Origin of the sequence: Streptomyces toyocaensis, from assembly GCF_000725125.1 — a bacterium.
GTDB lineage: Bacteria > Actinomycetota > Actinomycetes > Streptomycetales > Streptomycetaceae > Streptomyces > Streptomyces toyocaensis.
This window is the reverse complement of record NZ_JFCB01000019.1, coordinates 57,672-114,508: the sequence shown is the minus strand read 5'-3', so window position 1 is coordinate 114,508 and position 56,837 is coordinate 57,672. Positions and strand designations below refer to the sequence as shown.

Genomic DNA, 56,837 nt, shown 5'->3' with positions numbered 1-56,837 from the left:
AGCGTCGACGCAACCGGGGACGTGCATTACCTGGCCGCGTGACGACACGTCGGGGCGCCCGCCGTTTCCTGCTTGCTGTAGACCATCTCTCTCTGCCTCTCGTCTGTGGCCCATGCGGGTCGCATCACGGCCCGCGCGGTGCGGCAACACCTGCCCAGCCATCGCGTCCGTGAATCACGTCGTCATGATGACCCGGCGGTCACATCTACCGCGACCGAAATTTCGGCGGCCCCGTACCGCCTCCCCCGTTTTCCGTGTCGTCGCTGGTCGGAGCGTGTCGCTCAGTGCTCGCCGAACAGTTCGAGCAGTTCCGTACGGCCGAACATCCGGGCCGTGTCGACGGCGGAGGGGGTGCCGGCGGACGGGTCCGCGCCGCCCTTCAGCAGGGCGTCGATCACCTCGGTCTCCCCCTTGAAGACCGCCCCCGCGAGTGGAGTCTGACCCCGGTCGTTGACGCGGTCGGCGTCGGCGCCGCGGTCCAGCAGGGCACGCACCGCCTCGGCGTGTCCGTGGTAGGCGGCGAGCATCACGAGCGAGTCACCCCGGTCGTTGGTGAGGTCGGCCGGTACGCCCGCGTCGACATAGGCCCCGAGCTCCTCGGTCCGGCCGCGCCGGGCCAGGTCGAAGATCTTGGTCGCCAGCTCCACGACCTCGGGGTCGGGGGCTTCAGTCATCGCCGGACCGCCTCTCACTGCACGTGCTCACGCATCGGGGACAGGGCGTACGTCTGCGAGCGGTGCAGGCCGTACGGGTGAATCGCCAGCGTACTGGCTCGCGCGGCACATGACCTGATGCGCCCGAGGTAAAGATCACGACAGGCCCGTCCGAGGGTAATCTCCGAAAATCCACCCAGTTGCACCTTTTATCGTATAGATACATTCTGTGATCCTGGAAGTACTCATGGTGACTGTCCCCGCGAACCAGGAGAACTCACATGATCGTCTCGATCTCATGCGTGGTGCTGCTCGGCATCGTCGTCTTCATCTTCTTCCGGAAGGACGGACTGAAGGCGTCGCACGCCCTGGTGGCGATGCTCTTCGGCTTCTATCTGGCCAGCACGGCCATCGCACCCAGCATCAAGGCGGGCGGCGAGAGCCTGGCCGGCCTCCTGGGCGGATTCAAGTTCTGACCCGCCCCGACCACGCCCCTCCCGCCCGTACGCACCCTCTGGAGACAGCAGTGGCCCGGCGCCCCCTCCCCCGCATCCTGAGCAACGGCAGCGCACAGTTCGCCCGGAGCAGGGAGCTGGCCAAGGCGGCGGCCGACAGCGCCACGGACGTCCTCCACCCGCTGATCACCATCACGCGCGGTCTGCGCCGGCTGGCCTCGGCCGGGCGGCGCAGGTGGGCCGGCACACCCAAGGACCGGCGCGGCGCGCTGCTGTTCCTGATCGCGTCGGTCGTGCTGGTCGTGGCGCTCGCTCCGTACGGTCCGCTGCTCGCCGTCATCACCCTGATGGCGGCGGCGGCCTGGCAGGGCCGGGACCGCGCCCCCTCCGTGCCCGACGGGCCCGGCGAGGCGCAGGCCCAGCGCCTGAGGTCGCTCTACGAGGCGCTGGTGCCGTACTTCTCCACCGCCGAGGACCCGGAACCGCTCTACGCCCACGGCGGGGACTGGGGGAAGGTTTTCTCCGAGTACGAGTTCGACGGCGTCGGCCGCGTCACCCACCTGGTGATCGGCTACCCCGCCTACTTCACCGACGGCGAGCCGGAGTCCCGGGCGCGGATCGAGCATCTGCTCGGCGCCAAGTCCGGCCGCGGCCGCGAATACCACTTCTCGTGGGACGAGGAGGGCAACCAGCTCACCGTCCGCGTCCTCGAGCCGCTGCCCACCGACATCGCCGCCCAGCCCTTCGTGACCGCCCCCGGCGAGACGGTCCTCGGTTTCACCGACCCCATCCGGGTGCAGCGCACGCTGCCGCTCACCCACGGCACGCACGGCGAGGAGCGACGAGACGTTCCGCCCGTCGTCTGGCGCACCGGGGTCCGCTCGACCGAGCCGCATCTGCTCGCCGTCGGCCTGCCGGGCAGCGGCACCTCGACGCTGTTGCGCTCCATCGCCCTGCAGGCCCTCCACCACGGCGACGTGGTGATCGTCGACGGCGGCGGAACCGGCGAGTACGCCTGCCTCACCGGCCGGGACGGCGTGCTCGCCGTCGAGTGCGGGCTGACGGGGGCGCTGACCAGCCTGGAGTGGGCCGCGCACGAGACGGAACGCAGGCTGGTCGCCGCGAACCGCGCCCACCAGGCGGGCGACCCACCGCCGGAGGACACCAGGCGTCCCCTGTGGCTGCTGCTGGACCGGCCGAGCGCGTTCACCCACCTGGCCGCCGCGGACGGCCGCGAGGACCCCCAGTTGTTCCTCCAGGTTCCGCTGCGGCACGGCCGTCCCGCGAACGTCACCGTGGTCGTCGCCGAGCAGTTCGACGGCCTGGAGTCCCTCGGGGAGCCGGTGCGGCGGCACACACGCGCGCGGGTCGTCCTCGGCCCCGCGACGGCGGAGCAGCTGGAGGCCGTCCTCGGAGCGCCCCCGCACACCACGCCGGTCGACCAGGTCCCGCCGGGGCGCGGGTACGCCCGCCTGGGCACGGGGCCGGTGCACCGCCTCCAGGTGCCGGCGACGCCGGACCCGTACGACGACGCGACCAGCGACGCCCACCGGCAGGCGGTCCTGGATCTGCTGCCGCCCCGGACCACACCGGCGGACGAGGAGCCGGAGCGGCTGGAGCCGGAGGCGGCAGAACCGGAGGCGGTCTCCGCCGCGTCCGTACGCCTCGACAAGGTGACGACGGAGAAGGTGCCCGTCGGCGCGGTGGCCGCCGAGGCACCGGCGGACCAGGCGCCCGCCGACGCGGCGGCCGCGCAGCCGGCGCCGGGGGAGGCGGCGGTCGCGGAGACGTCCTCCTCCTAGCCCCCGCCGGACGGGCGTACTCCTGAGGACCCGTCCGGGTCCGCGCCCGGACGTGGTGCCCGCGCCCCGGCTACGCCACGAACGTGCGGGGTGTCTCCGTGCCGGACGTACCGCCGGTCTCGACGATCCGCGCCGCCGCGGCCAGGCGTACCGCCGCTTCCTCGGCCACGGCGCCACCCACGGTGAACGGCAGCCGTACGTATCCCTCGAACGCGCCGTCGACGCCGAAGCGAGGTCCGGACGGCACCCGCACGCCCACCCGCTCCCCCGCTTCGGCGAGCCGTGAGCCGGAGAGACCGCCGGTGCGCACCCACAGCGTGAGACCGCCCCGCGGTACCTCGAACTCCCAGCCGGGCAGCTCCCGCCGCACCGCGGCCACCAGCTCGTCGCGATTCTGCCGGGCCTGGGCACGCCGCACCTGAACCGCCTGCTCCCAGCCGTCCGTGCCGAACAGCCAGTGCACGGCCAGTTGCTCCAGCACGGGTGTGCCCAGGTCGGCGTACGCGCGGGCGGCGACGAGGCTGCGGATCACGTCGGGGGCAGCGCGCACCCAGCCGATGCGCATCCCGGCCCAGAAGGCCTTGCTCGCCGAGCCGACCGTGATGACCGTGGACCCGGCCGGGTCGAACGCGCACACGGCGCGCGGCATGTCCACGTCGGGGTCGAGCCACAGTTCGCTCATCGTCTCGTCGGCGACCAGTACCGTCCCCGCCGAGCGCGCCGCGTCCACCAGCCGCCGCCGCTGGTCCTCGTCGGCGAGCGCGCCGGTCGGATTGTGGAAGTCGGCGACGACGTACGCGATGCGGGGTGCCGCTTCGCGCAGCACCTGGCGCCAGCGGTCCATGTCCCAGCCGGTCAGGCCCTCCGCCATGGCGACGGGGACGAGCCGGGCCCCGGCCTCCCGCATCAGCTGCAGGATGTTGGCGTAGGAGGGCGACTCGACGGCGATGCGTTCGCCGCGGCCGCCGAAGAGGTGGCAGATGGCGTCGATCGCACCCATCGCGCCGGTCGTCACCATGATCTGCTCGGGCATGGTGGGGATGCCCCGTGCCGTGTAGCGGTCCGCGATCATCGACCGCAGGGCGGGCAGCCCGGCGGGGTAGTCGCCGTGCGTGTGCGCGTACGGCGGGAGCTCCTCCAGCGCGCCCCGGACCGCCCGGGTGAGCCAGGGTTCGGGGGCGGGGAGCGCGGCGCAGCCGAGGTCGATCACCGAGCCGAGTGCCTCGGGAGGCAGCGGTTCCAGTCCCCGCGCGGGCACCGGGTTGCCCGCCGGCACCGCGGTCCAGCTGCCCGCACCGCGCCGTGACTCCAGGAAGCCCTCGGCGCGCAGCGCCTCGTAGGCGGCGGCGACGGTGGTACGGCTGACGGACAGGGCTAGGGCCAGTTCCCGCTCGGCGGGCAGGCGCGCGGCCACCGGCACGCGTCCTTCCAGCACCAGGAGGCGGACGCCGTCGGCGAGCGCGCGGTAGGCGGGCGGGCGGCGGGTCCCGGGGCCGGCCGGGCGGTCCTGCTGGGAGGTGAGCAGCCGGGCGAGTTGCGCCGCACCCACTGCCGAGGTCCACTGCGCCATGATAATCAGTCCACCTTCCCCGGATTGGCCATGGATGGCGTGACCGGACACGCCACAGGGTGCCATGCATCGGTCCACTTTCACCACAGGGGGGCACATTGTGGCCAGGTACCCGGCCCGGCACGGGCATCTCGCACGCCGGCTGTCGCAGCTCTACGCCGGGCTGGCGCTGTACGGGGCGAGTTCGGCGCTGCTGGTGCGGTCGGGGCTCGGTCTCGAGCCGTGGAACGTACTGCACCAGGGTCTGTCCGAGCGGACCGGGCTGTCGATGGGCGTGGTGCTGACGATCACGGGCGCGTTGGTGCTGCTGCTGTGGATCCCGCTGCGGCAGCGGCCAGGCCTGGGCACGATCTCCAACGTGCTGGTGATCGGCGCGGCGATGGAGGCGACGCTGGCCGTTGTGCCGGACGTGGACGCCATGGCCGTACGGGTGCCCCTGACGGCGGCGGGAGTCGTGCTGAACGGCGCGGCGACCGGGCTGTACATCGCGGCGCGCTTCGGTCCGGGGCCGCGCGACGGCCTGATGACGGGCCTGAACCGGCGCACGGGGGTGTCGGTCCGGCTGGTCCGTACGGCCATCGAGATCACGGTCGTGGTCACGGGCTTCGTCCTCGGCGGCACCGTGGGCGTCGGCACCCTGCTGTACGCGGTGACCATCGGTCCGCTCGCCCAGCTGTTCCTGCGGGTCTTCGCCGTCCCCGCGGCGCCGGGCGGCAGCCCGGTCGTTGCCACGGGTCCACCGCGGCGCGCGATACTGCGTCCGTGACCCCGCGGATACGCCACCCCTACCTCGACCATCCCGGTCCGATCGCCTTCGCCCACCGGGGCGGGGCGGCGGACGGCCTGGAGAACACCGTGCGGCAGTTCCGCTGCGCCGTGGAGGCCGGCTACCGGTACATCGAGACCGACGTCCACGCCACGCGCGACGGACGCCTCGTCGCCTTCCACGACGCGACCCTGGACCGGGTGACGGACGGAACGGGCCGGATCGCCGACCTGCCGTGGCGCGACGTGGCGCACGCGCGCGTGGCCGGCCGGGAACCGGTGCCCCTGTTCGAGGAACTCCTGGAGACGTTCCCCGGAACGCGCTGGAACATCGACGTGAAGGCCGAACCGGCGCTGCCGCCCCTGCTCGAACTGATCGAGCGCACCGCCTCGTGGGACCGGATCTGCCTCGGCTCGTTCTCCGAGGCCCGTGTGCTGCGCGCGCAGCGGCTGGCCGGACCGCGGCTGGCCACGTCGTACGGCACCCGGGGCGTGCTCAACCTGCGGCTGAGGTCCTGGGGTCTGCCCGCCGCGGTGCGCCGGTCGGCCGTCGCCGCCCAGGTCCCGGAGGAGCAGTCGGGCGTCCGGGTGGTGGACCACCGCTTCGTGCGGGCCGCCCACGCGCGCGGTCTGCAGGTGCACGTGTGGACCGTCAACGAGGCCGAGCGGATGCACCGGCTCCTGGACCTCGGGGTGGATGGCATCATGACCGATCACATCGACACACTGCGCAAGGTCATGGTGGACCGCGGCATCTGGGTCTGAGACCTCCGCGCCCCGTCGCCGCGGCGCGTTCACGGGGAAGCGAGGGCACGGGTGGACACCGACACCGTGCGGTCACCGGCGGGCGACGAGGCCGCCGACCGGCGGCGCGAACAGCGCGGCTGGTACGTCTACGACTGGGCGTGCTCCGTGTACTCCACGAGTGTGCTCACCGTGTTCCTCGGTCCCTATCTGACGTCGGTCGCCGAGGCGGCGGCGGACGCGGAGGGTTTCGTCCACCCGCTCGGCGTGCCGGTGCGCGCGGGATCGTTCTTCGCGTACGCCGTCTCCCTTTCGGTGATCCTGGCCGTGCTGGTGATGCCGTTGGTGGGTGCGGCGGCCGACCGCACCGGCCGCAAGAAGCCGCTCCTCGCCGCCGCTGCCTACACCGGAGCCGCGGCGACGGCGGGGATGTTCTTCCTCGACGGCGAGCGCTATCTGCTCGGCGGTGTGCTGCTGGTCGTCGCGAACGCGGCGCAGTCGGTGGCGATGATGCTCTACAACTCCTACCTGCCTCAGATAGCCCGGCCGGAGGAGCGCGACGCCGTCTCCTCGCGCGGGTGGGCCTTCGGCTACGCGGCCGGAGCCCTGGTCCTCGTCCTGAACCTCGTCCTCTATTCCGGCCACGACGGCTTCGGCGTCTCCGAGAGCATGGCGGTGCGCATCTGCCTGGCGTCGGCCGGTCTGTGGTGGGGGGCGTTCGCGCTGGTGCCGCTGCGCCGGCTGCGCGACCGCCGCGCTCCCGCGCGGGAGGCGGCCGCCCTCCCGGGCTTCCGGCAGCTCGCGGCGACCGTCCGCGACATGCGCCGGCACCCGCTGACACTTGCCTTCCTGCTGGCCTACCTGGTCTACAACGACGGCATCCAGACGGTGATCTCCCAGGCCTCGGTGTACGGCTCGAAGGAACTGGGGCTCGGGCAGTCGACGTTGATCGTGGCCGTGCTGCTGGTGCAGGTGCTGGCGGTCGCGGGCGCGCTGGCACTGGGCAGGACGGCCCGGCGGTACGGGGCGAAACGCACGATCCTGGGCTCCCTGGTCGCCTGGACCGTGACCCTGGCCGCCGGATACTTCCTGCCTGCCGGGGCCCCCGCGTGGTTCTTCGTGCTTGCCGCGGGCATCGGCCTGGTCCTCGGTGGCAGCCAGGCGCTGTCCCGTTCGCTCTTCTCCCACCTCGTCCCGCCGGGCAAGGAGGCCGAGTACTTCTCGGCGTACGAGCTGAGCGACCGGGGGATGAGCTGGCTCGGGCCGCTGCTGTTCGGGCTCACGTACCAGCTCACCGGCAGCTACCGGGACGCGATCATCTCGTTGGTGGGCTTCTTCGTGCTGGGGTTCGTGCTGCTCGCACGGGTGCCGGTGCGGCGGGCGATCGGCGACGCGGGCAATCCCGTTCCCGAACGGATTTAGCGCTCGGCGCGAAAGGGCTGTAGTGTACGCGTTTGGCCTGCCAGGCGTACCGTTACTGCGCGTCAAAGATGCCGAAACACTGTGTGACATCTGCTATCAGGTGTGACAAACCGGGCGTCGGTGGGTACTGCAATGGTTGACAAGGCTGCGGCTACGACGGCGACGCAGGGCCCGGAACGGGACACGGAACGGGAATCTTTACCGCCGACCGGACGTTGACCGGATGACGACGACAGCGACACCTGTCCTGTGGGCGACAAGCCCGGGAGGCACGATTCATGAGTGAGCGAGCTCTTCGCGGCACGCGCCTCGTGGTGACCAGCTACGAGACGGACCGCGGCATCGACCTGGCCCCGCGCCAGGCCGTGGAGTACGCATGCGAGAAGGGGCACCGCTTCGAGATGCCCTTCTCGGTCGAGGCGGAGATCCCGCCGGAGTGGGAGTGCAAGGTCTGCGGTGCCCAGGCACTCCTGGTGGACGGCGACGGCCCCGAGGAGAAGAAGGCCAAGCCCGCGCGTACGCATTGGGACATGCTGATGGAGCGGCGCACCCGAGAGGAACTCGAAGAGGTCCTCGAGGAGCGTCTCGCCGTTCTGCGCTCCGGTGCGATGAACATCGCGGTTCACCCCCGGGACAGCCGAAAGTCGGCGTGATGATCCCTGCGGGGGCCTGGGCGTAAGCGCAAACGCACAGCGAGACAGGACTGTGGGCGCCGTACTGGTACGGCGCCCACAGTCCTGTCTCGCGTCCGGTCCTGTCTCGTGTCCGTCGTGTGCCGGGGGCCCCGCGCGGGCCGCTTCATCGCGTCAGCGGCGGGGGCGGGCCCTGCGGGGCGTCCCCGTGAGGCCTTCCCGGCTCGTCGCGCTCGTCGTGGATGACCTCCCCCTGGACGACCTTGCCGTCGGGCCGGTGGATCCGGACCTGCTGGAAGGCATCCCCCAGGGAGCCGTGCGTGGCGTCACGCAGCGTTCGCTCGACGGTGCGCTCGGCGTACCGGCTCACGGCCTTCTGCACCGGCGGCACCAGCAGGAGCAGCCCCAGCGCGTCCGAGATCAGACCAGGAATGATCAGCAACAGGCCGCCCAGCATCACCAGGCCGTTGCCCTCGCTGTTCGGCCGGGGCCCGGGGGCCGCGCCCTCCTGCTGCCGCTGCACTGTCTCGGTGAGGTTCTTGAAGGCCCGCCGGCCGGCCCGCTTGATGACGACCGAACCGAGGACGAGGCCGGCCACCAGGATCAGGAAGACCACCAGGCCGTTCGACGCCCCCGCGACCATCGTGAGCAGCCAGATCTCGAGTACCAGCCAGGCGGCGACCGCGAGCGGCAGGACGCCGCGCAGCCGTGAGCGCCGGGGCCGGACGGGCCAGGGGGTCTGAGCGCCAGTCGTCATACTCCCAGTGTGCCTGGGCCCGGCTCAGCGCGGGATAAGCGGGCCACGGGCGGCCGGAGGCTGTCCCTAGACCTCGGGCTGCTTCGTCTCCTGCTCGGACTGCTCGGCGACGTGCTCGGCGTCGTGCCCGGCGTCCTGCACGGACCGTCCTGGCTTCCGCCCCGGCTGCTCGGCCGCCGGCTCCGACTGCCTGGTCTCCGGCCTGGGCTGCCTGTCGTCGCCGCGGCCCAGGACCTTGCCGACGCGCTCCCCCACGCCCCACGCGGTGACCCGCCACAGCGCCTCGACGAGGATGTCCCGGCTCATCTTGGAGTCACCGAGTTCACGCTCGACGAAGGTGATCGGTACCTCGACGACGTGGTAGCCCGCCTTGACCGCCCGGCGGGCCAGGTCGACCTGGAAGCAGTACCCCTGGGAGGCCACCTCCTCCAGCCCGAGGCCCTCCAGCGTCTCGCGGCGGAAGGCGCGGAACCCGCCGGTGATGTCACGCAGCGGGAGATCGAGCGCCACGCGCGAGTAGAGGCTGCCCCCGCGCGAGATGAACTCACGGGACTTCGGCCAGTTCACCACGCGGCCGCCGGGCACCCAGCGCGAACCGAGCACCAGATCGGCCGCCTTGAGGGCGGTCAGCAGACGGGGCAGTTCCTCGGGCTGGTGGGATCCGTCGGCGTCCATCTCGACCAGGACGCCGTAGCCGTGCTCGATGCCCCAGCGGAAGCCCGCGAGGTAGGCAGCGCCCAGGCCTTCCTTGCCCCTGCGGTGCAACACCTGGACGTGGTCGTCACCCGCGGCCAGTTCGTCGGCGAGCTTGCCGGTGCCGTCGGGGCTGTTGTCGTCGGCCACGAGGACATGCGCCTCCGGGACGGCCTTGCGCACCCGGCCGACGATCGCCTTGATGTTCTCCGCCTCGTTGTAGGTGGGGATGATCACCAAAGCCGTGCCGAGCGGGCCGAATTTCCGCCCCTGGGATCCCGCCTCGAGGGTCCCGTCGCCGTCGTTCACTGCTGCCCCTTCATGTCCTGTGCGCAGGGTCCCACCATAGTCGTCGGGTCCTGCGTCGACGTGACAGGACGTTCATATGGTGGTGTCGTTCACCGAAGATCGGGTAGCAATGCGTCTTTCGGTCGCGCCGCGGAGCGGGGTGCGGCAGCGGATGGGGGCCCGGTGCCCTTCGGGCCGGCCTGGGATCCGCCGGCTGCGGATCGACCTGAAGCCGTTGTCTACTGAGCTCCCGGGCCCCACCCGGGGTCGCACCTCCCCTACCGGCTGGAACCTCCCTCGGCACCGCGCCGACGCTGAGCCTGGCTCCCAGTGGCGGTGCGCCGGTGCGGCACACCGTCCCTGACCCAGCGGCGCTGACACGAGTGGCCGGAAGTTCCCCGGTCGGGCGTCCGGTGGTGGACCCGGCCGAACCTACCGGCCCCCCGCGGCCGCCTGTCAACAGTCGTTTGACCTGCGTAATGTGGTTCAAACGCCTGGTCAGCGGCGAGGATGCGCAGGTCGCGAGACAGGGGCGCGCCGCATGATCGTCACCGCGTCACCCTCCCAGATCACTCGCCCGGCCGTACGAAGACCGTGCGCCCTCCGACCACCGTGCGCAGGCAGACGGGCAGGTCACGGCCGGGAGTGAGGTCCGGCAGGCCGGGAGTGCCGGAGCGGGGGTCGGTCGACCAGCGCGCCACCCGGTCGTCGGGCGCCTGGACGACGAGTTCGCCGGTGCGCCAGACGGCGTAGTCGGCGGGTGCGCCGGGCACGAGGACGCCCGCGTCGTCACGTCCGACGGCGCGCCAGCCGCCACGCGTGTGGGCGGTGAAGGCGGCGCGGACGGAGACGCGGTGCTCCGGGGTGCGGTGGAAGGCCGCGGCCCGGACCGTGCCCCAGGGGTCGAGGGGGGTGACCGGGCTGTCGGAGCCGAAGGCGAGCGGGACGCCGGCCCGCAGCAGCGCCGCGAACGGGTTGAGGGTGCGGGCCCGTTCCGCGCCCAGGCGACGGGCGTACATGCCCTCCTCTCCGCCCCACAGGGCGTCGAAGGCGGGCTGGACGGACGCGGTGAGGCCGAGTTCGGCGAAGGCCGCGACGGACTCGGGGGTGAGCATCTCGGCGTGCTCGACGCGGTGCCGGGCGGCGCGGACCCGGGCGAGGCCGACCTCCTCGGCGGCGGCGCGCACGCCCGCGACGACGGCGCCGACCGCCGCGTCGCCGATGGCGTGGAAGCCCGCCTGGAGGCCCGCCTCGGTGCAGTGGGCGACATGGGCGGCCACCGCGGCGGCGTCCAGGTGCGCGGTGCCGGTGTGAGCGGCGTCGGCGTACGGCTCGTGCAGACACGCGGTGTGCGAGCCGAGGGCGCCGTCCGCGAACAGGTCTCCTGCGGCGCCGGCCGCGCCCAGCTCGCGGGCCTTGGCGACGTCTTGTTCGGCCCAGTACCCGACGACGCGCGGGCCGGCCTCCTGAGCGGCGAGCCGCAGCAGTCCGGTGAAGTCGTCCTCGGAGGAGATCTCCGGTCCGCCGCACTCGTGAACCGTGCCGATGCCCAGGGAGGCGGCGTGGGCGAGGGCGGCACGCTGGGCCGCGGCGCGCTGGGCCGGCGTGACGGCACCCAGGGCGGCGGCGCGCACCGTGTGGTGGTCGTCCCCGGTGAGCGGGCGGTCCTCGCGGGTGACACCGCCCGGGACGAGGTCGAGCAGCGCGGTGGTGACGACCGCGGAATGGACGTCGATGCGGCTGAGGTAGAGGGGGCGGCCGCCGGTGGCCTCGTCGAGTTCCGCGCGGGCCGGGGGCCTGCCGCCGGGCCAGCGGGCGGCGTCCCAGCCGTGGCCGAGCAGCACCCGGTCGTCCGGGCGGGCGGCGGCGAACTCCCGGACACGGGCGAGCGCGGCATCGAGCGAAGGGGCACCGGACAGGTCGAGGCCGGTGAGGGCGAGGCCGGTGGCCGTGGTGTGGACGTGCGCGTCCGTGAACGCCGGAGTCACCAGCGCGCCGTCGAGGTCGATCACCTCGTCGACGCCGTCCGCGAAGGCGTCGGCGGCTCCTTCAGAACCGACCCAGGCGACCTGGCCGCGCTCGACGACCATGGCGGTCGCGAACGGGTCGGCGGGGCTGTGCACCTCCCCGCGGCGGAGCAGGACGGTGTGCGACGGGACGGTGCGTTCACTCATGCCCCACAGTCTCGCGCGCCGGGCGGGCCGCCCCCCACGCAGGTCCCGCTCACGGCCGCCGGGCCGGCCCGCGGAGAGCACCGGTCGCGGCCGCGAGCACCGCTCACCGGAACGGGCGGCCGTCCGGCCGGCGTCACCGGGTCACACGCGCGGCGGCCGTGCCTCGTACGGCGTGGACAGCACCACCGTGGTACGGGTCGAGACGCCCGCCAGGGAACGTACGCGGGCGAGGAGTTCCTCCAGTTCGTGCGGTGTGGACACACGCACCTTGAGGATGTAGTTCTCGTCGCCCGCGACGCTGTGGCAGGCCTCGATCTCGGGTACGTCGGCCAGGCGGTCCGCGATGTCGTCGGGGGCGCTGGGGTCGAAGGGTTTCACCGAGATGAAGGCGGTGATGGGCAGGCCGACGGCCTCCGGGTCGACGACCGCGGCATAGCCGCGGATGACGCCACGCTGTTCCAGCCTGCGCACCCGCTGGTGCACGGCCGACGTGGACAGGCCCGTGGCCTTGCCCAGGTCTGTGTAGCTCATCCGCCCGTCCTTGACGAGCAGCTGCACGATCTGTCGGTCCAGCTCCTCCATGGCGCAAGAACCTACAGTGCGCTTGATCGCCTCGGATACCTGAGCGGGGACGGTGACGTCGCCGCACGGACCCCTGACAGTGACATGTGACGAACACCACAGCCGTGGAACGGTCTCCGTGATGTTCTCGTGATTACACCCCAGGGGGGACGGGAAGTGCTTGCTGTGGTCGAGGCCGCAGTGCCTTCACGGCCCAGCCCGAGGGGGAGAACCCAATGCAGAGTCTTAAGCGCCTTGGTCGTACCACGTCCAAGCGGCAGCAGCCGGTCGTCACGCCCGAACCGGAGTACGTCGAACCCGACACCCCGGACGACGAACCCGACGCGTACGACACCTTCGAGATGTACCGGGTCATCTGCCCGGACTGCGCGCAGCCCATCGCCCTGCTGGCGGACGAGGACGTCCTGCCCGAGCACGCGCTGTGCGCCTCACCGTGGAACCCGTTCGGGCTCACGGTGTGTGCCGGCACCGGCCGCCGGGCCTCCGACGCCCGGCCCGCGGACGAGTCCGTCGAGCCCCAGGAGCAGGACACCGCCCTGCTGTTGACGCTCCCTCAGGGACTCGACTGGCGCACCCAGCCCTTCTCTCACGTCGGGGGCCCGGGCTCGCGCCCGATCAGGGTCCCGGTGATGCGGCGCGACGCCGCCTGAGCACACCCCGGTGCGAGGGTGGCGGGGTCCGCCACCCTCGTCCGCCGTGACGTGACGACCGCGAACGCACGCCCTATTCCGGCTGTCGGTGACCCGCCCGTCCGCTTCCGCGTTGGCCCGGGTATGACGACCCCCACGCACACGACGACCGGGCGTCAGCGCCATCTCTTCGTACCGCCGCCCGTGGAGGCGGTCGTACCCGCCCCGGCAGGGTTCCCGGATCCGCCGATCTACCGCGATCTCCTGCGGACGTGGGCCGACCGGGGCCGCACGCTGCCCGGGCGGCACGACCCGGAGTGGACCCGGCTCGCCGCGCCCTGGCGGGGCCTCGGCCAGTTCAGCGCGTCTCCGGCCCCGCGAGGTGGCGGGCGATGACCATGCGCTGGATCTGATTGGTGCCCTCGACGATCTGCAGGACCTTGGCCTCGCGCATGTAGCGCTCGGCCGGGAAGTCCGCCGTGTACCCGTAGCCGCCGAGGATCTGCACGGCGTCGGTGGTGACCCGCATCGCGGTGTCCGTGCAGTGCAGCTTGGCCATGGCGGCCTGCTTGGCGAACGGCCGTCCCGCGTCGCGCAGCCGGGCCGCCGCCAGGTACAGGGCGCGCCCCGCCTCCACCTGGGTGGCCATGTCGGCGAGCATGAAGCGCAGCCCCTGGAAGTCGGCGATCGGCTTGCCGAACTGCCGCCGCTCCGTGGCGTACCGGAGTGCCTCGTCGAGCGCCGCCTGGGCCAGGCCGATGGCGCAGGCGGCGATGCCGAGCCGGCCGCCGTCCAGCGCCGACAGGGCGATCGCGAAGCCCTGCCCCTCCTCGCCGATGCGCCGCGCGTCGGGGACCCGGACGCCGTCGAGGTGGACCTGGGCGGTGGGGGAGCCCTTCATGCCCATCTTCTTCTCCGGCAGGGCGGCGCTCACGCCCTCCGCGTCACCGGGCACGAGGAACGCGGTGATCCCGCGCGGGCCCTCCGCCCCTGTGCGGGCCATGACGGTGTAGAAGTCGGCGATCCCGCCGTGCGTGATCCAGGCCTTGGTGCCGGTGATCACCCAGTCCTCGCCGTCGCGGACGGCCTTGGTGCGCAGCGAGGCCGCGTCCGAACCGGAGGCGGGCTCGGAGAGGCAGTAGGCGCCGAGCAGCCCGCCGTCGAGCATCGCGTTCAGATGCTCCGCCTGCTGTTCCTTGGCCCCGAACGAGGCCAGCGCGTAACAGGCCAGGGTGTGCACGCTGACGCCCAGGCCGACGGTGAGGCGGGCCGTGGCGAGCTCTTCGAGGACCTGGAGGTAGACCTCGTACGGCTGGTCGCCGCCGCCGTACTCGGCGTCGTAGGGCAGGCCGAGCAGGCCCAGTTCGGAGAGCCGGGTGAAGAGCTCGCGGGGGAAGCGTCCCTCGTCCTCCTCCTCGGCCGCCCGGGGCGCGATCTCGTGCTGCGCGACGTCACGGACGAGCGAGATGAGATCCCGGGCCTCTTCCGTCGGCAGTTGCCGGTCCACCGGCTGCGGGGCGCGGTCGGGCATGGCGACGCTCTCCTCCCTGTTCGGGCACATCGGCGTGCGCCTTGGGTGGGGGCGGCTCCGCCGGGGTCGTATCGGTGCCTGGCCGATGCTCGCACTCCCGGGTCTCGGAAGCTGCTGACCAGCGGCTGTGCGCTGTGAGTATGCCCGATCGGCGGCATCGAGTCACCGGTTAACGACCGCTTACCGAAGATACCTTCGCCACACGCCCGCCTCGCACTCGGCGCCGAGCTCCGCCGACGGCATCCCGAACGATCCGCCGGCCCCTCAGCCGGGCCGGCTACAGCAGTCCCAGCTGTGTCAGGAGCATCGCGAGCACCACGACGAGCGTCCATCCCAGCACGTGCTCGAGGATCTCCGGTCCGTCCTCCCGGGGGCCGCCGGTGCGGACACGGGTCACGGTCGCTGCGTTCACGCTCATGGCTTCTCGCTGGTCTCGGTGGCGGGCGGACTCCCCCTGCGGTCCCGTCCACCTTGCCACCGTGAGCGGCGTCCGAGACCGAGACGTCGGTCACACGACGGCGGGCCCAGGTGCGCGGCCGGGGCCCGCCCGCCGGGCGGGTTCAGCGCACTCCCACCGCCGCCAGCGCCTTGCGCTGCGACGGGGTCGGACGTGCCGGGAAGTACAGGTAGCAGACCCCTCCGGTGCCGGAGACGACTCTGCCCGACGCGTTGTACCGCTTCGTCCTCAGCCAGATGTTCTCCCACTCGCGCCGCTGGTAGACGCGGCGCACGGCCTCGTTGTCGTCCGAGGCGGGGTCGTTGGCGATCACGTCGCCGTCGGCGGTGAACCCGATCACCGTCATCAGGTGCCCCGAGGTGCCGTACCCGGCCCCGGTCAGCTCCTCCTTCAGGAAGGACTGGGACGTGATGGCCGGGATGCCCGCGGCGATCAGCGTCTCCAGGTCGGTGAGGGAGCGCAGACGGGTGACCACGCCCTGCAGGCCGTCGAAGGTGGCCGCGTAGGCGGCGTTGAACGGCCAGTTGCCGCAGCCGGCGTACTGGTGGTCGTACGTGTACCGGGCCGCGTGGCAGATCTGCGGGTCGGCGTAGGAGGGGTCGACCCAGGACAGCTGCTCCGGGGTGAGCCTGCCGCCCCAGTACTCGATGATCATCTGCGAGGAGGTCGGGCTGCACCAGGCCTCGCCCCCGTTGTCGTACTCCGGGTACTGGCCCTTGTGGATCTCCTGCGAGTAGCGCGGGACGATCAGCTCGCGGGCCAGGCGGGGCGTGGAGGCGGGGACGGTGAACCGGTCCGGCACGTCGGAGCCCATCACGCCGGCCCGCCACACGGTCGGAGTGAGGCGGGTGCCGGGGCGACGGTGGAGGGTGAGGCGCAGCCGGTAGGAGGCGAGACGCAGGCCCGAGGCGGTGTCGTCGACGGCGAACGTGTCCGTCCAGACACTGCTCCGGCCGTCGCCCTGGTCGTCCACCGAAGTGCGCCGGATGTCCTGGTCCCCGGCCGCCCAGCGGCCCATCACGTACCAGGGGGTGTCCGTGCCGTCTGAGTACGTGCCCCTCAGCTCCACCTCGAGCCACGTGCCCGCGGGGGTGTGCGCGTTCCAGGAGGCGATGGCCTCCGTGGCGGGAACCGCGAGCCGGTGCGCGGGCGAGGTCCAGGTCGCGTACTCCCAGGCGGCCGTGCGGCCCGTGTGCGGGTCGGTGTAGTCCTTGGTGCCGGCGGGCCTCTCGATCACCAGACCGGGGCGTACACCGGCGACGGCACGGGTCCCGTCGCAGGTGCCGCCGCGCCAGTCCGTGTACGAGGTCCAGGCCCGGTTGTCGACGGTGCGGGCGGCGGCCCGCCCGCCGTCCGCGGTACCGGTGGCGCCGGCGGCCGGAGTCCCGGCGTACGCCGGGACCGCGCTCCCGGCGACGGTGGCGGCGACCGCCGCGGTCAGCAGGGTTCTGCGGGACGGCAGTTCGGCTCTGCTCATGGGTGGAGGACCCCCAGGTGTCGGGACAGGACCGGTAGGCGGACGGTGGACGTCCGCCGGGTGGAGCGGGTGTGCGCCAACTATGAACGCAGCCGGGCGGATCCTGCCAGCACCCCGGCCGTGCCGCGCCCGACCAACATGGGACTCGACCAATGGCGGGACCCGCGGCGGGCCTCGCGGGGCCGGGGCCTAGAGTGCTCCCGTCCGCCCTCACCTCGGCCCGGGAACCAGCCATCCACGATCTTGTCTCCCGCATCCGCCGGCTCGGCCCCTCCTGCGGCCCGGTCCGGCTCGTCGGCGTCGACGGGCACGCCGGCTCCGGGAAGTCGACCTTCGCCGGCCTGCTGGCCGGGGCTCTGGACGGCGCCCCGGTGCTGCGCCTCGACGACATCGCCAGCCACGAGGAACTCTTCGGCTGGACCGCACGGCTGCTGAGCGAGGTGATCGAACCGCTCGGCCGCGGTGAGACGGCGCACTACTCCCCCTACGACTGGCGCACCCGCCGCTTCGGGCCGCCCCGCCTCCTGCCGCCGGCCCCCGTGATCGTCGTGGAGGGCGTCGGCGCGGGACGCCGGGCCCTGCGCCCGCATCTGGCGCTGCTGCTCTGGATGGACCTGCCGCGCGAGGAATCCTGGTCACGCGGCCGGGAGCGGGACGGCGAGGAGCAGCGGGAGTTCTGGGACGGGTGGGTGCGCGCGGAGAGCGAGCACTTCGCCGGCGATCCCTCGCGCCCCTTCGCGGACCTTCTGGTGCGGCAGCGCCAGGAGGGGTACAAGCTGCTCACCGGGCCTGCCGGGACAGATGATCCGCCCCCTCCGCTCACGCACGGTGACGATCCGTCGGCAATGTGGTGAACCTGTGAAGAGCGGTCCCGGACAACTTGCCGGAGCGCCTCAACTCTGCTTGACCGAGGGCCCGTACAGGTCTTACGTTCTCAATGTGCGGCTCTCCGGAGTCGCCGGCAGACGCGAAGCCCCCGGTTGTTCCCCCGTGATCGGGGGCTTCGTTCTGCTCTCTTCGCGTTTTTCGACCGCCCAGTGGCATATGACGATCACCCTGGGTCACCTACCGGTCCGGCGCACTCCCCTCCCACCTCGCTCTTCGCCGTGCGCGGCACCCTGGGGACGCGCCGCCGCCGCAGGTACGATGCCCTCGGTGCGCCCTACGGACGCTGCTTCGCGCACCTTGCAACTCCGGTCCGCGGCACAGCGGTTCGACCACAGGGAGCCGACGGGCGAGGACCGGCCGGCACACCGACGGGGCACGGTTCGTGGGGGACGTGATGGACTTCGGCACGCAGGGCCCGCAGGCCCCGGCCGACCTGGCCTGGCTGCGAGGCGTGGACGCCTACTCCATGGGCGCCTATCCGCAGGCCGAGGAGGAGTTCCGGGCCGCGGTCCGGATCGATCCGGGGATGGCCGACGGCTGGCTCGGACTGCACGCGCTGCGCGTCGACACGACGACCGCGCTGCTGCGGATGTTCCGGCACCGGGAGCGCTTCGGCGAACAGCGCGGCAGGCACCGGCGCACCCTGAACTCCTGGTACTGGCTGGGCTGGTGGGTGCAGCCGGTACTGGAGAGCCCTCGCGACCTGCTCCTCGCGCACGCCTCCCACTGGCTGGACGGCCGCCACGTCCCCGAGCTGGACCGGGCGCTCGCCGGACTGCCCCCGGTCGACACCGATCCGCAGGTCCGCTTTCTGCACGCCTGCCGCGCCTACCTGGTCAAGGACTGGGAGCAGCTGGTCCGGCACACCGACTCGCTGGTCGACGACCCGGTGCTGGGCATCGAGGCCGGCCTCTTCGGCGGCATGGCGCGGGTACGGCTGGAGATGTACGGGCAGGCCGAACCGCTGCTGTCGGCGGCGCTGATGCGCTGCCGCAGCGAGCAGCCCCAGCGGAAGGAGCTGCGCTACTGGCTGGCGCGCGCCCATGAGGGAACCGGCCGCAGCGCGGCGGCGCTCCCCCTGTACCGGGCCGTGCACCGGGTCGATCCGGCCTTCATGGACACCTCCGCCCGGCTCGCGGCGATCGCCGAGGGCGACGGCTACGACGATGCCGCCGACCTCGCCGCGATCACCCTCATGGGTGTCGGGCAGGACATGATGGACGGCCCCGACACGCTCGATCCGCTCTTCGGCTCCGAGGGCCGCGACCTCCGGCTGTCCGACGCCGAGCCTCCGCCGGGTCCGCTGCCGTCGGTCACCGGACCGGGGGTGCGCGAGCGCGCGGGCGGTCCCGGGTCGCCCCTGCCGACGGGGCCGACCGATCCCGCGCTACTGGAGGAAGCGCTCGCGGAACTGGAGCGCATGGTGGGACTTGAGCCGGTGAAACGCCAGGTCAAGGCCTTGTCGGCGCAGCTGAACATGGCGCGGCTGCGGGCCGGGCAGGGGCTGCCGGTGCAGCCGCCGAAACGGCACTTCGTCTTCTCGGGGCCGTCCGGGACGGGCAAGACCACGGTGGCCCGGATCCTGGGCCGTGTCTTCTACGCCCTCGGACTGCTCGGCGGTGACCATCTGGTGGAGGCCCAGCGGGCGGACCTGGTGGGCGAGTACCTCGGGCAGACCGCGGTGAAGGCCAACGAACTCATCGACTCCGCGCTCGGCGGGGTGCTGTTCGTCGACGAGGCGTACGCGCTGTCCAACTCCGGTTACGGCAAGGGCGACGCGTACGGCGACGAGGCGTTGCAGGTGCTGCTGAAGCGGGCGGAGGACAACCGTGACCACCTCGTGGTGATCCTGGCCGGTTATCCGGAGGGCATGGACCGCCTCCTCGCCGCCAACCCGGGACTGTCCTCACGCTTCACGACCCGTGTCGACTTCCCCTCGTACCGGCCCCTCGAACTCACCGAGATCGGCAAAGTGCTCGCCGCCGACAACGGGGACGTCTGGGACGAGGAGGCGTTGGACGAGCTGCGGTCGATCGCCGGGCACGTGGTGGACCAGGGGTGGCTCGACGAGCTGGGGAACGGGCGGTTCCTGCGGACGCTGTACGAGAAGAGCTGCGCGTACCGGGATCTGCGGTTGTCGGTCTGCCCGGGGGCGTTGACCCGTGAGGACCTGGCGACGCTGCGGCTGCCGGACCTGATGCAGGCGTACGGGGAGGTGCTGTCGGGGCGGGGTCCGTCGGACCCGCCGGGGTCGTGAGGACCCCGGCGGGCGGACCCGACGGCAGGAGCAGAAACGAAGACGCACGGCACGCGGCTATGCGGGAACCTCCTCGGGAGCGCCGCTCGTACGCTGCTCCGTCAGGGTGACCTCCCTGTGGGCCGGGTCGCGTACCTCGCCCACCAGCAGTTCCAGGACGTCTTCCAGGGCCACCAGGCCCAGGACCCTGCCGGAGGGGTCGCAGACCTGGGCCAGGTGGGTCGCGGCGCGGCGCATCACCGTGAGGGCGTCGTCCAGGGGGAGGTCGGGCCGCAGGGTCGTCATGCGCCGCCAGAGCCGCTGGGGGACGGCGCGACCCACGTCCTCCAGGTCCAGTACGTCCTTGACGTGGAGGTATCCCATGAAGGCGCCGCCGTCCGCGGCCACCGGGAAACGGGAGTAGCCGGTGCGGGCGGTGAGCTCCACGATCTGGGCCGGGGTGACCGCGGGCGTGACCGTCACCAGCGTCTCGCGGCCCAGCAGGACGTCCGTCACCGGACGGGAGCCCAGTTCCAGGGCGTCCTCGAGACGCTCGGCCTCCTCGGGGTCGAGGAGGCCCGCCTGCCCCGCGTCCTCCACCAGCCGGTTGAGCTGCTCGCTGGTGAAGACGGCCTCGACCTCGTCCTTCGGCTCGACGCGGAAGAGCCGCAGGACGGCCCGCGCGCAGGCCCCGAGCGCGAGGGTGACCGGCCCGCACAGGCGGGCGAACCAGACCAGTCCGGGGCTCAGCCACAGCGCGGCCGTCTCCGGGGCCGCCATGGCCAGGTTCTTCGGGACCATCTCGCCGATGACGAGGTGGAAGAAGACCACGACGGCGAGCGCGACGACGTAACCGAGCGGGTGGATCACTCCGTGCGGCAGGTGCATCCACGCGAAGACCGGTTCCAGCAGGTGGGCCACCGTCGGTTCGGCGACCGCGCCCAGGGTCAGCGAGCAGACGGTGATGCCGAACTGCGCGGCCGCCATCATCTGCGGCAGGTGTTCCAGGCCGTACAGCACCTGACGGGCGCGCGCGGTACCGAGCGGTTCGACCTGACTGCGGCGGACCGAGACCAGTGCGAACTCGGCGCCGACGAAGAAGCCGTTGGCGAGCACGAGCAGCGCGGCGAAGAGGAGTTGCAGGACGCTCATCCGGCCGCCTCCACGAGCGGCAGCGGGGCCGTCCTGACCAGACGGACGCGTTCGGCGCGGTAGTGGCCGACCCGGCGCACCGACAGCCGCCAGCCGGGCAGTTCCGCGCGGTCGCCGACGGCCGGGATACGGCCGAGCAGGTCGGCGACCAGGCCGGCCACCGTCTCGTACGGGCCCTCGGGCACCTCCAGGCCTATGCGCAGCAGGATGTCGACGCGGACCCCGCCGTCGACGTCCCAGGCCGGCTTGCCGTCCTCGGGCGGGGCGACGGCGAGTTCGGGGACGTCCTGTCCGTCGTGCTCGTCGCGCACCTCGCCGACGATCTCCTCGACGATGTCCTCCAGCGTGACGACGCCGGCCGTACCGCCGTACTCGTCGACGACGACGGCGATGGGCTGCTCGCTGCGCAGCCGCGTGAGCAGCGGCCGTACGGGCAGCGTCTCGGGGACGAGCAGCGCGGGGCGGGCGATGCGGCCGACGGGGGTGCGCAGCCGGTCGGGCACGGACACCGCGAGGGCGTCCTTGAGATGGACCATGCCGACGATCTCGTCGATGCGCTCCCGGTACACGGGGAACCGGGACAGACCGGTGGCCCGGGTCAGGTTCACCACGTCCTCGGCGGTCGCCGACGCCTGCAGGGCGCTGACCTTCACGCGCGGGGTCATGACGTGCTGCGCGGTCAGTTCGCCCAGGGACAAGGTGCGCACGAAGAGGTCCGCCGTGTCCTGTTCCAGGGCGCCGGCCCGGGCGGAGTGCCGGACCAGGGACACGAGTTCACCGGGGGTGCGGGCGGAGGCCAGTTCCTCGGCGGGCTCGAGGCCCAGGGCGCGCACCAGACGGTTGGCCACGGCGTTCAGCCCGGCGATGACCGGGCGGAACAGGCGGGCGAAGGCGTGCTGCGGGCCCGCGACGAAGCGCGCGACCTGCATCGGGCGGGACACCGCCCAGTTCTTGGGCACGAGTTCGCCGATCACCATCTGCACGGCCGAGGCCAGCAGCATGCCGACGACGACGGAGACCCCGGGGACCGCGCCCCCCGGGACGCCGATGCCGGTGAAGGGGCCGTGCAGGAGTCCGGCGAGCGCCGGCTGGGCCAGCATGCCGACGACCAGGGAGGTGATGGTGATGCCGAGCTGGGTGCCGGAGAGCTGGAAGGACAGTTCCCGGAGGGACTCGACGACGCGGCGGGCGCGCCGGTCGCCGGCCGCGGCCGCCTGTTCGGCGTCCGGACGTTCGACGGTCACCAGGCCGAACTCCGCGGCCACGAAGAATCCGTTGGCCAGGATCAGCAGGAACGCGGCTGCGAGCAGCAGCAGGGGGGTGGTCATGATGCCGTCTCCTCCGCATGCGCGCGTACCCGGCGATACGGGTCCGCACTATGTCGGCAGGGGGCGGCGCAGGTACTGCAGGACGATCCGTCCATCGCCGGAGAGGGTCACTCCTCGGGTAGCTGGAGCCCCTGGGCACCGGGCGGGGCGACAGGGGCGGAGGCGCCGTCGCGGCGCCTCCGCCCACCAGATTAATCAAGACATGGGCGACTGCGGCAGGTGAACGTCCCCGGCGCTTCCCGGAGCGGACCCGCGCCCGGGCCCGGGCCGCGCGCCCCCGGAGGCAGCCCGGTCCTCAGCCCGGCGGTGCCGCGTCGCCGGGCGTGGAGCGGTCCTCGGCGAGCGCCCGCAGGGCACGCGCGTCGGAGACGGCGCGCTGCCTGGCGATGCCCGGCTGGATGCCGAGAGCGGGCAGGCTGGTGCCGTCGCTGAGGTCGAGGAAGACCCAGGGATCACCCGGGCGGAGGTTCACCTGAAGGATCTCCGCCCACTCCAGGCGACGCCGGCTCACGATGTTGACGACGGTGACGCCCGCCTCGTCGGCGACGACCTTCGGCCGGGCCAGCAGGAACAGCACGCCGGCCAGGAGCGCGGCGGTGAACACGAAGCTGACCCGCTCCCCCGGGCTGAGGTGGTCCAGCAGCAGCGCGATGAGGGTGATGACCACGAACAGCGCGGCGCCGGCCGTGAGCAGCACCGCCCGGGTGTGGGCCGGCCGGAAGGTGACGGGCAGTGCGGGCGGCCTGCCCGGCGTGGAATCGGACATGAGGGTGCTCCGGGGCCGGTCAGAGGCGGCAGGCGTGGATGGCCGTGGTGAGGATGGCACGGGCACCGATGTCGTACAGGTCGTCCATGATCCGCTGGGCGTCCTTGGACGGCACCATCGCGCGGACGGCGACCCAGCCCTCGTTGTGCAGCGGGGAGACGGTCGGGGACTCCAGGCCCGGGGTGAGCGCGACGGCCTTCTCCAGCTGCTCGACCCGGCAGTCGTAGTCCATCATCACGTACGTCCGGGCGACCAGGACGCCCTGGAGGCGGCGCAGGAACTGCTGCACCTTGGTCTCGACGGTCTCGTCGGCACCGGCGGAGGCGCCGGTGCGGCGGATGACGACCGCCTCGGACTTCATGATCGGCTCGCCGATCACCTCCAGGCCCGCGTTGCGCAGCGAGGTGCCGGTCTCGACGACGTCGGCGATGACCTCGGCGACGCCCAGCTCGATCGCGGTCTCGACGGCGCCGTCGAGGTGGACGACCGAGGCGTCGATGGCGTGGTCGGCGAGGTGCTTCGCGACGATCCCCTCGTAGGAGGTGGCGACCGTCATGCCGTCGAGGTCGGCGACGCCGTTCGCCGTGCCGGGCTTGGTGGCGAAGCGGAAGGTGGAGCGGGCGAAGCCGAGCGGCAGGATCTCCTCGGCGTCGGCACCCGAGTCGACGAGCAGGTCACGGCCGGTGATGCCGATGTCGAGCTTGCCGGAGGAGACGTAGATCGCGATGTCGCGCGGACGGAGGTAGAAGAACTCCACCTCGTTCGTCGGGTCGACGATCCGCAGCTCCTTGGACTCGCGGCGCTGCTGGTAGCCGGCCTCATGCAGCATCTCCCCCGCGGGGCCTGACAGGGAACCCTTGTTGGGGACGGCGATGCGCAGCATGAGGTCGGCTTCCTTCGTGTGAGGGGTGGTGTCGCGAACGTCGGATCTACAGGTGGGCGTAGACGTCGTCGAGGGAGATGCCGCGGGCGACCATCATCACCTGGACGTGGTACAGCAGCTGCGAGATCTCCTCGGCGGCCGCTTCCTTGCCCTCGTACTCGGCGGCCATCCAGACCTCGGCGGCCTCCTCGACGACCTTCTTGCCGATGGCATGGACGCCCTTGTCGACCAGCTCGGCGGTGCGGGAGGTGGCGGGGTCGCCGTGGGCGGCCTTGTGCTGGAGCTCGGTGAAGAGCTCCTCGAACGTCTTCTTGGACATGGTGGTCCTTACCCTACGCGGTGACGGGGCCTGCTCAGCGCCAGGGTTCGGATACCGAGCGCAGGCAGGCCGCGGTCGCCACGGCCGCGGTGACCGCCTCGTGACCCTTGTCCTCGCTGGAACCGGGCAGACCGGCCCGGTCCAGGGCCTGCTCCTCGTCGTCACAGGTGAGCACGCCGAAGCCGACGGGCACGCCGGTGTCGACCGAGACCTGGGTGAGGCCCTGGGTGACGCCCTGGCACACGAAGTCGAAGTGGGGCGTGCCGCCCCGGATGACGACGCCGAGGGCGACGACCGCGTCGTAGCCGCGGCCGGCCAGGACCTTGGCGACGACGGGGAGTTCCCAGCTGCCGGGGACCCGGAGCAGGGTCGGCTCGTCGATGCCGAGGTCGTGCAGGGCGCGCAGGGCGCCGTCCACCAGTCCGTCCATCACCTTCTCGTGCCACTGTGCCGCGACGACGGCGACCCGCAGGTCCCCGACGTTGCGTACGGACAGTTCCGGTGCACCCTTGCCGCTCACGTCTCTCCTCGGTGTTCTCTTACTGGTTGCCGCAGACGGGCACGGTCGGCGTGTCCAGCCAGGGCAGGTCGTGGCCCATCCGGTCCCGCTTGGTGCGCAGGTAGCGGAGGTTGTGCTCGCTCGCGGTGACGGGCATCGGCTCACGCCGGGTGACCTCGATGCCGTGGCGGACGAGCGCGTCGGACTTGTCGGGGTTGTTGGTCATCAGGCGGACGCTGCGCACCCCGAGGTCGGCGAGGATCTGCGCGCCGGCCCCGTAGTCGCGGGCGTCGGCGGGCAGCCCGAGTTCGAGGTTGGCGTCGAGGGTGTCCCGGCCGTGCTCCTGGAGTTCGTAGGCGCGCAGCTTGGACATCAGGCCGATGCCGCGGCCCTCGTGTCCGCGCAGGTAGACGGCCACCCCCCGGCCCTCGGCCTGGATGCGGTCCAGGGAGGCGTCGAGCTGGGGGCCGCAGTCACAGCGCTGGGAGCCGAAGACGTCGCCTGTGAGGCATTCGGAGTGGACGCGGACCAGGACGTCCTCCCCGTCGCCGATCTCGCCGTGGACGAGGGCGACGTGCTCGACGCCGTCGACGGTGGAGCGGTAGCCGTAGGCCGTGAAGGTGCCGTGGGAGGTGGGCAGCCGGACCTCGGCCTCGCGGCGGACGGTGGGTTCGGCGGAGCGGCGGTAGGCGATCAGGTCCTCGATGGAGATGATCGTCAAGCCGTGCTTGCGGGCGAACGGGACGAGCTCGGGCAGCCGCAGCATGCGGCCGTCCTCACCGGCGATCTCGACGATGGCGCCGGCCGGCCGCAGACCGGCGAGGCGGGCGAGGTCGACGGCGGCCTCGGTGTGCCCGTCGCGCACGAGCACACCGCCGGAGCGTGCGCGCAGCGGGAAGATGTGGCCGGGGCGGACGAGGTCGGCGGGCTCGGCGCTGCCGCCCGCCAGCAGCCGGAGCGTGGTGGCGCGGTCGGCGGCGGAGATGCCGGTGCTCACTCCGTGCGCGGCGGAGGCGTCGACGGAGACGGTGAAGGCGGTCTTCATCGACTCGGTGTTGTCGTCCACCATCTGCGGCAGTCGCAGGCGGTCCAGTTCGTCGCCCTCCATGGGAGCGCAGATCAGACCGCGGCACTCGCTCATCATGAAGGCGACGATCTCCTCGGTCGCCATCTCGGCGGCGATGACGAGGTCGCCCTCGTTCTCGCGGTCCTCGTCGTCGACGACCACGACGGGGCGGCCGGCCGCTATGTCGGCGACGGCCTGCTCGACCGGGTCGAGCCTCAGATCGACGTCCTCGGTGCTGTACAGGATCGGTGCCGCGCTCATGCCGGCGCTCCTTCCAGGGCGGGCCGCGCGTCGCGGGAGCGCAGCCACCAGTCGCGCAGGCCCCAGAGGACCAGTGCGCCGTAGATGACGTAGACGAAGCCGGAGAAGGCGAAGCCGTTGGCGAAGTTCAGGGGGACGCCGACGAGGTCGACGAGCAGCCAGGCGAACCAGAACTCGACCATGCCGCGGGCCTGGGCGTACATGGCGACGATCGTGCCCACGAAGATGTAGGCGTCCGGCCAGGGGTCCCAGGACAGGGACGGGTAGGCGGTGAACAGTCCGCCGACGGCGAGGGTGCCGAGGGCGGCCCCGGCGACCAGTGCGGCCCGCTCGCGCCAGGTCGCGAACCGTACGGCGATGGACCCGTCCTGCGCCTGCTGCCGGCCGCGGTTCCACTGCCGGAAGCCCCAGGCGGCGACCAGCATGACGACCACCTGCTTGCCCGCGCTGCCCGAGAGGTGGGCGGTGGCGAAGGCGGCGAAGAGGATGAGCCCGGAGACGAACTGGGCGGGCCAGGTCCACAGGGAGCGGCGCCAGCCGAGGGCGAGGGCGATCAGGCCGACCACGTTGCCGATCATGTCCGACCACTTGATGTGCTGTTCGAAGAGGACGAACGCCTCGGAGTTGAGCCAGTTCACCGGGCCGCCCCCTCACCGGTGGCGCGGTCGCCGAGCAGCCGCTCGACGTACTTGGCGATGACGTCCACCTCGAGGTTGACGGGGTCGCCGGGCTGCTTGATGCCGAGCGTCGTCAGGGCGAGGGTGGTGGGGATGAGGCTGACCGTGAAGAAGTCGGGTCCGGCGTCGACGACGGTGAGACTGATGCCGTCGACGGTGATGGAGCCCTTCTCCACGACGTAGCGGGAGAGGTCCGCGGGGAGCGAGATCCTGACGAGCTCCCAGTTCTCCGACGGCTTGCGCCCGAGGACCTCGCCGGTGCCGTCGACGTGGCCCTGCACGATGTGGCCGCCCAGGCGTCCGCCCACGGCCATGGGCCGTTCGAGGTTGACGCGGGAGCCGACGGCGAGGGCGCCGAGGCTGGAGCGGTTCAGGGTCTCGGCCATCACGTCGGCGGTGAACTCGTCGCCCTCGTGCTCGACGACCGTGAGGCAGACGCCGTTGACGGCGATGGAGTCTCCGTGGCGGGCGCCCTGGGTGACGACGGGACCGCGCAGCCGGAAGCGACAGGCGTCGCCGAGGGTCTCGACGGCGGTGATCTCGCCCAGCTCTTCGACGATTCCGGTGAACACTTCCCGGGTCCTCCTGCCTCTTCGGGCACGGACTCCGGGGCTGCCGACGACGGCAGAGAGGACGAGCGGGGACACCGGGAGCGAACGCCGGACGGGCTCGCCACGACGGCGGACCGGTACGGCGGCGCGCATGGATGCCCGCCCGCCGCGCACTGCCTCCCATCCGGACTTTAACCGTCGGTCCAGGAATTTCACCTGGTCAACCGGTCGCTGGAGGCGACCGGGTCGCGGACTGTAACCGCCGGTTCGGACTTTCACCGACCCCGGAGTGCGCTGCTACTGGTACAGGGCCAGTGTGCCACGACCGGCCCCCCTTCACGCGAGCGAGGGGTGTGGAGTGCCTCACAGCGGGTGACCGCGGACGCCGCCGGGCGTCACACGAGGAGCAACTCACCCCCCGCCGGGCCCTCTTGCCGACCCCGAGATTGGTCCATACCTATTGACGCTTTGGTCTAGTCCTCTTAGGGTCCGAGCCAACTTCCGTGGAGAGGAACCCACTGTGCCGTCCCCCTCACGCCCCGGGGCGAGACCCGCGTTGCTCGCCTCCGCCGCCGCGGTCGCGGGCCTGCTGCTCGCCGCCCTGCCCGCCACCGTCTCGCACGCCGCCGGACAGGAGGCCTGCCGTCCCGACGGCCTGTACAGCACACCAGGTGTCGACGTCCCCTACTGCTCGGTCTACGACTCGGCCGGGCGGGAGAAGATGGGTGCCGACCACCAGCGCCGGGTGATCGGCTACTTCACCGGCTGGCGCACCGGCAAGGACGGGAAGCCCGCCTACCTCGCGTCCGACATCCCCTGGGACAAGATCACCCATATCAACTACGCGTTCGCGCACATCGACAAGGGCAACAAGATCTCCGTCGGTGCGGACGGCGCCGCCAACCCGGCGACGGGGATGACGTGGCCGGGCGTGGCCGGCGCGGAGATGGACCCCGCCCTGCCCTACAAGGGCCACTTCAACCTGCTCAGCAAGTTCAAGAAGCAGCACCCGGACGTCAAGACGCTGATCTCGGTGGGCGGTTGGGCCGAGACCGGCGGCTACTTCGACGAGAGCGGGAACCGCGTCGACTCCGGCGGCTTCTACTCGATGGCCACCAACGCCGACGGGTCCGTCAACCAGGCCGGCATCGAGACCTTCGCCGACTCGGCGGTCGACTTCATCCGGTCCTACGGGTTCAACGGCGTCGACATCGACTACGAGTACCCGACGACGATGAAGGACGCGGGCAACCCGCTCGACTGGTCCTTCGCCAACGCCCGCCGGGCCGGGCTGGTCAAGGGGTACGCGGCACTGATGAAGACGCTGCGCGAGAAGCTGGACCGCGCCGGCGCGGCCGACGGCAGGCACTACCTGCTGACGGTGGCGGCGCCCTCGTCCGGCTACCTGCTGCGCGGCATGGAGACCTTCCAGGTCCAGAAGTACCTGGACTACGTCAACATCATGTCGTACGACCTGCACGGCGCCTGGAACGAGTACGCCGGCCCGAACGCCTCCCTGTTCGACGACGGCAAGGACGCCGAGCTGGCCGCCGCTAACGTCTACGGCAGCGCCCAGTACGGAGGCATCGGCTACCTCAACACCGACTGGGCCTACCACTACTTCCGCGGCTCCATGCCGGCCGGCCGGATCAACATCGGCCTGCCGTACTACACCCGCGGCCACAAGAACGTGCAGGGCGGGACCGACGGTCTGTGGGGGAGGGCGTCGGCGTCCTCCTGTCCGGCGGGCTCCGGCCTGACCAAGTGCGGTGACGGCGCCGTCGGCATCGACAACCTCTGGCACGACCTGGACGCCAACGGCAAGGAGTCCCCCGCGGGTTCCAACCCCATGTGGCACGCCAAGAACCTCGAGAAGGGCATCGTCGGCGACTACGTCACCGACTACGGCTTCCCGGCGGGCACCCGGCTGACCGGCACCTACGCCCGCAAGTACGACGCGACGCTGGTCGCCCCCTGGCTGTGGAACGCCGAGAAGAAGGTCTTCCTCTCCACCGAGGACGAGCAGTCCGTCGCCGCCAAGGCCGACTACGTGGCGCAGCGCGGCATCGGCGGCACGATGGTCTGGGAGCTGGCCGGCGACTACGCCTGGAACGCCGCGAAGGGCCAGTACGAGATGGGCGACACGCTCACCTCCCTGATGTACGACAGGTTCAAGTCGGCCACGCCGTACGGCGCGAGGAAGTCGAACGCGGACCTGCCGGCGGAGGCGGTCGACGTGGACGTGGAGTTCACGGACTTCAAGCTCGGCGACTCCAACTACCCGATCACCCCCAAGCTGCGGATCACGAACCGCACGAAGACCGCGCTGCCGGGCGGCACCGAGTTCCAGTTCGACTACGCGACAGCCGCTCCGGGCAACGCCTCGGACCAGTCCGGTTTCGGCACCAAGGTCATCAGCAGCGACCACACGGGCAGCAACGTGGGCGGTCTGAAGGGCGACTTCCACCGGGTGTCGCTGAAGCTGCCGGCATGGCAGTCGCTGGCGCCGGGGGCCACCGTCGACCTGTCGTTCAACTACTACCTGCCGGTGTCGACGCCCTCGAACTGGACGGTGACGATCGGCGGCAGGAAGTACGCCCTCGCCGCGGACCTGGCGCGCGGGACGACCGTCGTCGAGCCGGGCACCGGCACGACCCCGACGGACCCGCCCACGACCGAGCCCGGCAACTGCGCGGACCCGGCGTGGAACGCCGCGACCGCGTACGGCGGGGGCAGCGTGGTGTCCCACGAGGGACACGTCTGGAAGGCGCAGTGGTGGACGCAGGGCGAGGAGCCCGGCACCACCGGCGAATGGGGAGTGTGGCGGGACCAGGGAGCCTGCTGACCCCACTGAGAACGGCCCGGCGGCGGTGACGACGGCCCTTGCCCGCCGCCGGGTCTCACCACACGCGGATGCGCTCGGGACGGGACCCGGAGAAGCTGGACGTCGTCCGGGGCGGTCCGGCGCCGATGTCACAGGTGACGGTGGCCGGTCCGTCACACCGGACGCGGGGCGCTCCGCAGGGGGGCGCCGGTGTCCGAAGGGGATGAACGGCATGACCACGATCCTGGTGACCGGCGGTACCGGAACACTCGGCCGGCACCTCACCGAACGGCTGCGCGCGGACGGCCACGAGGTGCGGGTGCTCAGCCGCCACGCCCAGCCGTACGCCGTCGATCTGCGCGAGGGCGGGAGCGGGCTGGACGACGCCGTCGCGGGGGTGGACACGGTCGTGCACTGCGCGACGTCCCCGCGGGGCGGGGACGAGAAGGCTTCACGGAACCTGATCGCGGCGGCACGGCGGGCCGGAGTGGGGCATCTGGTGTACATCTCGATCGTCGGCGTGGACCGGGTGCCGTTCGGCTACTACAAGTCCAAGCTGGCGGTGGAGCGGCTGGTCGAGGAGTCCGGGATCGGCTGGACGGTGCTGCGCACCACCCAGTTCCACGATCTCGTGCTCAGGGTCCTGCAGGGCATGTCCAGGCTGCCCGTCATGCCGTTGCCCGCCCGGGTGAAGGACCAGCCGATCGACGTCACGGAGGTGGCGGAGCGCCTGGCCGAGCTGGCCCAGGGGGCGCCGGCGGGCCGGGTCGACGACATGGGCGGCCCGGAGGTGCGTACGTTCGACTCGCTGGCCCGCGCGTATCTGAGGGCCGCGGGCCGCCGCCGCGCGGTGGTGAGGGTCCCCCTGCGCGGGGCGGCCTACGACGCCTTCCGCGCGGGCGGCCACCTGGCCCCGGAGCGGGCGGTCGGCACGGGCACGTTCGACGAGTTCCTGACCCGGCGCCTCGGAGCCGCCGTCACCCACCGGTGACGAAGCCGGGACACCGGCCCGAGGTCCTCAGCCGTGCCGGATGCGGGCGTCCACCCGGTGCGGCTCACCGAACCCGCGCCTGACCGCCGGTGGTGCCGCGGGGTGGGCGGCGGTCAGTGGCCGGGTTCGCCGAAGAGTTCGTTCTGGGCCTGGTCGCGGGCCGTCAGCAGCGCTCCGCGCAGCACCGCGCCGCCACCGAGGGTGCTGGGCCGTACGTCGGCGGGCAGCGGTGACATCCTGGCCAGGCGGTCCCGAACCCGCGCGGCCAGTGCCTCGCCGCCGGCCTGCCCCACCTCACCGCCCAGGACCACGTGTCCGGGGTCCAGCAGCGCGACCACGGACGCGACACCCACCGCGATCCGGTCGGCGAGGGTGTCGAGGAAGCGTGCCCCTGCCGAGGCGGGCCCGGCCGCTGCGACGGCGGCCCGCACCGCCCCCGCCGCCACCGGCTCGGCACCGGGCTCCGCGACGAGGCCGTACTCCGCCGCCAGGTCCGCGACCGCAGCCGCCCCCACCAGGGAGTGGAAGCCGCCCTCGCAGTCCGTGGCCGAGGGCAGGCCCCGGGTTCCGGGGACCGGGAGGAAGCCGATCTCCCCCGTGCCGCCGGAGGCGCCCCTGCGCAGCGTGCCGTCGAGGACCACGGCCGCGCCGGTGCCGTGCCCCAGCCAGAGCAGGACGAAGGTGTCCCGGTCCCGGGCCGCGCCGTCGCGCTGTTCGGCCAGCGCGGCGAGGTTCGTCTCGTTCTCCACGCTGACGCGGGCCTCGGGCAGCCGTTCCTGGAGCGCGGCGACCAGGCGGCGGTGCCACTCCGGCAGGCCCGTGGAGTCGCGCAGTTCACCGCTCGCGGGGTCGATCAGTCCCGGTGCGCCGATCCCGACCGTGTGCAGCCGGTCGGCCCCCGCCTCCTTCGCCGTCCGCTCGACCAGCGCCACCGCCTGCTCCACCGCGGGCCCCGTTCCCGCGTCCCCGGTGATGGGCAGGGAAGCCTCCGCCAGGACGTCGCCGACGAGGTCGGACACGGCCACGGCGACGCCCTCGGTACGGACGTCCAGCGCGGCGAGGTGCGCCCGGTCCGCCACGATGCCGTAGAGCTTGGCGTTGGGGCCGCGGCGCTGTTCCCCGGCCTCACCCGCCACCCCGATGAGACCTGCCGCGGTGAGACGTTCGACCAGGTCGGCGACGGTGGGCCGGGACAGCCCGGTCAGCTCCTTCAACTGCCCCGCGGTCAGCGGGCCTTCCTGCTGGAGCAGGCGCAGCGCGAGCCGGTCGTTGATGGCTCTGGCGGTGCTCGGGGATGCGGCCATGCCGGGATCCTTCCAGATCGGCGGGACGGGTCGGCGCGAGGACCGGCAGCGGGAACGGCGTTCCGAAAACACTCTTATCTTTCAGGCAGGGTTCCTGATAGTTTACGGCGGCGCGGACGGTAACGGACCACCGGGAGGGGCAGGGATGAGTGCAGTGGGGTACGCACAGCGCGAGGTGAGGCGGGCCCGGTACGCCGTGGCCGCGGTGTTCGCCGTCCACGGCGCCGTCACCGGCTCGTTCGCCACCCGTGTCCCCTGGATCCAGGACCACGCCGGGGTGAGCGCCGGGCAGCTCGGCCTCGCACTCGCCTTCCCCGCGCTCGGCGCCTCCGTCGCGATGCCGCTCGCCGGAAGCATCAGCCACCGCTTCGGTGCCCGCACCGCCCTGCGCGGGCTGATCGCGCTGTGGACGCTCGCACTGGTCCTGCCGTCGGCCGCCCCGAACCTGCTCGCCCTCTGTCTGGCCCTGTTCGTGTTCGGCGCCACGGCGGGCATGTCCGACGTGGCGATGAACGCGCTGGGCGTCGAGGTGGAGAACCGTCTCAACAAGTCGATCATGTCCGGCCTGCACGGCATGTGGAGCACCGGAGCCCTGATCGGCTCGGCGGCCGGCACACTCGCCGCCCACCTCGGCTCGGACGCCCGGCTGCACCACGCGCTCGCGGCCGCCGTACTGACGGTGGCGGGTGTGACCGCCTGTGCCTGGGTGCTGGACCTGCAGCCCGCCGAGGACGAGGAGCCGCCGCCGCGGTTCGCCCTGCCGCCCCGGTCCGCCCTGCTCATCGGCGCGATCGGCTTCTGCGCGGTGTTCGCGGAAGGCGCCAGCCTGGACTGGTCCGCGGTCTACCTGCGCGACCAGCTGGAGACCTCCGCCGGTCTGGCGGCGGCCTGCACCACGGGTTTCACGCTCACCATGGCGATCGCCCGGATCGCCGGGGACCACGTGGTGGACCGCTACGGCGCCGTGCGCACGGTCCGCGCGAGCGGTGTCGTCGCCGTGCTCGGCGGACTGCTGATCGTGTTCGCCGAACACCCCGCGACGGCGATGGGCGGGTTCGCGCTGATGGGTCTGGGCATCGCGGTGGTCGTACCGCTCTGCTTCGCCGCCGCCGGCCGCAGCGGCGCCAATCCGAGCCTGGCCATCGCGGGTGTCGCGACCATCACCTACACCTCGGGCCTGATCGCGCCGAGCGCGATCGGGCTGCTGGCCCAGGCGACCAGTCTGATGGTGTCCTTCGTCCTGGTGACGGTGCTGTCGTGCGGCATCGCGGGCTTCGCGGGCGTCCTGCGCGCGGGAGACCGCACGAAGGTCACGCGTCCGGACGCAGCAGTTCCCGAGCCGCGTCCCTGAACGTGCCGCTCCAGGGCGCCGGGCGCAACGTCGCGGCGTCCAGCCGCACCAGCACCCGGCTGCCCCGGGCGTAGGTCACCGCTCCGTCCTGCGAGCAGAAGCGGAACCCGTAGGTGAGCCCGGTCGTGCCCAGCCGGTCCAGCCAGAGGTGGACGGCGTAGGTACCCGGCCGGGTCACCGGCGCCTCATAGGTGACGCGCAGTTCCCTGACCGCGTTGCAGGCGTCGCCGGCCGCGGCCCAGTCGCCCTCGAAGCGGACGCCGTTGTCGTTCCACAGCTCGGTCCAGGCCCGCTCCACCAGCAGCGGGTAACGGGCGTTGTGCAGCAGCCCCAGCGCGTCGAGGTCGTCGAAGTGGACGGTCACGGGGATCAGCCGGCCGTACGGCAGTGCGGGGGCGAGCGGGGCTTCGGCGGTCACGGGTGGGACTCCTGGGACGTACGGAATGAGTGCCGTCTGCATCGAACAGCGGCGCGTCCTCATCCTAAGCAGACGCTCAGCCGGGCCGGGCCCGCCCGGTCAGCTGTACGAAGCACTGCTGCTCAGCCCCCACAATGGTCCGGACACGCTGGACACACGACGAAAGCGACAGCCCATGGATCTCGGCGTCCGCTGGACACTGCACGGCGACGGACGCACCCCGGCCCCCGGCGCGGTGGTCCGCCCCGACGAACGGCTCTCCTGGCCCCGCACGGCCGGCCTCGGGGCCCAGCACGTCGTGGCGATGTTCGGGGCCTCGTTCGTCGCCCCGGTACTCATGGGTCTGGACCCCAACCTCGCCATCATGATGTCGGGCGTCGCGACCGTCGTCTTCCTGCTGGCCACCCGCGGCCGGGTGCCCAGCTACCTGGGCTGCTCGCTCTCCTTCGTCGGCGTCGCGGCGGTCATCCGGGCCCAGGGCGGGTCGAGCGCCACGGTCACCGGCGCCGTGTTCGTGGTCGGGGCCGCGTTGTTCCTGGTGGGTCTCGCGGTGCGGCGTTTCGGGGCGCGGATCATCCACGCCACGATGCCGCCGATCGTGACCGGCGCGGTGGTGATGCTGATCGGCTTCAACCTGGCGCCGGTGACCGCCGCGACCTACTGGCCGCAGGACCAGTGGACCGCCCTGTTCGTGATGCTCTTCACCGGACTGGCCGTGGTCTGCCTGCGCGGCTTCTGGTCCCGCATCGCGATCTTCCTCGGTCTGGTCTTCGGGTACGCCCTGTCCTGGGGGCTGGACCGGGTCTTCGGGCGGATCCACTCGGCGGACGCGAGCGGCAAGGTCACCGACCACTGGCGCCTCGACCTCTCCGGAGTGGGCCGGGCGGACTGGATCGGCCTGCCCGACCTGCACGGGCCCTCCTTCGAGTGGTCCGCGATCCTGGTCGCCCTGCCCGTGGTCATCGCGCTGATCGCCGAGAACGCGGGGCACGTCAAGGCGGTCGGTGAGATGACCGGCGACAACCTCGACGACAAGCTCGGCACGGCCATCTCCGCCGACGGTGTCGGCTCCATGCTGTCCACCGCCGTCGGCGGCCCGCCGAACACCACCTACTCGGAGAACATCGGCGTGATGGCCGCGACCCGCGTGTACTCCACCGCCGCGTACTGGGCGGCCGCGGGCTTCGCCCTGCTGTTCGGTCTCTGCCCGAAGTTCGGCGCGGTCGTGGCGGCCATTCCGGGCGGGGTGCTGGGCGGGATCACCGTGATCCTGTACGGCATGATCGGTCTGCTCGGCGCCCAGATCTGGATCAACGCCGGGGTGGACCTGCGCAATCCGCTGAACCTGGTGCCCGCCGCGGCGGGCATCATCATCGGCGTCGGCAACGTCTCGATGGAGTTCACCGACACCTTCTCGCTCAGCGGCATCGCGCTCGGCACGCTGGTGGTCATCACGGGCTACCACGCGCTGCGGGCCTTCGCCCCCGCCCACCTCAAGACGCAGGAGCCGCTGCTCGACGAGGGCACGTCCTCCTACGACACGGACGGCACCGAGGACGATCAGCGCGCCAAGTCGTAGGCGTACGACGGGGTGAACGTGCCCGGCGCCCCTGTGCAGCCGTCCGACTCGCCGGGGAGTTTCACCCACAGGTAGCCGTGGATCCCGGTCTCACCGGTGCTGAGCGTCGGGGTCCGGCCGAGCTTGCGGCCGGCCGGGTCGCACCACTCGCCGTCCGCCGGGGCGCCGTTGCCGTTGCGGCTGGTGTCGATCACCGCGCCGAGGTCCGCCGGACCGCCGAGGGCGTCGAGCACGGCACGGTCGTGGGCGATCTCGTCGGCCGTGGCGTGGAAGTTGGAGACGTTGCTGAAGATGCCGTCGGAGGAGGCGGCCGAGGCGGCCCCGGCCTGCCGCAACCAGCCGGCCTGCTTCGCCGGCGCGTTCCAGCCGGAGTGCCCGGCGTCGTAGTAGACCCTGGCCCGGGGGTTGGCCTCCTTGAGCACCCGTCCGGCGCGGGCCAGCGAGGCGAAGCGGTCGGCGCGCTGCCCGGCGGAGAGGCACTCGGACTGGGCGACCGAGTCGGGCTCCAGGATCACGATGACCTCCCCGCTGCCGAGGCCGGCGGCGAAGCGGTCGATCCAGGCGTCGTAGGCGCCCAGATCGGGGGCCCCGCCCCGGGAGTGCCCGCCGCAGTCCCGGTCGGGGATCGTGTACGGCACGAGGACCGGCGTCCGGCCCTGCGCTGCGCCGCCGGACGCCACGGCCCGCACCCGGGAGGTGATCGTGTCCGGGGAGTAGTCCGCGAACCACACGGCCGCCGGCCGGCCGGCTATGCGGGACTCGATGACCGCGCGGCGCGGGTCGTCGGGGTGGGCCCGCACCCAGTCCAGGACACGGCTCCCGGGGTGGCGGTAGAGACGCGTGGACACGGGGGCGGCCCGCCGTTTCTCCCCGGTCCGGGAGGCCGACGGCCTGGGACTGGCCTTCCTCGTCGGACCGGCCCCGGGCGAGGGGGACCCGGACGCCGACGGGGAGGGCGAGGGCACCGCGGGCAGCGGTTCCAGGCGCGTCGACGAGGAGACCCCGGGCCGGGCCGCCTCCGCACCGCGTCCGTCACCGGTCGCGGACATCATCCCGGTGGCGGTGCCGACCGCGACGACCACGGAGGCCGCCGCGACCATCATGCCGCGACGGGCGGCACGGCGGCGGTCGGCCCTTCGCGCGGACAGGCGCCGGGCACGCGAGCCTGACACAGTACTGTTCCCCCTCCCCCACGGCGGGCGCGTTCCCCCGTTCCGGGGAAGCGTCGGGCCCGCCGCCACTGGTACCACTCCGAAGGTGCCACTCTGCGCTCATGGCGCAATGCGAACAAGTCCTGACCCCCGTGGACGGGGTCGTCGCCCGTATGCGCGCCCTCGACGCGGCCCTGCCCGCGCGGGACGGGGTGGCGGTCTTCAACCGTGTCTACCTCGCCGTGACGGAGGCCGTGGACCGGCGCATCGACGCCGGGTGCTTCCCGGACGCCCGGGCGGCGATCGCGCTGGACGTGCGGTTCGCGGAGCGCTATCTGGCCGCGGTCGACGCGGTGTCCGAGGAGCGGCGGCCACCGGCCTGCTGGCGTCCCCTGTTCGCGTTCCGCCGCCACCCGGGGGTACGTCCGCTGCAGTTCGCGCTGGCGGGGATCAACGCGCACATCGGTCACGATCTCGCGCTCGCCGTCGTGGACACCTGTCGTACGCTGCCCTGCGAACCCGTCGACCTCGAGGCCGAATTCGACCGGGTGGGCGACCTCCTCGTCTCGCTGGAGGAGCGCATCCGCGAAGACCTGACGCCGGGCCCCGATCTGCTGCGGATCGCCGATCCCCTGACCCATCTGCTCGGCGCGTGGAGCCTGGAGCGCGCACGGGACGCCGCATGGACGGCGGCCCGTGCGCTGTGGGCGCTGCGCGGGCTGCCCGATGTCGCGGGGGAACTCACCGAGCGGCTGGACACGGCGGTGGGATTCGCCGGGCGCATGCTGCTCACCCCGCTGCCGGACTGACCCGGACGCTCTCGCAGGGCCGGCGGGGTCAGTCCTCGGGCAGTTCGACCGGGGCGATCTCGTCGTAGAGGTCGCCCGGGCCCGGGTTGGTCGGGTCGGTCTCGCCGCCGAAGTGGTGCATGACGCCCCAGACCGCGTTCAGCGCGGTCTGGACGGCGCCCTCGGCCCAGCCGGCCGTCCAGGAGATGTCGTCACCGGCGAGGAAGATGCCCCTCTTGTCCTCGGGCAGCCGGTCCTGCATGAAGTGCGTGAACAGGCGTCGCTGGTAACGGTAGTGGCCCGGCAGGTTGGCCTTGAACGCGCCCATGAAGTAGGGCTCGTTCTCCCAGGAGACGGTCACCGGGTTGCCGATGACGTGCTTCCTGATGTCGACCCGGGGGTAGATCTCGCCGAGCGATTTCAGCATGACCTCCATCCGCTCGTTCGCGGACAGCGGCAGCCACTTCAGGCTGTCGTCGCACCAGGTGTACGACAGGCAGATGACGGCGGGCCTGTCGGGGCCGTCGTCGAGCAGGTAGGTCCCGCGGGTCATGCGGTCGGTGAGCGTCATCGACATGACGTCCCGGCCGGTCTCCTCGTCCTTGTCCAGCCAGAACGGCCGGTCGACCGGCACGAAGAGCTTGGAGGACTCCATGTAGTGGGTGCGCTCGATGGCGGTCCAGTGGTCGATCGGGAAGAGCGAGTCGTCGCAGGCGATCTTGGAGAGCAGCATCCAGGACTGCGCGGTGAAGATCGCGGCCCGGTAGGTGCGGATGTCGCCGTCCGCGTCGGTCACCGTGATGTGGTTGCCCGCGGTGCGGTGGAGCCGGGTGACGGCCGGGCGGGGCTCGCCGTTCACATGGAGGGACTTCAGCGAGGTGCCGTACGGCCAGTGGACGATCTTCTCCGGCTCGCGCTCCCACATCCTGAGCGGCAGTTGCTGGGAGCCGCCGACGATGCCGCGGTGGTGGTCGTCGGCCTCGGTGTAGACGACCCGCAGGATCTCCAGGATGGAGTTGGGGAAGTCGGTGTCCCAGCCACCGGTGCCGAAGCCGACCTGGCCGAAGATCTCGCGGTGCCGGAAGGACCGGAACGCCTCGGAGTCGCAGAGGAAGCCGTAGAAGGTCTGGTTGTCGAGCTTCTCGACCAGCCTCGCCCAGATCTCGCGGATGCGCGGGACGTCCCGCTCCCGCAGGGCGCGGTTCATGTCGGAGAAGTCGGCGCCCTCCTCGAGGCATCTGGCCCAGGCGTCGGCCACGTCCCGGTAGACCTGGGGCAGGTCGTCGAGGGTCTCGGCGTAGTGCGACTCGCCCTTGAGGTCGACCACGGTCGAGGGCGTGGCCTCGGCGAGGGGGTTGGGGAAGGGGCGGGTCTCGAGACCCACCAGGTCGATGTAGTGCTGCAGCGCCGTGGAGGACGGCGGGAAGCGCATCGCACCCATCTCGGCGGTCAGGGAACCGTCGCAGCCGTCGAAGCCCACGGTGCGCAACCGCCCGCCGATCCGGTCGGCCTCGTAGACCACCGGCTTCAGGCCCATCTTCATCAGTTCGTACGCGGCGACGATGCCGGACAGGCCGCCGCCGATGACCGCCACCTCGGTGCCGTGCTCGGTCGCCGGTACCTGCCCGAGCCCCGCCGGGTGGGCGAGGAAGTCGTCGTACGCGTACGGGAAGTCCGGGCCGAACATGGTGATCGGCGGCTGCTGCTCGTCGGTGTGCTCGACGGCGTTGGGCACCGTGGACGTCATGGGGTACGGACTCCTTGCGGGGGTGGTACGGGGGAGGCTCAGACGAGGGACCCGTAGAGGGCGGGGCGGCGGTCCGGCAGATACGGGTTGTTCTCGCGGGACGCGGCGAGGAGGACGGGGTCGGCGTCGGCCAGGAGGAGTTCCTCGGCACGGCCGGCCCGGGCGCGGGCGACTCCGTCGGGGGCCGCGAGCGTGGACAGGCCCACGAACTCGAACTCGCCCTCCTGACCGACCCGGTTGACGTACGCGATGTACATCTGGTTCTCGAACGCCCGCACCGGCACGACGGACTCGGCGACGAACTGGAACGGGTGCAGCTGCGCCGTGGGCACCAGGAGGAGATCGGTGCCGGCGAGCGCGTGGGCGCGTACGTTCTCCGGGAACTCCACGTCGTAGCAGATCATCAGGCCGATGGTGAGGCCGTCGAGGTCGGCCTGGACGACGGTCAGCTCCCCCGGGGTGAAGTGGTCCCGCTCGAAGCAGCCGTAGAGGTGGGTCTTGCGGTAGTTGGCCAGGCGGGTGCCGTCGGCGGAGACGAGCTGGACGGAGTTGTACACCGTGTCGCCGTCGCGCTCCGGGTAGCCGTACGCGACGGCGAGGCCGTGCCGGGTGGCGGTCTCCGCGACCGCGTCGGCCGCGTCGCCGTCGGCGGGCTCGGCGAGCCGGCCGAGGTCGTCGCCGATCGCGTACCCGGTCAGGAACAGCTCCGAGGTGACGAGGAGCCCGGCGCCCGCGGCGGCGGCGCGGCCGGCCGCCTCGTCGAGGACCTTGAGGTTCTCGACGACGGATCCGGGCCGGCCGGAGCTCTGGAGCAGGGCGGTGCGCATGCGTGTTCCTCACCGGTACGCGGGGGTTCAGGGGGCCAGATAGACGGTACGGTCGGGCGGCTCGGCGGGACAAGGAGGAGCTGTTGCGCGCCGGTGAGCGGTTCGTTGCGTCCGCGGTGGGATGCGCGGCGATTCGTTGCACGAGGCCGGGCGCGCGGGTCAGGGGCCCGTGATCCCGGCGGGCCGGGGGCGGGTCATGGTGCTCCGCGCCTGCGAGGTGCCCCGGGTTGGTGCGGGCCGGGGGTGTTCGCGCAGCCCGGCGCCTACGGGGTGCCGTCGCGCCCACCCGTGCCGCCCCGCGGCACGACCGCCCGCGGGAACGGGAGGGGCGGGGGCGTTCGCCCGCAGTGGCCGGCGCGTCCGCGCCGCCGGCCCTTCCCGGCGACGCCGTCGCGCCAGTCCGAGGACGGACACCCCCGACCCACCCACCGACAGCGGCCGCTGCACCAGCCCCCACCCGACCCGCGGCCGCGCCGCAGGCGTCGGACGCTCGCCCCCACCGGAGCGGCGGCGGACGCGTCACGCCCGTGGCGTGGCGGCCCCGGCTCTCCCGCCGGCCAGCAGCAGCGCCGCCGTCGCCAGGTACGGCACCGCGCACACCGCGAAGGCGGTGGCGTGCGCGGTCCCCGAGGCCACCAGGGCGTAACCTCCGAAGACCGCGATCGTCGCCAGCTCCGTGCCCAGTCCCGCGACCGAGGTCAGGGTGGCCCGCCGGGTGTTCTCGATGCGCCGCTGGAGCCGGGCGTCGGCCAGCACGGTCGCCGCCTGGAAGCCACCGAACGCGAGGGCGACGAGGACCAGCCCCGACGGGGTGCCGTCGGCCGCGCCCACGGCGAGGGCGAGTCCGGCGAAGGCCAGCACGGCGGCGAGACCCCTCGTACCGAGCCGCTCCCCCTCCCCGGCCAGCAGGCTTCCGGCGGTGGCGCCGGCCCAGATCAGCAGGAGCAGACAGGGCACCGTCCCGTCGGCCACCCCGGTGGCCCGGACCAGCAGCGGTGTGTACTCGTCGAGGGCACCCCAGACCGCGCTCACGGCCGGGACCAGGAGCAGCGCCCCCCGCACGGACCGGTCGGCGCGGGCCTCGGCGAGTCCGGCGCGCAGGGTCGCCGTCCAGCTCTCGTGCCCCTCGGCCGGGGAACGGTGCTCGGGGAACCGGAGTGCCGCGGCGGCCGCCAGCAGACACACCAGCACGCTGGCGGCGCCGACGGCGGTGTGACCGCCCCAGGTGAGCACGGGACCGGCGAGTCCCATCGCCGCCATCACGGCGACCAGACCCGCGGCCCTGGCCCGCCCCATGATCCGGGCGTAACGGTCGGCCGCGTCGATCCGCTCCAGCTCGTCGTGAACCAGCGCCTCCAGCGCGCCGGAGCCGAGCGCCCCGCCCGCACCCCACAGGACGAAGCCGACGGCGAAGGCGCCGTACGACGGGAGCAGCACCCACAGGGCGAAGCCTGCGGCGGTCAGCAGAGGGCCGAGCCACAGCAGCAGCCGGCGGGAGACCGCGTCGGCCCAGACGCCGGAGGGGACCTCCAGCAGCACGCCGGTGACCGACCACAGGGCGAACAGGGAGGAGATCTGCCAGACGGAAAGACCGGTGTCGCTGAACAGCAGCGCGTACACCGGGTAGAGGAGGACGAACTCTTCGAGGAACGAGTAGCCGTACAGCGTGGTCGTCAGCCGTCGCACGCGGACGTCGGAGGCACGCGTGGGCGTGAGAGTCATGAGGCCTTCCCAAGAGGGCGTTTCGGACACCGGACGTCGAGGACGTGCGGCGTCCGAGGCGGACCTCGGGAGGCGCGGCGGAAGGATCAATGTCGCCAGGTCATGGAGCCCATGCTAGACCGGCCCCCCGGATCCCGCCCGGCATTTCCCACGGCCGCCGTTCATCGTTCCGGTGCGGAGAGCGGGGGCGGCAGCACGACGTCGCCGCTGCGCCTGAGGCGCTGCCAGGGCAGCCGGTAGCCGTTGGCCGCGGTGAGGCAGGCCTGGACGAGCACCAGGTACATGAGCTGGCGGTAGACGAACTGCTGCAGCGGGAGCGCCCACAGCGGCCGGAGGCTCTCCCCGTCGAGACGGAAGGCGTAGGCCGCGCAGACGGTCTGCACGGCCAGCACGCCGGTCCACGCCAGCAGGGTGACGAGCGGGTTCCCGAACACCAGGCCGTAGACGGTCAGCAGGTCGATGAGGGGGGCGAGCAACGGGGTGAGGATCTGGAAGACGGTCAGCAGCGGCAGGCCGACGCGGCCGAAGTGTCCCGCGTGGCCGCGCTCGGCCGGCGCGTGCCGGTGTTTCCACGCGGCCTGCAGGGTTCCGTAGCTCCAGCGGTAGCGCTGGCGCCACAGTTGCCGCAGCGAGGTCGGTACCTCGGTCCAGGCGAGCGCGTCCTCGACGTAGCGGATCTCCCACCCGGCCCGGTGCAGGGCCATGGTGATGTCGGTGTCCTCGGCGAGGGTGTCGCCGCTCATCGTCCCGGCGTCCCGCAGGGCAGTGACACGGAAGGCACCCACGGCGCCGGGGACGGTGGGCATGCAGCGCAGCAGGTCGTACATGCGACGGTCGAGGTTGAAGCCCATGACGTACTCGATGTGCTGCCAACGGCCGAGCAGACCCCGCCGGTTCCCGACCTTGGCGTTGCCGGCGGTGGCACCGACGGCGGGGTCGGCGAACGGCTGGACGAGACGCCGGACGGTCGAGGGGGCGAAGACCGTGTCCGCGTCGAGCATGACGACGAGGTCGTGGGAGGCCCGCCGGACGCCGGTGTTGAGGGCGGAGGCCTTGCCGCCGTTCGGTTGCCGGACGACGGTGACCGCATGGAGGCCGAGTGACTCCGCGATGTCGGCCGTGCCGTCGTCGGAGCCGTCGTCCACGACGACGATCTCGACGGGATGGTCGCCGGCCGCGAGCGAGCGGAGCGTCTTGGCGATGCACAGGCTCTCGTTGTGCGCGGGTACGACGACGCTGACGGGCCGGGTGACAGGCGGTCCGGGGGCGTGGTGCGGGCGCCGGTGGGCGTGGTGGCGGGCGAGGACCAGCAGCAGGACGCACCGGCCGAGGACGAGGGATCCGACGACCAGCAGCAGCACACCGATGACCGACATGGCCGTCCCCGACACGGTCACGGCGGCCACGAACACCCGCCCCTTCCACAGGGTCCCGGTGTCGACGGGGCTGGTGAGGCTGTCGGTGCCGAGGACGTCGGCGAGAGTGGTGAAGCGGTACCCCTGGGCCTGGAGCCGGGGGATCAGTTCGTCGAGGGCCTCGACGGTCTGGGACCGGTCCCCTCCCGCGTCGTGCATGAGGACGACCGCTCCCCGGCCCGGCGCGCCCGGTGCGGCCGCGTCGGCGATGGCGCGGGCTCCCGGCCGTTGCCAGTCCCTCGTGTCCCGGTCGACGAAGGCCAGGACGTAGCCCTTGTCACCCAGGTGCCGGGCGACGGACCAGTCCGCCCGGTCCAGGGCGGCGGTCGTCGAGGAGTAGGGCATCCGCAGGAGCGAGCTGTTGATGCCCGCGGCCCCGGCGAGGGCGAGCTGCGTCAGCGCCAGTTCGCGGTCGACGCCGCTCGCGGACCGGGTGGAGAGGTCCCGGTGGGAGAAGGTGTGCACGCCGATCTCGTGGCCGGAGCGGATGACGGCGCGCAGGACCCCGGGGTGGCGCACCGCCTGCTGACCGGTGACGAAGAAGGTGCCGGGCGTGCCGTGGCGGTCGAGGACGGCGCGGATACGGGGCGTCCACACGGGATCCGGGCCGTCGTCGAAGGTGAGGACGACCGTCCGGTCGGGCACCCGGTAGGTGCTCGGGTGGTCGCGGGTGGTGTCGACGACCGGACCGCCGCCGGTGACCTCCCGGGGCACCCCGGTGGCCGGCCGCCCGGTGCGCCCCTCCTGGTCCCCGGGGAAGGTCCGGGTCGTGTACCCCTCGGTCAGCAGTACCGAGACGACGAAGGCCAGCACGACGAGCGGGACGACGATGCGGAAGCGGTGCCGGGGCCGCGGGGACGCCCGGTGGTGACGCGGACCGGTTCGCGTCCGTGAGGGCCGGGCCGGGCGGTGGGGACGGCGGCGCATCAGGACGTCCCGGCTGCGGGCACGTCACCGGGCGGGGCGCCTCCCGTGGTGTCCGGGGCACCCGACGGCGCCTGCGGGGGCTCGTAGGTACCCGAGGGCGGGACGGGCTGCGGCGTTCCCGGCGGGGACTCGGGGGCGGGCGGCTCGCCCGGAGCCGACGGCGGTCCGTCCGTGGCCGGCGGCGGTTCCTCCGGGGCCGGCGGCGGGGCGGGGTCGCTTCCCGTGTCGGGCGCGGGTGCGGACGGGTCGTCGGGGACGGGGCCGTCGGGCTCCTGCGACGACGGTGGGGCTCCCGTACCGGGGGGCTGCGGTGCGGGAGGGGCCGTGGACACCGGGCCTCCGGGGACGAGCGGGCCCGCCGGGGTGAGGAGCGGCCCACCGGGCGACAGGAGCGGCGGCACCGGCGGGGTGCCCGGGCCGAACGCCGCGCCCGCGTCACCGGGACCGCTCCGCGCCGGGTCGAGCACGCCGCTGGGCGGCAGGGGTCCGTCGTCCGGGCCCCGGCGTTCCGGCGCCGTCGGCGCCGTCGGCGCCGTGGCCTCGCCGGGCAGGGGTGGCAGGAGGGCGCCCGGCGCGAAGGGCGTCGCCCCCATAAGGCTCAGTCCCAGGACCGCCAGGTAGGCGGCCACCGTACCGGCCACGCCGTACCCGGTGCGCCGGAGGATCCTCGCGCGCCTGCCGGTGGAGTCGACGAACACGGGGAGACTCGGAACAGCCGACGAGCCGATCACCGTATGTCCGGAATCATCCTGACTCCGCATGAAAGCCAGCGTACGCCGCCGGTGCGGGCCTGCCTACGTGGGCGAACCCGAGGAGAACCGTCGCAGCAACGGGGACAGGACCAGCACGGACTTGGTCCGCTCCACGAACGGCTCGCCCGCGATCCGTTCCAGGACCCGTTCGAAGTGGCGCATGTCGGAGGCGAAGACCTGGGCGACCGCGTCGGCGTCCCCGGTGACGGTGGAGGCGGACACGACCTCCTGGTAGCGCTCCAGGCCCCGCTGGATGGTCTCCGGGGAGGTGTTGCTGCGGCAGTAGATCTCGACGAACCCCTCCGTCTCCCAGCCGAGGGCGGCGGGGTCGACGCGGACGGTGAATCCGGTGATGGCCCCGGTGGCGCGCAGCCGGTCCACCCGCCGTTTCACGGCGGGCGCGGAGAGGCCGACGAGCTGGCCGATGTCCGCGTAGGAGCGGCGGGCGTCCTCGGCGAGGGCGTGCACGATGCGTTCGTCGAGATCGTTCAGCACTGCGGGTGGTTCACTTCGCTTCTGAGGTGGCCGGTGCGGCGAGCCGGGAGCGGCGGTAGCCGTAGAGGAAGTAGAACACGAGCCCGACGGCCATCCAGACACCGAAGACCACCCAGGTGACGGTGGACAGGCTGCCCATCATCCACAGGCAGAACGCGAGGCCGAGGGCGGGCAGCAGCGGCGACAGCGGCACCCGGAAGGTACGCGGCATGTCGGGGCGGGACCGGCGCAGCACCACGACGGCGACGTTGACCAGGGCGAACGCGAACAGGGTACCGATGCTGGTGGCGTCGGCGAGCTGGCCGAGCGGGATCGCGGCGGCGAGCACGCCGCAGAAGAGGGAGACGATCAGGGTGTTGGTGCGTGGTGTGCCGGTCTTCGGGCTGACCCTGCCGAACGCCTTGGGCACGAGCCCGTCCCTGGACATGGCGAACAGGATGCGGGTCTGGCCGTAGAGCACGGTCAGGACGACGCTGGCGATGGCGATGACGGCGCAGAACGCCAGCAGGGTGCCCCAGAAGGTCTGGCCGGTGACCTCGCTCATGATCTGGGCGAGCGCGGCCTCGGAGTCGGTGAAGTCCTGCCAGGGCTTGGCGCCCACGGCGACGGCGGCGACCAGGACGTACAGCGCGGTGATGATGGCGAGCGACAGCAGGATCGCGCGGGGCAGGTCGCGCTGGGCGTTCCTGGCCTCCTCACCGGCCGTGGAGGCGGCGTCGAACCCGATGTAGGAGAAGAAGAGCGTCGCGCCGGCCGCGCTGACGCCGGCCATGCCGAGCGGCATGAAGTTCTCGTAGTTGCCGGAGCGGAAGCCCTGGACGCCGATGGCGCAGAACAGCACCAGTGCGCCGATCTTCACGACGACCATGATCGTGTTGGCGCGGGCGGACTCGCGGGCGCCGCCCATCAGGAAGGCCATGGCGAGCAGGACGACGATCAGCGCGGGCAGGTTGAAGACGCCTCCGTCGCCGGGCGGGGCGGACAGCGCGGCCGGGATGGTGACGCCGATGGTGCCGTCGAGCAGTTCGTTGAGGTACTCGCCCCAGCCGACGGCGACGGCCGCGACCGACACGCCGTACTCCAGCATCAGGCACCAGCCGCAGACCCAGGCGATCAGCTCGCCCATCGTTGCGTACGCATACGAATAGGAGGAGCCCGAGACCGGGATGGTGCCCGCCAGCTCGGCGTAGGAGAGGGCGGAGAACAGAGCTGTCAGACCGGCTATGACGAAGGACAGCGTGACCGCCGGGCCGGCCTTGGGCACGGCCTCGCCGAGGACCACGAAGATGCCGGTACCGAGGGTGGCACCGATGCTGATCATGGTCAGCTGCCACAGCCCGAGGGAGCGGCGCAGGGACCCGCCCTCGCCCTGGCCACCCTCGGCCACCAGGCGTTCCACGGGCTTGCGGCGCATGAGGCGCGCGCCGGCGCCCGGGGACGGCGGGGCGGCGGGACTGCCGTTGTGCGGGGGTGCGCCTTGGTCGAGCACGCGCTGACTCCTTCATCACTGCCGGTCTTCCGCGGCAGGGACCGACGGCTTCCCGCGACAGCCGGGACCCGCCGAGCGGGGTCCCCGCCGCACCACGTACAGCGCGTAACCCTACGAGGTTCCTCGTTGCTCCTGAAATGCAGCAACCTTGCGCACCTCCGTAAGATCATTGCGTTGCTCGCGGGGACGCGGGTGTTCGTTGCGCGGGGGCTTTCGGCCGTTGCGTCCCGGGCCCGGACGCACCGCGGCCCCCGCTCTCCCGGTGCGGGAGCGGCGGGGGCCGTGGGGCGGCGGCAGCCGTCAGTTCCAGCTGGCGTGGAGCGGCTTGCCCTCGGCGTATCCGGCGGCGCTCTGGATGCCGACGACGGCCTTCTCCGCGAACTCCTCGAGCGAGGCGGCACCGGCGTAGGTGCACGAGGAGCGGACGCCCGCGATGACCGAGTCGATCAGGTCCTCGACGCCGGGGCGCTCCGGGTCGAGGAACATGCGGGAGGTGGAGATGCCCTCCTCGAACAGCCCCTTGCGGGCACGGTCGTAGGCGGACTCCTCCGAGGTGCGGTTGCGCACGGCACGCGCGGAGGCCATGCCGAAGGACTCCTTGTAGGGGCGGCCGTTCGCGTCGTGCTGGAGGTCGCCGGGGGACTCGTAGGTCCCGGCGAACCAGGAGCCGATCATCACGTTGGACGCGCCGGCCGCGAGCGCCATCGCCACGTCGCGCGGGTGGCGGACACCGCCGTCGGCCCACACGTGCTTGCCGTACTTCTTCGCCTCGGCGGCGCACTCCAGGACGGCCGAGAACTGCGGCCGGCCGACGCCGGTCATCATGCGGGTGGTGCACATGGCGCCGGGGCCGACACCGACCTTGACGATGTCCGCGCCGGCCTCGATCAGGTCGCGGACGCCCTCGGCGGAGACGATGTTGCCGGCGACGAGCGGCACCTGCGGGTCGAGGTCGCGTACCAGCTTCACGGCGCTGATCATCGACTCCTGGTGGCCGTGCGCCGTGTCGACGACGAGCGTGTCCACGCCCGCCTCCAGGAGCTGCTGCGCCTTGCCCGCCACGTCGCCGTTGATCCCGACGGCGGCGGCGATGCGGAGCCGGCCCCGGGCGTCGGTGGCCGGGGTGTACAGGGTGGCGCGCAGGGCGCCCTTGCGGGTGAGGATCCCCGCCAGGCGGCCGTCCTTGTCGACGGCGGGCGCGTAGCGGCGGTTGGCCGTGTCGAGGGTGTTGAAGGCCTCGCGCGGGTCCGTGTCGGCGTCGATGAGGATCAGGTCCTTGGACATGACCTCCTCGAGCTGGGTGAAGCGGTCCACACCGGACAGGTCGGTGTCGGTGACCACGCCGACCGGCCGGTGTCCGTCGTCGACGACGACGCCCGCGTTGTGGGCGCGCTTGGGCAGCAGGGCGAGCGCGTCGGCGACGGTCTGGTGCGGGGCCAGCACGATGGGGGTGTCCAGGACCAGGTGGCGGCCCTTCACCCAGGAGACGACCTCCGCGACGACCTCGATCGGAATGTCCTGAGGTATGACCACGAGTCCGCCGCGCCGCGCCACCGTCTCGGCCATGCGGCGCCCGGCGATGGCGGTCATGTTGGCGACGACGAGCGGGATGGTGGTGCCCGTGCCGTCCGGGGAGCTGAGGTCCACATCCTGCCGCGAGCCGACCGCGGAGCGGCTCGGCACCATGAAGACGTCGTCGTACGTCAGGTCGTAGGCGGGCCGGATGTCGTTGAGGAAACGCACGTGCTGCACATCCCAGTCGATCAGAGGTGGCCCCCGGACAGGTCAGCCAGGGGGAAGAGCACGTACTTCATTGTCCCATGACGACCGGTGCGCCCTCCCCGGTCGCATCGTCCGAGGCGGTCGGAGGGGTGCTCGGAGGTTCCTCCAAGGGAGGGCCGGCAGCCCGCGCGACCGGGCCGGGAGGGCGAGGGAGGCGGGGCCCGTCGCGCGCGCGGCCGGTGCCGCGGCCGGCACCGCCTCACCGCCGTCAGGGGCCGTCCGGGTCCGCGCGGTTGAGGGCGGACCGCGGGGTGGTGCCCGCCGTCATCAGGTAGTCCGCGGCCGAGGTGTCCGTCACCAGGCTGGTGACGAGACCCGAGCGCAGTACCGCGTCGATCGCCGGCCCCTTGCGCTGGCCGCCGGCGATCGCGACGACCTCGGGGACCCGGCGGAGCTGGTCGGTCTTGACCGTGATGCACCGCTCCCCCAGGTCCCGGCCGACCCGGCGGCCCTCGGCGTCGAAGAGGTGCGCGGACATCTCCGCGGCGACACCGAGCGAGGCGTAGTGCGCCCGCTCCTCGTCGCTGAGCATGTCGTGCACCGTCGAGATGCCCGGCTCCCAGGAGCCGATGGACACACAGGCGACCGTGACCTTGTCGAAGTACTCGAAGGCCCGCGCGATCCCCGTCTGGTGACGCAGCGCCTCCGCGGTGGCCTCGTCCGGCAGCAGCATCGGCGCGTAGATGGGGTGGGCGTCGCCGCCCGACACCTGCGCGGCGCGCCGTACGGCCTCCACCGAGCCGCGCTCGGCGGTCCCGGCGTCGTAGACGCCTGTCAGCTGCACGACCGTGCAGGGCGGCAGCCGGTCGAGGGCCGCCGCCATGTGGATGGTGGAGCGGCCCCAGGCGAGGCCCAGCACGTCTCCCTCGTTGACCAGTTCGCCGAGCAGGTCGGCGGCCACCTCTCCCAGGTTCTCGGGGTCGGGTGTCTCCTCGGCCTCGGCCGGGGACTCGACCACGACGGCGTGCCTGAGGCCGTAGCGGGCGCGGAGCGCGTCGGAGCGCTCGGCGTCCAGCTCGGCCGGCACACGGATCTCGATCCGCACGAGATCCCGTTCGAGGGCGGTCTCCAGGACCCGGGCCACCTTGAAGCGGCTGACGCCGAACTCCTCCGCGATCTGGATCTTGGACTTGCCCTCGAGGTAGAAGCGGCGGGCCATGGCCGCCGCCTGCACCAGCTCAGCGGGTCCCATCCGCATGGCTGACCGGCCCGCCGACATACCCGACACGGCGCTCTCCTCACTGCTGTTCACACTCTGGATTCGCTGTTCATCCTTGCAGATCCGGCGCGGTCGATCAGCCCTGCTGGGCGCCGTTCATGTTCCTGTAGCTCAGTGGTCGCCCGCCCAGGACGCCCCGGCCGTGGCGTCCTCGGCCTGCTTGCGCAGTGCACGTACCGCCTCGGCCGGATCGGACGCCCCGTACACGGCCGATCCCGCGACGAAGACGTCGGCGCCGGCGTCGGCGCACTGCTCGATGGTGGAGGCCGAGACACCGCCGTCGACCTGGAGCCAGAGCTCGAGACCGTGCTTGCTGATCAACTCGCGGGTGCGGCGAATCTTCGGAAGCATGATGTCGAGAAACGCCTGGCCCCCGAAGCCCGGCTCCACGGTCATGATCAGCAGCATGTCGAGTTCGGGGAGCAGGTCCTCGTACGGCTCGACGGGCGTGGCCGGCCTGAGCGCCATGGAGGCACGGGCGCCCTTGGCGCGGATCTCCCGGGCCAGCCGCACGGGCGCGGTGGCCGCCTCGACATGGAAGGTGACGGACCCGGCCCCCGCCTCCACGTACTGGGGCGCCCACCGATCGGGGGCCTCGATCATCAGATGGCAGTCCAGCGGAGTGTCCGTCGCACGCGCGAGCGACTCCACGACCGGCACGCCGAGCGTGAGGTTCGGGACGAAATGATTGTCCATGACGTCGACGTGGAGCCAGTCGGCTCCCTCCGCCGCCTTCGCCTCGTCCGCGAGGCGGGCGAAGTCGGCGGACAGGATGCTGGGGCTGATCTGCGGGGCCATGGCCCAAGCGTATGCGCTGCGCTGTACCCGGGGGGCGGGGCCCCCTGGGGGCCGGTGCCGCGGTCCTGCCGCGGAGGTCTTCATGACAGGTGAACGAGGCATCGCCCGGCTGGTGTGCGGGCGGCGTTCCAAGTGGCTGGTGCTGGTGCTGTGGCTGGTGGTGCTGCTCGTGACGGCGCCGCTCGCTCAGAAGCTCACCGACGCCCAGGACAACGACGCGGCGTCCTGGCTGCCGGGCTCCGCGGAGTCGACGCAGGTGCTGGAGATCTCCGAGGACTTCCGGCCCGAGCAGATCCCGGCGATCGTGGTCTACGCACGGGACAGCGGGCTGACGGCCGCCGACCGGGAGCGGATCGCCGAGGACGTGGATCAGCTCAGGCGGTTGAGCGACCACGGAATCAGGGGCGCCGAGACCCGGGGCCCGGTGTTCGACCGGCAGACCGGTCCGCGGGCCGCGCAGGTCTTCGTGCCGATCACGATGGACGAGCAGGGCTGGGAGCGGATCGGGCCCGCGGTCGACTCGATCCGCGACGACGTCGGCGAGAGCGTCGACGGGCTCGCCGTGCACATCACGGGACCGGGCGGCACGTCGGCGGACTTCGCCGAGGGGTTCGAGGGCATCGACTCGACGCTGCTGTTCTCCGCGATGGCCGTCGTCGTCGTGATGCTGCTGATCACCTATCGCAGTCCGACCCTGTTGCTGGTGCCGCTGTTCTCGGTGATCGTCGCGCTGTTCGCGGCACAGGCCCTCGTCTATCTGCTGGCCGAGCACGGCGGACTCACGGTCAACGGGCAGAGCGCCGGCATCCTTCTGGTCCTCGTCTTCGGCGCCGGCACCGACTACGCCCTGCTGCTGGTCGCCCGCTACCGCGAGGAACTGCGCCGGCACGAGGACCGGCACGAGGCGATGGCGCTGGCCCTGCACCGCGCGGGGCCCGCCGTACTCGCCTCCGGGGCCACCGTCGTGGTGAGCATGCTCGTGCTGCTGGCCGCCGAGATGAACTCCACCCGGGGCCTCGGCCCGGTCGCCGCGATCGGTGTCGCGGTGGCCCTGCTGGCGTTGCTGACGCTCTTCCCGGCGCTGCTGGTCATCTTCGGCCGCTGGATCTTCTGGCCGGTGATCCCGCACCACGGGACCCCCGACCCGGCCGAACGGGGAAAGTGGGCCCGCATGGGCCGCGGCATCGCGCGCCGCCCGCGGACGGTCTGGGCCGTGACCGCGGCCGTACTGGCGATCTGTTCGCTGGGCCTGATCCAGCTCCGCGCCGAGGGCATCGGCAACGCGGACGCGTTCACCGGGAAACCGGACTCGATCACCGGCCAGGAGGTCTCCGCGCGGTACTTCCCGGCGGGCAGCGGCGATCCGCTCGTCGTCGTCAGCGACCAGGCCCAGGCCCGGCAGGTGGGCCGCGCGGTCGCGGGCACGGAAGGGGTCGTCCCGGATTCCCTCGCACTTCCGCCGGGCACGAAGCCGGCCTTCGAGGGCAAGGTGCTGTTCGAGGCCACCATGACCGCCCCGGCGGACAGCGAGGCGGCGAAGCAGACCGTCGAGAGGGTGCGGGACGCCGTGCACGCCGTGCCGGACGCCGACGCGCAGGTGGGCGGCGGCACGGCGGCGCTGCTCGACATGGACAGGGCGACCACGCACGACAACATGCTGATCATCCCGCTGGTGCTGGCCGTGGTCATGCTGATCCTGTGCGCCCTGCTGCGCGCCCTGATCGCCCCGCTGCTGCTGATCGCGACGGTGATCCTGTCGTTCGCGGCAGCGCTCGGGCTCAGCGCCCTGGCCTTCCGGCACGTGTTCGACTACGCGGGCGAGCCGACCGACTTCCCGCTGTTCGTCTTCGTCTTCCTGGTGGCGCTGGGCATCGACTACAACATCTTCCTGACCACCCGCATCCGCGAGGAGGCGGCCCGCCAGGGCACCCGGCCCGGCGTGGTCACCGGCCTCGCGGCCACGGGCGCCGTCATCACCTCGGCGGGGCTGGTCCTCGCCGGCACGTTCGCGGCGCTCGCCACGCTCCCGATGGTGGCGTTCGCCGAGATCGGCTTCGCGGTCGCCCTGGGCGTGCTCATCGACACCTTCGTGGTCCGTTCGGTCCTGGTCACGGCGCTGTTCCTGGACGTGGGGCCGAAGGTGTGGTGGCCCCACCGGCTGGCCCGGGAGGACGGCGGCGGGACGGTGGGGGTGCCCGAGGCAGACGTCAGCCGGTCCGGCGGATGAGAGCCAGATACATCGCGTCGGTCCCGTGCAGATGCGGCCAGAGCTGGATGTCGGGGCCCTCGCCCAGGTCCGGTACGCCGGGCAGCAGCGGCCGGGCGTCGATCAGTGCGGTGTCCGGGAACTGCTTGAGGAGGTCGGCGACCACGGCCCGGGTCTCCGCGAGGTGCGGCGAGCAGGTGGCGTACCCGACGACACCGCCCACCCGCACCGACTCCAGGGCGCTGCGCAGCAGCCCGCGCTGGAGCGGCGCGAAGCCGTCCAGGTCCTCCGGGCGGCGCCGCCAGCGCGCCTCGGGGCGGCGGCGCAGGGCGCCCAGCCCGGTGCACGGCACGTCGACCAGCACCCGGTCGAAGCTGCCGGGGCGCCACGGCGGCCGCGTCCCGTCGGCGGCGACCACCTGGTACGGCCCCGGGTTCCCGGCGAGCGCCCTGGCCACCAGACCGGCCCGGTGCGGCTGCTTCTCGGAGGCGAGCAGCGCGGCACCGCGTTCGGCGGCGAGCGCGGCGAGCAGGGCGGCCTTGCCGCCGGGCCCGGCGCATCCGTCCAGCCACATCCGGTCGCGGCCCTCGACGGGCGCACCCGCGAGAGCGAGCGCCACGAGCTGGCTGCCCTCGTCCTGGACACCGGCCCGGCCCTCGGCCACCGCCGTGACGGCGCCCGGCTCCCCGCCCTCGGTCAGCCGCACCGCGTACGGCGACCAGCGGCCGGGCTCCGCGGCCTCCTCCTCGAGCAGCTCGGCGGGCGTGGACCGTCCCGGCCGGGCGACCAGGGTCACCTCGGGCCGCTCGTTGTCGGCCCGCAGCAACTCCTCGATTCCGGCACGGCCGCCCCCGAGGGAGTCCCACAGCGCGGAGACCACCCAGCGGGGGTGCGAGTGCACGACGGCGAGATGGTCCTCGGGATCCTCGTCGTAGGGCGGCGCGACCCGCTCGAGCCAGCCGTCCAGGTCGTCCTGGGCGATCTTCCGCAGTACCGCGTTGACGAACTTGGCGCGGCCGTCGCCGAGCACCACCCGGGCCAGCTCGACGGTGGCGGACACGGCGGCGTGCGTCGGGATCCGCGTGCCGAGCAGCTGGTGCGCGCCGAGGCTCAGCACGTCCAGCACCGGCGGGTCGACCTCGCGCAGGGGCCGGTCGACGCAGGCCGCCACGACGGCGTCGTACGTCCCCTGCCGGCGCAGCGTGCCGTACACCAGCTCGGTGGCGAGGGCGGCGTCCCTGGCGTCGAAGTCGCCGGCTTCGCGCGCCCTGCGCAGCAGCGGGGGCAGGACGAGGTTGGCGTACGCGTCCCGCTCGTCCACGGCCCGCAGGGCTTCGAAGGCGAGGATGCGGACGGGGTCCTTCTGGGGCCGGCGGTAGGGCTTGGCGGGCCTGCGGGGCCGACGGGGCTGGTCGCTCACGAAAAAGGTGCTCCGGATGTGGGATGACGTGCGCGGACAAGCCTACGTCGTCCGGGCTCCGGCGGCGTCAGGCCCCGACGGTCTCCCCGGCCGCGATCCGCGCCCCGCGCGCCCAGTCCGCCGCCCGCATCGGCTTCTTGCCCTGGGCCTGCACCCACAGCAGCTCCACGGCGTGCGAGCCGGTGCCCACGTACACGGTGTTCTTGCCGGCGGACAGCTGCCCGGGCGCGAGATCGGTGATCCCGGGTACGGGAGTGGCCTGGACGATCTTCAGGCGCTCGCCCCGGAAGGTGGTCCAGGCCCCGGGTGCGGGGGTGCAGCCGCGCACCACGCGGTCCACGCGCAGCGCCGGGGTGTGCCAGTCGACGCGGGCGTCCTCGACCGCGACCTTCGGGGCGAGGCTGATGCCGTCGGCGGGCTGCGGAACGGCCTTCAGGGTGCCGTCCTCGATCCCGTCCATGGTCGCGGCGAGCAGGCCGGCGCCGGCGAACGCGAGCCGGGTGAGCAGGTCGCCGCTGGTGTCGGTGGGGCGGATCTCCTCGGTGACCGTGCCGTAGACGGGCCCCGAGTCCAGGCCCTCCTCGATGAGGAAGGTGGTGGCACCCGTGATCTCGTCGCCCGCCATGACGGCGTGCTGCACGGGCGCGGCGCCGCGCCAGGCGGGCAGCAGCGAGAAGTGCAGGTTGACCCAGCCACGGGCGGGGATGTCGAGCGCGGCCCTCGGCAGGAGGGCGCCGTAGGCGACGACGGGGCAGCAGTCCGGCGCGATCCGCTCGAGCCGCTCGAGGAATTCCGGGTCACGGGGCCTGACCGGCTTCAGCACCTCGATCCCGGCCTCCTCGGCACGTGCGGCGACGGGGGAGGCGACCAGCCTGCGCCCGCGCCCGGCGGGAGCGTCGGGCCGGGTGACGACGGCGGCCACCTCGTGCCGCCCGGAGGCGAGAAGAGCGTCCAGTGCGGGAACGGCGACCTCGGGGGTGCCGGCGAAGACGAGCCTCATGGAGTGCTTGGGCCTCTCGGGCGGGGGCGGCTGGGGCGGCGCACCAGTCTAGGGGGGGGCCGGGCAGGAGCCCCGTACGGGGACGGCCGCCCCGGCGGAGCGTCCCGGCGGGGGCCCGGCGGGGGCGCTCCGCCGGGGCGTAGGCATATGCCGCCGCGCCCCCACCCCGTGACCCGCGGAGCGCATACGCGTTGGTCAAGAAAGAGTTGACCCCGGGCCCCGAAACGGGCTCATTCCTTTCAACGCCGGTTCGAGAGGCTTGTTCATGGCCGACCACGCAACCCACGACGCCCAGGCTCGGGCCAGCCTGCACTTGCTGGTGCGGGACATCGAGCGGGTCCGCCGGCAGGTGGACGCGCTGCGCACGCTCACCGCCCAGCTGGGCAACGTCTACCGCCCGCGCCGCTCCGGCCCCTCCACGGGCTTCGTCGTCTACGGACGGGCGCCGGCCCCGACGGTCCGTCTCGCCCAGGAACTGCGGGACAGTGTCGAGACCCTGGTCACGGCCGCCGTGGACTTCGACCGCTCACTCGGCTTCTCCTGGGACGCGGTGGGCTCCGCGCTGGGAGTCACCAAGCAGGCGGTGCACCGCCGTTACGGCGCCCGCCGCGCGGCCGACCGGACACCCGCCGCCACCGCCGAGGCCGAGCGCGCGCCGGAGTCCCCGGGCTCCCGCACGGTCAACGTGGGCGCCGGCGTCTCCACGGTGCCGGCGGTCCCCGCCGCCCGGTCCATGCCCACCCAGCCCACGGCCGGCAGCCCGGCCCTCCGCGACGAGCCGCGCCCGACGGTCTTCCCCGCGCCCCGCAACGGCTGAGCCGCCCCCTCCCCCGCCCTCCCGGACGCACCGCCTCCGGGAGGGCGCCGTACGTCCGTCACCGCGGGGTGAGCGCGGTTCCCGCTCAGCCGATGTCCAGCGGGTCGATCCGGACCCACACGGGGGCGTTCCCGCCCCGGGCCATACGGGTCGCCTGCGCCGTCTTCAGGGCCGCGGCCAGTGCCGCGCCGTGGCCGGGGGGCACGCGGATCAGCGCCCGGTCCCAGTGCTCCCCCGGCGAGGGCGCGCCCGGGCGCCGCGGGCGGCCGGCCGCGGTGACCGGCAGGGGAACCGGTCCCAGGATCTCCGCCGGCGCGGGCAGCTCCACCGCACGGAGGAACTCGCTCACCGCCTCGCCCGGCCCCGACACCGCCGCCATCCGCGACACCGGCGGGAAGCCCAGTTCGGCCCGCTCCGCCAGTTCCCGCACCGCGTGGCCGACCGGGTCCCACCGCACCAGCGCCTGCACCGGCCGCAGGGTCGGCTCCGCGACCACCACCACCGTGCCGCCCGCCGGCTGCGGACGGACCAGCGCCGCCGCGCCGATCCAGCGGCGCA

The 56,837-nt window shown here is 72.7% G+C and carries 50 protein-coding genes and 1 riboswitch (1 of these 51 only partly in view); of the genes, 16 read left to right on the top strand and 34 right to left on the bottom strand.

Going from position 1 to position 56,837, the window contains the following annotated elements:
* Nucleotides 1-281 precede the first annotated feature (281 nt).
* Complete coding sequence (locus BU52_RS20810) at nt 282-674, bottom strand: ankyrin repeat domain-containing protein (protein ID WP_037936559.1); 393 nt, start codon at nt 672-674, stop codon at nt 282-284.
* Between the two features lie 260 nt (nt 675-934).
* Between BU52_RS20810 and BU52_RS20805 the strand changes: the two genes are divergently transcribed.
* Together BU52_RS20805 and BU52_RS20800 are read left to right on the top strand one after the other, a co-directional pair.
* Nucleotides 935-1,129, top strand: a complete 195-nt coding sequence (locus BU52_RS20805) for a hypothetical protein (protein ID WP_030867896.1) — start codon at nt 935-937, stop codon at nt 1,127-1,129.
* A 50-nt stretch (nt 1,130-1,179) separates the two neighbouring features.
* Nucleotides 1,180-2,910, top strand: coding sequence for a P-loop NTPase family protein (locus BU52_RS20800; protein WP_037936557.1), 1,731 nt, complete (start codon nt 1,180-1,182; stop codon nt 2,908-2,910).
* A 70-nt stretch (nt 2,911-2,980) separates the two neighbouring features.
* Here the strand turns inward: BU52_RS20800 and BU52_RS20795 are convergent, their stop codons facing one another.
* Nucleotides 2,981-4,480 carry an SCO1417 family PLP biosynthesis transcription factor gene (locus BU52_RS20795; protein WP_037936556.1) on the bottom strand — a complete coding sequence of 500 codons (1,500 nt, stop codon included), beginning with the start codon at nt 4,478-4,480 and terminating at the stop codon, nt 2,981-2,983.
* Nucleotides 4,481-4,544: 64 nt separating this feature from the next.
* Between BU52_RS20795 and yczE the strand changes: the two genes are divergently transcribed.
* From yczE to BU52_RS20775, 4 genes are all read left to right on the top strand, one after another.
* A complete protein-coding gene (gene yczE / locus BU52_RS20790; RefSeq protein ID WP_078903359.1) occupies nt 4,545-5,246 on the top strand; it encodes a membrane protein YczE in 702 nt (233 codons plus the stop codon).
* Nucleotides 5,243-6,010, top strand: a complete 768-nt coding sequence (locus tag BU52_RS20785) for a glycerophosphodiester phosphodiesterase (protein ID WP_037936553.1) — start codon at nt 5,243-5,245, stop codon at nt 6,008-6,010. The genes yczE and BU52_RS20785 overlap by 4 nt, the downstream gene beginning before the upstream one ends.
* A 51-nt stretch (nt 6,011-6,061) precedes the next feature.
* The gene (locus BU52_RS20780) at nt 6,062-7,411 is read left to right on the top strand and encodes an MFS transporter (protein ID WP_037936551.1); all 1,350 of its coding nucleotides are present in this window, start codon (nt 6,062-6,064) and stop codon (nt 7,409-7,411) included.
* A 278-nt stretch (nt 7,412-7,689) separates the two neighbouring features.
* On the top strand, nt 7,690-8,064 hold the full coding sequence (locus tag BU52_RS20775) for an RNA polymerase-binding protein RbpA (RefSeq protein WP_003977404.1): 375 nt from the start codon (nt 7,690-7,692) through the stop codon (nt 8,062-8,064).
* Between the two features lie 145 nt (nt 8,065-8,209).
* Here the strand turns inward: BU52_RS20775 and fxsA are convergent, their stop codons facing one another.
* The 4 genes from fxsA to BU52_RS20755 form a co-directional block, all read right to left on the bottom strand.
* Nucleotides 8,210-8,800 carry an FxsA family membrane protein gene (gene fxsA, locus BU52_RS20770; protein ID WP_037936549.1) on the bottom strand — a complete coding sequence of 197 codons (591 nt, stop codon included), beginning with the start codon at nt 8,798-8,800 and terminating at the stop codon, nt 8,210-8,212.
* 66 nt (nt 8,801-8,866) lie between these two features.
* Nucleotides 8,867-9,802 (bottom strand): polyprenol monophosphomannose synthase, encoded by a 936-nt coding sequence (locus BU52_RS20765; RefSeq protein WP_235216385.1) that lies wholly within the window; start codon nt 9,800-9,802, stop codon nt 8,867-8,869.
* Between the two features lie 548 nt (nt 9,803-10,350).
* The gene (locus BU52_RS20760) at nt 10,351-11,955 is read right to left on the bottom strand and encodes an amidohydrolase (RefSeq protein WP_037936544.1); all 1,605 of its coding nucleotides are present in this window, start codon (nt 11,953-11,955) and stop codon (nt 10,351-10,353) included.
* Between the two features lie 141 nt (nt 11,956-12,096).
* On the bottom strand, nt 12,097-12,537 hold the full coding sequence (locus BU52_RS20755; RefSeq protein WP_037936543.1) for an Lrp/AsnC family transcriptional regulator: 441 nt from the start codon (nt 12,535-12,537) through the stop codon (nt 12,097-12,099).
* Between the two features lie 215 nt (nt 12,538-12,752).
* On the opposite strand from BU52_RS20755, the gene BU52_RS20750 reads away from it, so the two are divergent.
* Complete coding sequence (locus BU52_RS20750; protein WP_037936542.1) at nt 12,753-13,187, top strand: hypothetical protein; 435 nt, start codon at nt 12,753-12,755, stop codon at nt 13,185-13,187.
* A 337-nt stretch (nt 13,188-13,524) separates the two neighbouring features.
* Here BU52_RS20750 and BU52_RS20745 read toward each other — a convergent pair whose 3' ends face one another.
* From BU52_RS20745 to BU52_RS20740, 3 genes are all read right to left on the bottom strand, one after another.
* The gene (locus BU52_RS20745; RefSeq protein ID WP_037936537.1) at nt 13,525-14,697 is read right to left on the bottom strand and encodes an acyl-CoA dehydrogenase; all 1,173 of its coding nucleotides are present in this window, start codon (nt 14,695-14,697) and stop codon (nt 13,525-13,527) included.
* Nucleotides 14,698-14,974: 277 nt separating this feature from the next.
* Nucleotides 14,975-15,115: an SCO1431 family membrane protein gene (locus tag BU52_RS34880; protein ID WP_107061221.1), complete on the bottom strand. Its 141-nt coding sequence runs from the start codon at nt 15,113-15,115 to the stop codon at nt 14,975-14,977.
* 142 nt (nt 15,116-15,257) lie between these two features.
* Complete coding sequence (locus BU52_RS20740; RefSeq protein WP_037936535.1) at nt 15,258-16,631, bottom strand: peptidase C39 family protein; 1,374 nt, start codon at nt 16,629-16,631, stop codon at nt 15,258-15,260.
* Between the two features lie 194 nt (nt 16,632-16,825).
* Between BU52_RS20740 and BU52_RS20735 the strand changes: the two genes are divergently transcribed.
* Nucleotides 16,826-17,485, top strand: a complete 660-nt coding sequence (locus tag BU52_RS20735) for a uridine kinase family protein (RefSeq protein ID WP_037936534.1) — start codon at nt 16,826-16,828, stop codon at nt 17,483-17,485.
* Between the two features lie 428 nt (nt 17,486-17,913).
* Nucleotides 17,914-19,776, top strand: coding sequence for an AAA family ATPase (locus BU52_RS20730; protein WP_037936648.1), 1,863 nt, complete (start codon nt 17,914-17,916; stop codon nt 19,774-19,776).
* A gap of 57 nt (nt 19,777-19,833) precedes the next feature.
* Here the strand turns inward: BU52_RS20730 and BU52_RS20725 are convergent, their stop codons facing one another.
* The 9 genes from BU52_RS20725 to BU52_RS20685 form a co-directional block, all read right to left on the bottom strand.
* Nucleotides 19,834-20,907, bottom strand: coding sequence for a hemolysin family protein (locus tag BU52_RS20725; RefSeq protein WP_037936532.1), 1,074 nt, complete (start codon nt 20,905-20,907; stop codon nt 19,834-19,836).
* Nucleotides 20,904-22,235 carry a hemolysin family protein gene (locus BU52_RS20720; RefSeq protein ID WP_037936529.1) on the bottom strand — a complete coding sequence of 444 codons (1,332 nt, stop codon included), beginning with the start codon at nt 22,233-22,235 and terminating at the stop codon, nt 20,904-20,906. The genes BU52_RS20725 and BU52_RS20720 overlap by 4 nt, the downstream gene beginning before the upstream one ends.
* A 295-nt stretch (nt 22,236-22,530) precedes the next feature.
* Nucleotides 22,531-23,001: a PH domain-containing protein gene (locus BU52_RS20715; RefSeq protein WP_037936528.1), complete on the bottom strand. Its 471-nt coding sequence runs from the start codon at nt 22,999-23,001 to the stop codon at nt 22,531-22,533.
* A gap of 19 nt (nt 23,002-23,020) precedes the next feature.
* Nucleotides 23,021-23,884, bottom strand: a complete 864-nt coding sequence (hisG, locus tag BU52_RS20710) for an ATP phosphoribosyltransferase (protein ID WP_037936526.1) — start codon at nt 23,882-23,884, stop codon at nt 23,021-23,023.
* A gap of 46 nt (nt 23,885-23,930) precedes the next feature.
* Entirely contained in the window at nt 23,931-24,203 is a 273-nt protein-coding gene (locus tag BU52_RS20705; RefSeq protein WP_004990764.1) for a phosphoribosyl-ATP diphosphatase, read from the bottom strand.
* A gap of 34 nt (nt 24,204-24,237) precedes the next feature.
* Entirely contained in the window at nt 24,238-24,723 is a 486-nt protein-coding gene (ribH, locus tag BU52_RS20700; protein WP_037936523.1) for a 6,7-dimethyl-8-ribityllumazine synthase, read from the bottom strand.
* Nucleotides 24,724-24,742: 19 nt separating this feature from the next.
* On the bottom strand, nt 24,743-26,029 hold the full coding sequence (locus BU52_RS20695; protein ID WP_037936520.1) for a bifunctional 3,4-dihydroxy-2-butanone-4-phosphate synthase/GTP cyclohydrolase II: 1,287 nt from the start codon (nt 26,027-26,029) through the stop codon (nt 24,743-24,745).
* Complete coding sequence (locus tag BU52_RS20690) at nt 26,026-26,667, bottom strand: nicotinamide mononucleotide transporter family protein (protein ID WP_037936518.1); 642 nt, start codon at nt 26,665-26,667, stop codon at nt 26,026-26,028. Before BU52_RS20690 ends, BU52_RS20695 begins: the two co-directional genes overlap by 4 nt.
* Nucleotides 26,664-27,278, bottom strand: coding sequence for a riboflavin synthase (locus tag BU52_RS20685; RefSeq protein WP_037936515.1), 615 nt, complete (start codon nt 27,276-27,278; stop codon nt 26,664-26,666). Before BU52_RS20685 ends, BU52_RS20690 begins: the two co-directional genes overlap by 4 nt.
* A gap of 145 nt (nt 27,279-27,423) precedes the next feature.
* A riboswitch (FMN riboswitch) is annotated at nt 27,424-27,554 on the bottom strand.
* Between the two features lie 223 nt (nt 27,555-27,777).
* Between BU52_RS20685 and BU52_RS20680 the strand changes: the two genes are divergently transcribed.
* Together BU52_RS20680 and BU52_RS20675 are read left to right on the top strand one after the other, a co-directional pair.
* Entirely contained in the window at nt 27,778-30,102 is a 2,325-nt protein-coding gene (locus BU52_RS20680; protein ID WP_037936513.1) for a chitinase C-terminal domain-containing protein, read from the top strand.
* 211 nt (nt 30,103-30,313) lie between these two features.
* Nucleotides 30,314-31,072 (top strand): SDR family oxidoreductase, encoded by a 759-nt coding sequence (locus tag BU52_RS20675; protein WP_037936510.1) that lies wholly within the window; start codon nt 30,314-30,316, stop codon nt 31,070-31,072.
* 113 nt (nt 31,073-31,185) lie between these two features.
* On the opposite strand, the gene BU52_RS20670 is transcribed toward BU52_RS20675, so the two are convergent.
* Nucleotides 31,186-32,376: an ROK family transcriptional regulator gene (locus BU52_RS20670; RefSeq protein ID WP_037936508.1), complete on the bottom strand. Its 1,191-nt coding sequence runs from the start codon at nt 32,374-32,376 to the stop codon at nt 31,186-31,188.
* Between the two features lie 145 nt (nt 32,377-32,521).
* Here BU52_RS20670 and BU52_RS20665 point away from each other — a divergent pair, with 145 nt between their 5' ends.
* The gene (locus BU52_RS20665) at nt 32,522-33,727 is read left to right on the top strand and encodes an MFS transporter (RefSeq protein WP_037936505.1); all 1,206 of its coding nucleotides are present in this window, start codon (nt 32,522-32,524) and stop codon (nt 33,725-33,727) included.
* Here BU52_RS20665 and BU52_RS20660 read toward each other — a convergent pair.
* On the bottom strand, nt 33,687-34,145 hold the full coding sequence (locus BU52_RS20660; RefSeq protein WP_037936504.1) for an acyl-CoA thioesterase: 459 nt from the start codon (nt 34,143-34,145) through the stop codon (nt 33,687-33,689). The genes BU52_RS20665 and BU52_RS20660 overlap by 41 nt on opposite strands.
* Before the next feature lie 175 nt (nt 34,146-34,320).
* Between BU52_RS20660 and BU52_RS20655 the strand changes: the two genes are divergently transcribed.
* Entirely contained in the window at nt 34,321-35,724 is a 1,404-nt protein-coding gene (locus BU52_RS20655) for a uracil-xanthine permease family protein (RefSeq protein ID WP_037936502.1), read from the top strand.
* Here BU52_RS20655 and BU52_RS20650 read toward each other — a convergent pair.
* A complete protein-coding gene (locus tag BU52_RS20650; RefSeq protein WP_037936646.1) occupies nt 35,706-36,824 on the bottom strand; it encodes a glycoside hydrolase family 6 protein in 1,119 nt (372 codons plus the stop codon). The two genes, BU52_RS20655 and BU52_RS20650, sit on opposite strands and share 19 nt — an antisense overlap.
* Before the next feature lie 173 nt (nt 36,825-36,997).
* Here BU52_RS20650 and BU52_RS20645 point away from each other — a divergent pair, with 173 nt between their 5' ends.
* Nucleotides 36,998-37,684 (top strand): DUF5995 family protein, encoded by a 687-nt coding sequence (locus tag BU52_RS20645; protein WP_037936501.1) that lies wholly within the window; start codon nt 36,998-37,000, stop codon nt 37,682-37,684.
* 28 nt (nt 37,685-37,712) lie between these two features.
* Here the strand turns inward: BU52_RS20645 and BU52_RS20640 are convergent, their stop codons facing one another.
* The 10 genes from BU52_RS20640 to rpe form a co-directional block, all read right to left on the bottom strand.
* On the bottom strand, nt 37,713-39,410 hold the full coding sequence (locus BU52_RS20640; RefSeq protein ID WP_037936499.1) for a flavin monoamine oxidase family protein: 1,698 nt from the start codon (nt 39,408-39,410) through the stop codon (nt 37,713-37,715).
* A 38-nt stretch (nt 39,411-39,448) separates the two neighbouring features.
* Nucleotides 39,449-40,237, bottom strand: coding sequence for a carbon-nitrogen hydrolase family protein (locus BU52_RS20635; protein ID WP_037936497.1), 789 nt, complete (start codon nt 40,235-40,237; stop codon nt 39,449-39,451).
* A 519-nt stretch (nt 40,238-40,756) separates the two neighbouring features.
* Complete coding sequence (locus BU52_RS20630; RefSeq protein ID WP_037936490.1) at nt 40,757-41,959, bottom strand: MFS transporter; 1,203 nt, start codon at nt 41,957-41,959, stop codon at nt 40,757-40,759.
* A 161-nt stretch (nt 41,960-42,120) separates the two neighbouring features.
* The gene (locus tag BU52_RS20625; protein WP_037936487.1) at nt 42,121-44,301 is read right to left on the bottom strand and encodes a bifunctional polysaccharide deacetylase/glycosyltransferase family 2 protein; all 2,181 of its coding nucleotides are present in this window, start codon (nt 44,299-44,301) and stop codon (nt 42,121-42,123) included.
* Nucleotides 44,301-45,062 (bottom strand): hypothetical protein, encoded by a 762-nt coding sequence (locus BU52_RS20620; protein ID WP_037936485.1) that lies wholly within the window; start codon nt 45,060-45,062, stop codon nt 44,301-44,303. The genes BU52_RS20625 and BU52_RS20620 overlap by 1 nt, the downstream gene beginning before the upstream one ends.
* A gap of 33 nt (nt 45,063-45,095) precedes the next feature.
* The gene (locus tag BU52_RS20615) at nt 45,096-45,548 is read right to left on the bottom strand and encodes an Lrp/AsnC family transcriptional regulator (protein ID WP_019523726.1); all 453 of its coding nucleotides are present in this window, start codon (nt 45,546-45,548) and stop codon (nt 45,096-45,098) included.
* 10 nt (nt 45,549-45,558) lie between these two features.
* Complete coding sequence (locus BU52_RS20610) at nt 45,559-47,037, bottom strand: amino acid permease (RefSeq protein ID WP_037936484.1); 1,479 nt, start codon at nt 47,035-47,037, stop codon at nt 45,559-45,561.
* 300 nt (nt 47,038-47,337) lie between these two features.
* On the bottom strand, nt 47,338-48,780 hold the full coding sequence (locus BU52_RS20605) for a GuaB1 family IMP dehydrogenase-related protein (RefSeq protein ID WP_037936643.1): 1,443 nt from the start codon (nt 48,778-48,780) through the stop codon (nt 47,338-47,340).
* A gap of 247 nt (nt 48,781-49,027) precedes the next feature.
* Nucleotides 49,028-50,071, bottom strand: coding sequence for a sugar-binding transcriptional regulator (locus tag BU52_RS20600; RefSeq protein WP_078903357.1), 1,044 nt, complete (start codon nt 50,069-50,071; stop codon nt 49,028-49,030).
* A 78-nt stretch (nt 50,072-50,149) separates the two neighbouring features.
* Nucleotides 50,150-50,836: a ribulose-phosphate 3-epimerase gene (gene rpe, locus BU52_RS20595; RefSeq protein WP_037936480.1), complete on the bottom strand. Its 687-nt coding sequence runs from the start codon at nt 50,834-50,836 to the stop codon at nt 50,150-50,152.
* Nucleotides 50,837-50,918: 82 nt separating this feature from the next.
* On the opposite strand from rpe, the gene BU52_RS20590 reads away from it, so the two are divergent.
* Nucleotides 50,919-53,063 carry an MMPL family transporter gene (locus BU52_RS20590; RefSeq protein WP_037936479.1) on the top strand — a complete coding sequence of 715 codons (2,145 nt, stop codon included), beginning with the start codon at nt 50,919-50,921 and terminating at the stop codon, nt 53,061-53,063.
* Here BU52_RS20590 and BU52_RS20585 read toward each other — a convergent pair.
* The gene (locus tag BU52_RS20585) at nt 53,044-54,462 is read right to left on the bottom strand and encodes an RsmB/NOP family class I SAM-dependent RNA methyltransferase (protein WP_037936478.1); all 1,419 of its coding nucleotides are present in this window, start codon (nt 54,460-54,462) and stop codon (nt 53,044-53,046) included. The genes BU52_RS20590 and BU52_RS20585 overlap by 20 nt on opposite strands.
* Before the next feature lie 67 nt (nt 54,463-54,529).
* Nucleotides 54,530-55,462: a methionyl-tRNA formyltransferase gene (gene fmt / locus BU52_RS20580; RefSeq protein WP_037936477.1), complete on the bottom strand. Its 933-nt coding sequence runs from the start codon at nt 55,460-55,462 to the stop codon at nt 54,530-54,532.
* Nucleotides 55,463-55,727: 265 nt separating this feature from the next.
* On the opposite strand from fmt, the gene BU52_RS20575 reads away from it, so the two are divergent.
* Nucleotides 55,728-56,279, top strand: a complete 552-nt coding sequence (locus tag BU52_RS20575; protein WP_037936476.1) for a hypothetical protein — start codon at nt 55,728-55,730, stop codon at nt 56,277-56,279.
* Nucleotides 56,280-56,364: 85 nt separating this feature from the next.
* On the opposite strand, the gene BU52_RS20570 is transcribed toward BU52_RS20575, so the two are convergent.
* Nucleotides 56,365-56,837, bottom strand: the final stretch of a protein-coding gene (locus tag BU52_RS20570; RefSeq protein ID WP_037936475.1) for a primosomal protein N'. It continues 1,675 nt past the right edge of the window; only the last 473 of its 2,148 coding nucleotides appear in the window; its start codon lies beyond the right edge, outside the window; the stop codon is at nt 56,365-56,367.

Excerpts from the sequence above, each read along its gene's own strand:
- BU52_RS20810 (WP_037936559.1), bottom strand. The coding sequence starts at position 674 with ATGACTGAAGCCCCCGACCCCGAGGTCGTGGAGCTGGCGACCAAGATC.
- BU52_RS20805 (WP_030867896.1), top strand. The coding sequence starts at position 935 with ATGATCGTCTCGATCTCATGCGTGGTGCTGCTCGGCATCGTCGTCTTC.
- BU52_RS20795 (WP_037936556.1), bottom strand. The coding sequence starts at position 4,480 with ATGGCGCAGTGGACCTCGGCAGTGGGTGCGGCGCAACTCGCCCGGCTG.
- yczE (WP_078903359.1), top strand. The coding sequence starts at position 4,545 with ATGCATCGGTCCACTTTCACCACAGGGGGGCACATTGTGGCCAGGTAC.
- BU52_RS20775 (WP_003977404.1), top strand. The coding sequence starts at position 7,690 with ATGAGTGAGCGAGCTCTTCGCGGCACGCGCCTCGTGGTGACCAGCTAC.
- fxsA (WP_037936549.1), bottom strand. The coding sequence starts at position 8,800 with ATGACGACTGGCGCTCAGACCCCCTGGCCCGTCCGGCCCCGGCGCTCA.
- BU52_RS20760 (WP_037936544.1), bottom strand. The coding sequence starts at position 11,955 with ATGAGTGAACGCACCGTCCCGTCGCACACCGTCCTGCTCCGCCGCGGG.
- BU52_RS20755 (WP_037936543.1), bottom strand. The coding sequence starts at position 12,537 with ATGGAGGAGCTGGACCGACAGATCGTGCAGCTGCTCGTCAAGGACGGG.
- BU52_RS20750 (WP_037936542.1), top strand. The coding sequence starts at position 12,753 with ATGCAGAGTCTTAAGCGCCTTGGTCGTACCACGTCCAAGCGGCAGCAG.
- BU52_RS20745 (WP_037936537.1), bottom strand. The coding sequence starts at position 14,697 with ATGCCCGACCGCGCCCCGCAGCCGGTGGACCGGCAACTGCCGACGGAA.
- BU52_RS34880 (WP_107061221.1), bottom strand. The coding sequence starts at position 15,115 with ATGAGCGTGAACGCAGCGACCGTGACCCGTGTCCGCACCGGCGGCCCC.
- BU52_RS20740 (WP_037936535.1), bottom strand. The coding sequence starts at position 16,631 with ATGAGCAGAGCCGAACTGCCGTCCCGCAGAACCCTGCTGACCGCGGCG.
- BU52_RS20730 (WP_037936648.1), top strand. The coding sequence starts at position 17,914 with ATGGACTTCGGCACGCAGGGCCCGCAGGCCCCGGCCGACCTGGCCTGG.
- BU52_RS20725 (WP_037936532.1), bottom strand. The coding sequence starts at position 20,907 with ATGAGCGTCCTGCAACTCCTCTTCGCCGCGCTGCTCGTGCTCGCCAAC.
- BU52_RS20720 (WP_037936529.1), bottom strand. The coding sequence starts at position 22,235 with ATGACCACCCCCCTGCTGCTGCTCGCAGCCGCGTTCCTGCTGATCCTG.
- BU52_RS20715 (WP_037936528.1), bottom strand. The coding sequence starts at position 23,001 with ATGTCCGATTCCACGCCGGGCAGGCCGCCCGCACTGCCCGTCACCTTC.
- hisG (WP_037936526.1), bottom strand. The coding sequence starts at position 23,884 with ATGCTGCGCATCGCCGTCCCCAACAAGGGTTCCCTGTCAGGCCCCGCG.
- BU52_RS20705 (WP_004990764.1), bottom strand. The coding sequence starts at position 24,203 with ATGTCCAAGAAGACGTTCGAGGAGCTCTTCACCGAGCTCCAGCACAAG.
- BU52_RS20695 (WP_037936520.1), bottom strand. The coding sequence starts at position 26,029 with ATGAGCGCGGCACCGATCCTGTACAGCACCGAGGACGTCGATCTGAGG.
- BU52_RS20675 (WP_037936510.1), top strand. The coding sequence starts at position 30,314 with ATGACCACGATCCTGGTGACCGGCGGTACCGGAACACTCGGCCGGCAC.
- BU52_RS20670 (WP_037936508.1), bottom strand. The coding sequence starts at position 32,376 with ATGGCCGCATCCCCGAGCACCGCCAGAGCCATCAACGACCGGCTCGCG.
- BU52_RS20665 (WP_037936505.1), top strand. The coding sequence starts at position 32,522 with ATGAGTGCAGTGGGGTACGCACAGCGCGAGGTGAGGCGGGCCCGGTAC.
- BU52_RS20655 (WP_037936502.1), top strand. The coding sequence starts at position 34,321 with ATGGATCTCGGCGTCCGCTGGACACTGCACGGCGACGGACGCACCCCG.
- BU52_RS20650 (WP_037936646.1), bottom strand. The coding sequence starts at position 36,824 with ATGGTCGCGGCGGCCTCCGTGGTCGTCGCGGTCGGCACCGCCACCGGG.
- BU52_RS20645 (WP_037936501.1), top strand. The coding sequence starts at position 36,998 with ATGGCGCAATGCGAACAAGTCCTGACCCCCGTGGACGGGGTCGTCGCC.
- BU52_RS20640 (WP_037936499.1), bottom strand. The coding sequence starts at position 39,410 with ATGACGTCCACGGTGCCCAACGCCGTCGAGCACACCGACGAGCAGCAG.
- BU52_RS20635 (WP_037936497.1), bottom strand. The coding sequence starts at position 40,237 with ATGCGCACCGCCCTGCTCCAGAGCTCCGGCCGGCCCGGATCCGTCGTC.
- BU52_RS20630 (WP_037936490.1), bottom strand. The coding sequence starts at position 41,959 with ATGACTCTCACGCCCACGCGTGCCTCCGACGTCCGCGTGCGACGGCTG.
- BU52_RS20625 (WP_037936487.1), bottom strand. The coding sequence starts at position 44,301 with ATGCGCCGCCGTCCCCACCGCCCGGCCCGGCCCTCACGGACGCGAACC.
- BU52_RS20620 (WP_037936485.1), bottom strand. The coding sequence starts at position 45,062 with ATGCGGAGTCAGGATGATTCCGGACATACGGTGATCGGCTCGTCGGCT.
- rpe (WP_037936480.1), bottom strand. The coding sequence starts at position 50,836 with ATGGCCCCGCAGATCAGCCCCAGCATCCTGTCCGCCGACTTCGCCCGC.
- BU52_RS20590 (WP_037936479.1), top strand. The coding sequence starts at position 50,919 with ATGACAGGTGAACGAGGCATCGCCCGGCTGGTGTGCGGGCGGCGTTCC.
- fmt (WP_037936477.1), bottom strand. The coding sequence starts at position 55,462 with ATGAGGCTCGTCTTCGCCGGCACCCCCGAGGTCGCCGTTCCCGCACTG.
- BU52_RS20575 (WP_037936476.1), top strand. The coding sequence starts at position 55,728 with ATGGCCGACCACGCAACCCACGACGCCCAGGCTCGGGCCAGCCTGCAC.